The sequence below is a fragment of the Micromonospora desertarenae genome, assembly GCF_056150265.1.
The window spans coordinates 1-57,671 of record NZ_JAXCFQ010000009.1; the positions used below are offsets into that span (position 1 = coordinate 1).

Genomic DNA, 57,671 nt, shown 5'->3' on the forward strand with positions numbered 1-57,671 from the left:
GGAAACGCCCGGTCACATTCCGAACCCGGAAGCTAAGCCCTCCAGCGCCGATGGTACTGCACTCGCGAGGGTGTGGGAGAGTAGGACACCGCCGGACAATCTTCCAGTCGAGGGCCGCCCCATCCGGGTCGGCCCTCGACTGCGTAGCGCCATAGGTGGCGCAATCAGGAAGGATGTACCTGTGAGTTCAGGACCGCAGGGCGGAGACCGTCCGCGCCGCTACGACGACCGCCCGGGTGGGCGTGACAGCCGTGCCCGTGACGACCGGGGCGGCCAGCGCGGCGGCGACCGCCGCGAGGGCGGCTTCCGCGGCGGGCCGCGCGATGGCGATTTCCGGCCGGGCGGCTACCGGCGGGACGCCGGCGACCGCGAGGGCGGCTTCCGCGGCGGCGACCGCCGTGAGGGTGGTTTCCGCGGTGGTGACCGTGAGGGCTTCCGCGGCGGCGACCGCCGTGAGGGCGGCTTCCGCGGTGGGGACCGCCGTGAGGGTGGTTTCCGTGGTGGTGACCGCGAGGGCGGCTTCCGGGGTGGCGACCGCCGTGAGGGCGGCGCCCCGCGTGAGGGCTTCCGTGGCGGTGACCGCCGTGAGGGTGGTTTCCGTGGTGGTGACCGCGAGGGCGGCTTCCGGGGTGGCGACCGCCGTGAGGGCGGCGCCCCGCGTGAGGGCTTCCGCGGTGGCGACCGCCGTGAGGGTGGCTTCCGTGGTGCTGACCGCGAGGGCGGCTTCCGGGGTGGCGACCGCCGTGAGGGCGGCGCCCCGCGTGAGGGCTTCCGCGGTGGCCACCGCCGTGAGGGTGGCTTCCGTGGCGGTGACCGCGAGGGCTTCCGCGGCGGTGACCGTCGCGAGGGCGGCTTCCGTGGCGGTGACCGCGAGGGCGGCTTCCGGGGTGGCGACCGCCGTGAGGGCGGCGCCCCGCGTGAGGGCTTCCGCGGCGGCGACCGCCGCGAGGGCGGCTTCCGTGGCGGTGACCGCGAGGGCTTCCGCGGCGGCGACCGCCGTGACGGCGGCTTCCGCGGTGGGGACCGTCGCGAGGGTGGTTTCCGTGGCGGTGACCACGAGGGCGGCTTCCGGGGTGGCGACCGCCGTGAGGGCGGCGCCCCGCGTGAGGGGTTCCGGGGCGGCGACCGTGACTCCCGTGGTGGCGAGCGCCGCGAGGGCGGCTTCCGTGGCGGCGAGCGCCGTGACGGCGGCTTCCGTGGCGGCGACCGAGAGGGCTTCCGCGGCGGCGAGCGCCGTGAGGGCGGCGCCCAACGCGAGGGCTTCCGCGGTGGCGACCGCCGGGAAGGCGGCTTCCGCGGCGGTGACCGGGAGGGCTTCCGGGGCGGCGAGCGCCGTGAGGGCGGCTTCCGTGGTGGCGACCGCCGGGAAGGCGGGTTCCGCGGGGACCGCGACGGCGGGTACCGGGGCGGGGATCGCCGCGACGAGCGGCGGGAGCGTCCCGAGGCCGGTGCGGCCGAGCGCGGGCCCGCGCTGCCGGACGAGATCGTCGCGACCGACCTCGACAAGGACGTCCGCGCCGAGCTGCTCTCGCTGGCGAAGCCGGTCGCGGAGACGGTCGCCCGGCACCTGGTCGCCACCGGTCAGCTGATCGACGAGGACCCGGCCGAGGCGCTGGCGCACGCGCTGGCCGCCCGGCGGCTCGCGTCCCGCATCGCGGCCGTCCGCGAGGCGGTGGGCCTGGCCGCGTACCACGCGGGCGAGTGGCAGACCGCGATCGCCGAGCTGCGCACGTACCACCGGATGACCGGGCTGCAGAGCCACCTGGCGGTGCTCGCGGACTGCGAGCGGGCCCTGGGCCGGCCGGAGCGGGCGATCGACCTGTTCCGTGGCGCGGACCGCGACAAGCTGGACCAGGCCACCGCCATCGAGCTGCTGATCGTGGCCGCCGGCGCGCGGGGTGACCTGGGTCAGAAGGACGCCGCGGTGGCGATGCTCCAGGTCCGCGAGCTGACCAGCGAGGCGACCGAGCCGTGGGCGGCCCGGCTGCGGTACGCGTACGCGGACGCCCTGCTGGCGGTCGGGCGGCGCGAGGAGGCCCGCGAGTGGTTCTCCCGGGCCGCCGAGGTGGACACCGATGGCGAGACCGACGCCGCGGAGCGGCTGCTCGAACTCGACGGCGTGCTGATCGAGGGCGACGACGAGGACGAGGCGTCGGCGGAGGAGATCGCCGCCGGCCCGGGTGCCCCCGGCGCCGTGCCGGCCATGCCGGACGCGGACCTCACCGGCGACGCCGGCGACCTCGCCGGCACCGGACCGCGCGACACGGCGGCCGACTCCGACCAGGGCGACACCGCCGACCAGGCCGACTCCGACGAGCGCGACCAGGCCGGCCTCAACGAGGGCGACACTGCCGACCAGGCCGACTCCGACGAGCGCGACGCGGTCGGCGACGGGTCGGACGTCGACGCCGCCGAGTGGCGCGACGAGCCGCAGGCGGCGGAGGTGCCGACGGACGACCTGGCCGAGGACGAGCTGACCGAGGCCGAGGCGCAGTCGGTGGCCAGCGCCGGCGACGCGCCGGCCGGGGTCCCGGCCGCGACGTTCCGGGCCGCCGGCGAGGAGCCGGGCCCGGCGACGGGCGTGTCGACCGGCGGCGACCGGGCGACCGGCGCCGACGCGGCGGGCGACGCGGAGTCGGACCGGCGGTGATCGACGGGGAGCGGTTGGTCGACGGGTACGCCCTCGTCGTCTTCGACCTGGACGGGGTGATCTACCTGATCGACCGGCCGATCCCCGGCGCGGTCGAGGCGGTCACCCGGCTGCACGGCGAGGGGCGGCTGGTGGCGTACGCCACCAACAACGCCTCGCGCCGCTCCAGCGAGGTGGCCGACCTGCTCACCGGCATGGGCGTGCCGGCCCGCGCCGACGAGGTGCTGACCTCCGCGGCGGCCGCCGCCGAACTGCTGCGCGACCGGTTCCCGGCCGGCAGCGCGGTGCTGGTGGTCGGCGCGGAGGCGCTGCGCGCCGAACTGCGCGCGGCCGGACTGACCCCGGTCGCCACGGCCGAGGAGGACCCGGTCGCGGTCGTGCAGGGGTACGGCCCGCAGGTCGGCTGGGCGGACCTGGCCGAGGCGGCGGTGGCCGTCCGGGGCGGGGCCACCTGGATCGCCACCAACACCGACCGGACCCTGCCCAGCGGCCGGGGCCCGTTGCCGGGCAACGGGTCGCTGGTGGCCGCGCTGCGGACCGCGCTCGAGCGGGACCCGGACGTGGTGGTCGGCAAGCCGGAACCGGCGCTGTTCGCCACCGCCGCGCGCCGCGCCGGCCGGGGCCGGACGCTGGTGGTGGGCGACCGGCTGGACACCGACATCGAGGGCGCCCGGCGGGCCGGCCTGGACAGCCTGCTGGTGCTGACCGGGGTCAGCGGCGCGGCCGAGCTGCTCGCCGCCCCGGTGCGGCGCCGGCCCACGTACGTCTCGATGGACCTGACGGGGCTCTTCGACCCGGCGGCCGTGGTCCGGGTGCCGGGCCCGGCGGACGCCACGGGTTGGTCGGTGGCGGCCCGCGACGGCGGGCTGGACCTGGCCGGGTCGGGTCGCCCGCTGGACGCGCTGGCCGCGCTCTGCGGCGCCGCCTGGTCGGCCACCGGGCCGGTGGCGGTGCGCGCCGGGTCGCCGGAGGCGGCCGCGGCCCTGACCGCGCTCGGCCTGCCCGGCTGAGCGCGGCCCGGCCGAGCCGGAGCCGCCGGGCCGACGCCGGCGCTCAGAGGAGCTTGCGCAGCTTCATCAGGTCGAACGGGCTCGCCTTGATCGACACCCGGCGGGACGCCACCGCACGGGTCACGTCCAGCTCGCCGCGGACCAGGGCGACCAGGTCGTCGCTGCTGGTGCTCAGGGCGATCTTGGCCTTCGGGTCGTCGCCGTCGGTCATCTCGACCAGCCGGCCGTCGGCGATCCGCCCGTGGAAGGCCGTGTCCAGGTCGGTGATCCGGCAGGCCAGCGTGCGGTCCAGGTCGACCCGTTCCCGCACCGTCTCCGCGTTGCGGTCCAGCCGGTCGGCCAGGTCCTGCAACGCCTGTCGGCACTCGTCCACGCTGGCCACATCGCCCCCTCACCGCTCGCCACGCCGTCCCCGGCACCGTACCGCACGAGGTGCTCCGCCGGGCCCGGTAGCGTGACACCTGCACACCTCCACCCCGCGGAAGGACTCAGGCATGCAGGACGCGTGGCGCGCCTACCTCGAGCTGGCCATGGGCCTGACGGAGGCCCCCCGGAAGAAGGCCCAGGACGCCGTCCGCCGGCTCGTCGGCTCCGGCGGGGCGACCGCCGCCCAACTCCAGGGCCTCGCCGAGGAACTCCTCTCCACCGGCGCCGCCAACCGGGAGGCGCTGACCAAGCTGGTCCGGTTCGAGGTCGACCGCGCCCTCGGCGCGGTGGGCCTGGCCACCGCCGACGAGGTCGCCGAGCTGACCCGGCGGGTGCACGAGCTGGAGCGCCAGCTGCGCGAGGCCAAGGGCGGCCCGTCCGGCCCGGTCCCGGGCCCCGCGCCCGCGGGCGCGCCGGCCGAGGCGGCGCCGGGTGCCGAGGCTGCGGGCGCGGCGGAACCAGCCGCCCCGACCACGGCCGCCCCGACCAAGGCCGTCGCGAAGAAGGCGGTGGCCAAGAAGGCCGTGGCCAAGAAGGCGGTCGCGAAGAAGGCAGTGGTAAAGAAGCCGCCGGCCACCATCACCCCGGCCCAGGACGAGGCCGGCCGGGCCGAGCCGGCCCGGCCGGTGAAGAAGGCGCCGCCGCGCAAGCAACAGCCGGGCGGTGTCGAGTGAGGCCCGCGCCGACCCGTCGAGGCCCGCGGTGACCGGCCCGGCGCGCCCCGGGCCGCCGCCGGGCCCCCGACCCGGACCACCGCCGGGCGCGCCGCGCCCGGCGGTGATCGACGACACCGGCGAGGCCCGCCACCCCGCCGTCGACGCCGCCGTCCAAGCGATGGCCAACGCGGCGGGCCTGCCCCCGGCGGACCAGATCGCGCAGTACGAGGCGGCCTACGAGACGCTGCGGGAGACCCTCGCCACCATCGACCAGGCCTGAGGAGACCGGAGAACCACCCATGGCACGTCGTAACCGGCTGGACGCCGAACTCGTCCGCCGTGGTCTGGCCCGCTCCCGGGAGCAGGCCGCCGCGCTGGTGGAGGCCGGCCGGGTGCAGCTGCGCGGGGTGCCGGCCCGCAAGGCCGCCGCGATGGTCGACCCGGCCGACCCGTTGCTGGTCACCGGCGCGGACCCCAGCTCGGAGTACGTCTCCCGGGGCGGCCACAAGCTGGCCGGCGCGCTGGCCGCGTTCGGCCCCGGACTGCGGGTGGCCGGCCGGCGCTGCCTGGACGCCGGCGCCTCCACCGGCGGCTTCACCGACGTGCTGCTGCGCGCCGGCGCGGCCGAGGTGGTCGCCGTCGACGTCGGGTACGGCCAGCTCGCCTGGCCGCTGCGCAACGACGCCCGGGTGCACGTCTTCGAGCGCACCAACGTGCGTACGCTCACCCCGGAGGCCATCGGCGGGCCGGTCGAGCTGACCGTGGCCGACCTGTCGTTCATCTCGCTGCGCCTGGTGCTGCCGGCGCTGGCCGGCTGCACCGGCGCCGACGGCGACCTGGCGCTGATGGTCAAGCCGCAGTTCGAGGTGGGCAAGGAGCGGGTCGGCGCGGGCGGGGTGGTCCGCGACCCGGCGCTGCGGGCCGAGGCGGTGCTGGACGTGGCGGCCGCCGCCGCGCAGCTCGGTCTGGGCCTCGCCGACGTGGCCGCCAGCCCGCTGCCCGGGCCGAGCGGCAACGTCGAGTTCTTCGTATGGTTACGCCGGGACGCACCGCCGGCCGACCCGGAGCGGGTGCGGGCCGTGGTGGCGGCCGGGCCGAGCGGCCCGGCGGCGTCCGGCGACGTGCCGGACGCGGCGACGGAGGAGGTGGCCGGGTGAGCGCGGTCGCGAGCGGCGGGGACGCGCGGGGCGGATCCGCGCCCGGGTCGGAACGGACGGCCCGGTGAGCCGGACCGCCCTGCTGGTGACGCACACCGGCCGCCGGCGCAGCACCGAGCATGCCCGGGCGGTGGCGGCCGACCTGATCGCGGCCGGCTTCGAGGTGCGGGTGGTTGCCGAGGAGGCCGACGACCTCGACCTGCCCGGTGTGATCCCGGTGACCGGCCCGAAGGCGGCCGAGGGTGCCGAGATCGTCTTCGCCCTCGGCGGGGACGGCACCTTCCTGCGCGCCGCCGAACTGGCCCGGCCGGCGAAGGTGCCGCTGCTCGGCATCAACCTCGGCAAGGTCGGCTTCCTCGCCGAGGCCGAGATCGACGACCTGGACAGCGCGGTCCGCGACGTGGTCGGCCGCAACTACACGGTGGACGAACGGCTGACCCTCGACGTCACCGCCGAGTTCGACGGCGGCCCGACGATCGAGTCCTGGGCGCTCAACGAGATCAGCGTCGAGAAGGGCGAGCGGGCGCAGATGCTCGAACTCCTCGTCGACGTGGACGGCCGGCCGCTGTCCCGTTACGGCTGCGACGGGGTGGTCTGCGCGACCCCCACCGGCTCCACCGCGTACGCGTTCTCCGGCGGCGGGCCGGTGGTCTGGCCCGAGGTGGAGGCGTTGCTGCTGGTGCCGATCAGCGCGCACGCGCTGTTCAGCCGCCCGCTGGTCACCGCGCCCACCTCCACCTTCGCGATCACCGTCGACCCGTTCACCACCCTGGCGGTGCTCAGCTGCGACGGGCGGCGCGTCTACGACCTGCCGCCCGGGGCCCGGGTGACGGTGCGGCGCGGGGCGCTGCCGGTGCGCATCGTCCGGCTGCGGGCGCGCCCCTTCACCGACCGGCTGGTGGCCAAGTTCGGGCTGCCCGTGCACGGCTGGCGCGGCTCCCGCCGCTGACCCCCGGCCGTCCGGCCCCCGGCAGCCCGGCTCGACCGGCGCCGGCCTGCCGACAGTGCCCTCGACCGGCGGCGCCGGCCGTCGGAAACGGCCCGACTCGCGTCGGCCCACCGGTGAACGCCGGGCCGACGCCCGGCCTCGCGCGCGTGTCCACCTGGCGACATGTCGCCGGTGCGGCAACCGCGGCTAGTGACCACACGATGATCTCCGTCGCAGACTCCGATCGGTCGGTTTCCCACCGGTGCCGGCCCTGGAGTAGAGGAGCTCACCCATGCACTGGCCCCCACGCTGGCTCGCCGCCGGCGCGGTCGGCGCGCTGGTGGTCGGACTCGCCGCCCCGGCGTCCGCCGCCCCGCCCGCCCGACCCACCGGTCCGACCGCGGGCACACCCGCCCCGGGCGGCGCCGCGCCCGTCCGGATCACCCTGATCACCGGTGACCAGGTCGAGCTGAGCTCGGCCGCACCGGGTCGGGTCGCCGCCACCGTCCGCCCCGGCCCCGGCCGCGAGCGGGTCACCTTCCAGACCATCGAGGTCGATGGCGGGGTGCGGGTCGTCCCCAGCGACGTCGTGCCGTACCTCTCCGCCGGGGTGCTCGACCCCGACCTCTTCGACGTGCAGGAACTGGCGGCCGACGGGTACGGCGACGCCGACCAGGGCGCGCTGCCGCTGATCGTCCGCTACCAGGAGCCCGCCGCCGGCCGGGTCCGCCCGCTGGCCGGGGCCACCGCCGCCCGGCCGCTGGAGAGCATCAACGGCGCGTCCCTGCGGGTCGGCAAGGACGACCTGGGCGGCCTGTGGACCTCGCTGCGGACCGCGCCGGCCGGTCGTACCGCCGCCGCCGGCCCGGCCCGGCTCGGCGCCGGCATCGCCCAGGTCTGGCTGGACGGGCGGGTCCGCCCGGCGCTGGAGCACAGCGTGCCGCAGATCGGCGCGCCGGCGGCCTGGGCGGCCGGCCGGGACGGCGCCGGGGTGCGGGTCGCGGTGCTGGACACCGGCGCCGACGCCGACCACCCCGACCTGGCCGGCCGGATCGCCGGCAGCCAGGACTTCTCCGGCAGCGGAAGCGCCCGCGACGGGCACGGCCACGGCACCCACGTGGCGGCCACCATCGCCGGCAGCGGCGCGGCCTCCGACGGGCTGCGCAAGGGCGTGGCGCCCGGCGCGAAGCTGCTCGTCGGCAAGGTGCTCGACGACGGCGGCAGCGGCTACGAGTCGGCGATCATCGCGGGCATGGAGTGGGCCGTCCACTCCGGCGCCAAGGTGGTCAACATGAGCCTCGGCGGCGGCCCCACCGACGGCACCGACCCGATGAGCCAGGCGCTCAACGACCTGACCGCGCAGACCGGCGCGCTCTTCGTGGTCGCCGCCGGCAACGAGGGCGCGGCCCGCACCGTCGGCACCCCGGGCGCGGCGAGCGCGGCGCTCACCGTCGGCGCGGTGGACCGTGCCGACCAGCTGGCCGACTTCTCCAGCCGTGGTCCCCGGCTCGGCGACAGCGGCCTGAAGCCGGAGATCACCGCGCCGGGCGTCGGCATCGTCGCCGCCCGGGCCGCGGGCACCGGCATGGGCACCCCGGTCGGGGAGGCGTACACGGGCGCGTCCGGCACCTCGATGGCCACCCCGCACGTGGCCGGCGCGGCCGCCATCCTCGCCCAGGAACACCCGGACTGGACCGCCGCACAGCTCAAGGACGCGCTGGTCAGCACGGCGAAGGGCAACCCCGAGCTGACCGTCTTCGAGCAGGGCGGCGGCCGGGTCGACGTGCCCCGGGCGCTGGGCCAGCGGGTGTACGGCTCGGCGACGGCCGACTTCGGCCGGCTGACCGGCGACGCGGCCGCCGAGCGGACCGTCACGTACACCAACGGCACCGCGGCGGCGCAGACCCTGCGGCTCGCCCTGGAGCTGCGCAACCTGGACAGCGGCGCGGCCGAGGCCGACGGCGTGTCCGTCGGCGCCAGCGAGGTGACCGTGCCGGCCGGCGGCAGCGTCGCCGTGCCGCTGAAGGCCGACCCGGCCAGGCTGGACCGCGGCCCGCACGGCGGCTGGCTGGTGGCGACCGGCGCGGGCGGCGTCTCGGTACGGACCGCCGTCGGGCTCACCCTCAGCGGCCCGCAGCACACCGTCACCCTGCGCGCGCTGGGCATCACCGGACAGCCCGGCCCGGCGCCGGTCATCACCCTCTTCGGTGAGCACCCCGAGTCGGACCGGCTCCTCTACACCTTCGGCGGCGACGTGCAGGTGCAGGTCGAGGAGGGGCCGTACCTGCTCCAGGCGCTGATCGAGCACGGCGCGCCGCTGGACGAGCAGATCACCCTGGTCACCGACCCGGAGCTGATGGTCGACCGGGACCTCACCGTGCTGCTCGACCCGCGCAAGGGCACCCCGGTGCGGATCGAGACGCCGAAGCCGGCGGAGCAGCGCGCGGCGATCAGCTTCTACGAGCACCGCGTCTTCGGCAACGGCCGGCAGGTCGACCACGGGGTGATGACGTTCAGCACCGTCCAGCAGGTCAACGTGACCCCGACCCGCCCGGTCAGCCGGGGCGAGTTCGAGTTCTCCTCCCGCTGGCAGCTGGTCAAGCCGATGGTGGACGCCACGGTCAGCAAGGTGGCCGGCCCGCTGGACATCAACCTGCTGCACCAGTCCCCGGCCCCCACCGGGCGGCGGAAGCTGCCGCTGGTCTGGGCCGGCACCGGCACCCCCGCCGAGCTGGCCCGGGCCCGGGGCGCCGCGGCGCTGCTGAGCACCGACCCGGAGCGCTCGGAGGAGGAGCAGGTCGCCGCGGCCGCCGCGGCCGGCGTGGCGGTGGTGCTCATCGTCCGCCCGGCGGACTGGAGCGCGTGGACGGTCTGGAACCCGGTCGGCGAGCGGCTGCCCGTCCCGGCCATGGTGGTCGCGTACGACGACGGCCAGCCGATGATCGCGGCGGCCCGCACCGGGCGCGCGACGCTGGACCTGACGCTGACCGTGGACAGCCCCTACCTGTACGACGTGTTCCAGGTGTCGAAGGGCCGGGTGCCCGAGCGGATCGTGCACAAGGTGACCGCGGCGAACACCGCCGAGGTGACCACGCGCTACGGCGACACCGGCGGGCTGGACTGGACCAAGGAGCAGCGGTTCGGTTGGCGTCCCTGGCAGGAGTACTCCTGGAACGACGACCAGCGGACGGCGCGCAGCGGCAGCACCCGGCAGGAGTGGGTCAGCGCCGGGGACTCGTGGTGGCAGCACCGGGTGATGCACCGGCTCACCTGGTCGAGCTGGGGGCGGCTGCTCGGCGGGCTGACCCAGCAGCCCCGCCGGTACGCCGGCACCGACCGGGACACCGAGACCTGGTACGGCCCGGTGGTCCGGCCGGCCGTGCCGGCCGCCGCCGGCGCCCCGGTGCCGCGGCGCACCGGGGACACCCTGGACCTGCGGGTCGCCGAGTTCGTCGACGCCGGCGGGCACTACGGCGTCGCCGGCGCCAGCGAGGAGCAGGACGTGGTCGAGGCCCGGCTCAGCCGGGACGGGCAGCAGATCGCCGACTTCGGCGGGGGCTGGGCGCCGGTGGCGACCACGCCGCAGGCCGCCCGCTACCGGCTGGACCTGGCCACCCGCCGCTCGTCGGAGGAGTGGCGCTGGGCCACCCGGACCGAGACGAGCTGGCAGTTCGGCTCGGCCCGGCCGACCGGTGACGCCGCGCAGCCGTTGCCGCTGCTCCAGGTGGACTACCAGGTGCCGGCCGACCTGCGCGGCGAGGTGTCCGGCCGGCACGGCCACCGGCTCGGCCTGGCGCTGCGCCAGCCGGCCGGCGTACCGGCCCCGAAGGGCACCAGCCTGCGGGTGGAGGTGTCGTTCGACGCCGGCGCGACCTGGCGGTCGGTGCCGGTGCTCGGCTCCGGCACCCGCTACACCGCGCTGGTGCCGGCCGGCACGGGAGCGGTGTCGCTGCGGGTGCACGCCGCCGACCGCGCCGGCAACGTCGTCGACCAGACCGTGATCGACGCGTACGGGCTGCGCTGAGCCGGCGTCCGCGCGGGTCGACCCCCCTCACCCGCGCGGACGCCCCGCCGGCCCGTCCGACCGCCCGGCAGGGCCTGGTCGGTCACCGGGCCGCGGCCAGTCGCCGCCGCCGGCCCCGCCTTCGGGTGGCGGGGCCGGCGGCGGCTCGGCCGGCGGCCGGGCCGGCGGTCAGAGCCAGCCGCGCCGGGCGGCCTGGTAGGCCAGCCCGGGGCGGGTGTCCACCCCGGCGGCCGTCATCAGGTCGGCCAGCCGGCGCTGCACGGTACGCCGGCTCACCCCGAGCTGGGAGGCGATGGACTTGTCCGGCACCCCGGCCACGAAGAGCGAGAGCAGCCGCACCTCGTCGGCGTCCGGCTGGTACCCGTCGGCGTCGCCACCGGCCGGCGCGGTGGCCGAGCGCAGCGGGATCGCCACCCGCCAGTGGCTCTCGAAGAGGGCGATCAGCGCGTCGAGCAGCTGGCTGCTGCCGATCACCGCGGCGGTCGGCTCGCCGCTGTCCCGGTCGGGCACCAGCGGGCAGATCGCCGTCCGGGCGTCCACGATGGCCAGCCGGACCGGCAGCCGGTCCAGCACCCGGGCCTGCTCGCCGGCGCGGACGCCCCGCTCCACGTCGGCCAGCGCACCTGGTTCGAGGAGCATCTCCCGCTCGTAGATGGCCCGGTAGCGCACCCCGCGGGCCAGCGCGTCGAACTCCTCGACGTTCTCCTCGCCGGGCATCGCCAGCGGGTTGGCCCGGCAGAACCACAGCACCTCGTCGCGCGCCGAGTTCTGCAGGTCGCGCAGCCGCTCCCGGAGCACCCCGGCGCCGGTGATGACCTCGACCAGGTGGTCGGCGTCGTGCCGGCGCAGGCCGGCGCGGTACTCCTCGGTCAGCCGGGTGACCGCCGCGCGGGCCGCCTCCAGCGCCTCCTGGCGGCGCAGCAGCGCCTCGCCGAGCGCGACGTCGGGCGCCAACGGCCGCACCGGCCCGTCCGGGTCGGGTCCGGTCGGCAGCACCAGCCCCCGGTCGCGCAGGGCGGCGAGCTGGGCGACGACCTCGGCGCGCGGGCGGCGCAGCCGCCGGGCCAGCTCGTCGACCCGGGCCACGGTGAGCTGGACGAGGCAGCGGTACAGCTCCTCCTCGTCCGCGGTCAGGCCGATCACGTCCAACACGGGGCTGAACTGTACGACGCCCCGACCGCCCCCGGCGTCGCCGGCTGGTCAACTGTCGGGGGCCGCGTCTACTGTCGGGTGCTGTGCTGGAAGAGCTGCGCATCACCGGACTGGGCGTCATCGAGGACACCACGCTGCCGTTGACCGGCGGGATGAACGTCATCACCGGCGAGACCGGTGCGGGCAAGACCATGGTGGTGACCGGCCTCGGCCTGCTCTTCGGCGGCCGGGCCGACGCCGGGCGGGTGCGGGCCGAGCCGGGCCGCGCCGTGGTGGAGGGGCGGCTGCGGCTGGCCGGCCGGGTGGCCGAGACGGTGCACGCCCGGATCACCGACGCGGGCGGCGAGCCGGACGAGGACGGCTCGGTGCTGCTCAGCCGCACGGTCACCGTCGAGGGCCGGTCCCGGGCGCACCTGGGCGGCCGCAGCATGCCGGTGTCCATGCTCGGCGAGGTGGGCGAGCAGGTGGTGGCCGTGCACGGCCAGTCCGACCAGCTGCGGCTGCTGCGCCCGGCCGAGCAGCGGGCCGCGCTCGACCGGTTCGCCGGCCCGGAGCACGAGAAGCTGCTCGACGCGCTGCGCGAGGCCTACACCGGCTGGCGGCGGGTGGTCGACGACCTGGCCGACCGGCGGCGCAACGCCCGCGAGCGCAACCAGGAGGCCGACCTGCTGCGGCTGGGCCTGGACGAGATCACCCGGGTCGACCCGCAACCCGGCGAGGACGACGAGCTGAAGGCGGAGGCGCAGCGGCTGGAGCACGCCGAGGGGCTGCGCACCGCGGCCGGGCTGGCCCAGCAGTGCGTGGCCGGCGGGGTGGAGGCGGCCGACGACACGCCCGACGCCACCACCCTGCTCGGCACCGCGCGGCGCACCCTGGAGGCGCAGGCCGGCACCGACCCGGCGCTGGGCGAGCTGGCGGCGCGGCTGGAGGAGGCGGCCACCCTGGTCGCCGACGTCTCCGCCGAGCTCTCCGCCTACCTGGCCACGCTCGACGCCGACCCGGCCCGGTTGCAGACCGTCTACGAGCGCCGGGCCGCGCTGCGCGCGCTGACCCGCAAGTACGCCGACGACGTCGACGGGGTGATCGCCTGGGCGGAGCGGGCCCGGACCCGGCTGTCCGACCTGGACACCTCCGACGAGCTCCTCGACGAGCTGGACCGGGAGGCCCAGCGGCTGGCCGGCGAGGTGGCCGACCTGGCCGGCCGGGTGTCGACGTCGCGCCGCGAGGCGGCCGCCCGGTTCGCCGAGCAGGTCACCGTCGAGCTGGCCGGGCTGGCCATGCCGCACGCCCGGATCGAGGTGGCGGTGTTGCCCCGCCCGGCCGGCCGGGCCGAGCCGACGCTGCCGGTCAACGGGGTCGAGGTCGGTGTCGGCCCGGACGGCGGCGACGAGGTCGAGTTGCGCCTGCTGGCCCACCCGGGCGCGCCGGCGCTGCCGCTGCAACGGGGCGCCTCCGGCGGTGAGCTGTCCCGGGTGATGCTCGCCATCGAGGTGGTCTTCGCCGGCTCCGGCGGCCCGCCCACGCTGGTCTTCGACGAGGTCGACGCCGGGGTCGGCGGGCAGGCCGCGGTGGAGATCGGCCGCCGGCTGGCCCGGCTGGCCCGCAGCCACCAGGTGCTGGTGGTCACCCACCTGCCGCAGGTGGCCGCGTTCGCCGACCGGCACCTGGTGGTGGCCAAGGACACCGGGGGCGCGGTCACCACCAGCGGGGTACGCGTGGTGGAGGACACCGAGCGCGCCCGCGAGCTGGCCCGGATGCTCGCCGGTTTGCCGGACTCGGATCTGGGTATCGCCCACGCCGAGGAGTTGCTGGCGGTGGCGGCCCGGGAAAGGCGGCCGTGACCCCGCCGATTGTGACCACAGGCACACCGGGCCGCGCCCCGGTGTGCTTCCCTGGGTAGGCGGCCCTGCTCAGGCATGTCGCGACAGCAAACCCTGCCTCACATGCCAGGATGGTCACGATGCGTCTACCCACGTTGCGCCGGACCCGGAACCCGGAACCCGGCCGGATCGTCGGCACCGCCCGCCTCGACCGCCGGACCAAGCGGCTGGTCGGGCGGCTGCGTCCCGGCGACATCGCGGTCATCGACCACGTCGACCTGGACCGGGTCGCCGCCGACTCGCTGGTCGCCGTCGGCGTCGCCGCGGTGCTCAACGCCAAGCCGTCGGTCTCCGGCCGCTACCCGAACCTCGGCCCGGAGGTGCTGATCGGCGCGGGCATCCCGCTCCTGGACGACCTGGGTGAGAGCATCTTCGAGCAGATCCGCGAGGGCGACGTCGTGCGGATCGAGGGCAACACCGTGTTCGTCGGCGACGAGCCGGTGGCGCACGGCAGCCTCCAGGACGCCGAGACGGTGGCCAAGGCGATGGCCGACGCCCGGGAGGGGCTCTCGGTGCAGTTGGAGGCGTTCGCCGCCAACACCATGGACTACCTCAAGCAGGAGCGCGACCTGCTCCTCGACGGCGTCGGCGTACCGGAGATCCAGACCCAGATCCAGGGCCGGCACTGCCTGATCGTGGTCCGCGGCTACGACTACAAGGCCGACCTGGACGTGCTGCGCCCCTACATCCGGGAGTTCAAGCCGGTGCTGATCGGCGTGGACGGCGGCGCGGACGCCCTCGTCGAGGCCGGCTACACCCCCGACATGATCATCGGCGACATGGACTCGGTCACCGACGACGTGCTGCGCTGCGGCGCCGAGGTGATCGTGCACGCCTACCCCGACGGCCGGGCGCCCGGGCTGGCCCGGGTCACCGGGCTGGGCGTCCCGGCGGTGACCTTCCCGGCCGCGGCGACCAGCGAGGACCTCGCCATGCTGCTGGCCGACGAGAAGGGCGCCTCGCTGCTGGTCGCGGTCGGCACCCACGCCACCCTGGTGGAGTTCCTCGACAAGGGGCGCGGCGGGATGGCCTCGACCTTCCTCACCCGGCTCAAGGTCGGCGGCAAGCTGGTCGACGCCAAGGGCGTGAGCCGGCTCTACCGGCAGAGCATCTCCGGCTCCTCGCTGCTGCTGCTGGTCCTCTCGGCGGTCGCCGCGATGGCCTCCGCCGTGGCGGTCTCCACCGTCGGCAAGGCGTATTTGGGCGTGGTCTCCGAGTGGTGGGACAATTTCGTGTTCCAGCTCGGCCAGCTCTTCTAGCTCCCCGACGATCAAGAGGCTGCAAGCGTGATCAATTTCCGCTACCACGTGGTGTCCCTGACCGCGGTGTTCCTGGCGTTGGCGATCGGCCTGGTGGTCGGCACGGCGGCCCTCAACGGCCCGGTGGCCGACTCGCTCAAGGAGAACGTCAACGCGCTGCGCAAGGACAACCAGCAGATGCGCCAGACGGTCAACAACCTGGAGCGGGAGCTGGAGATGGAGGAGGACTTCGCGGCCGAGATGGCCCAGGTCGTCCTGCCCGGCCGGCTCACCGGCAAGCGCGTGCTGGTGCTCAGCCTGCCCACCGGGCGCGACCACACCGAGGGTGTGCTGAAGATGCTCCAGCTCGCCGGCGCCGACGTCACCGGCCGGGTCGACCTGCAGGACAAGTTCATCAACCCGGACAACAACAACAACCTGCTGGAGCTGGCGGTGACCGCGGCCCGCCCCACCAGCGCGCCGACCTCCGGCCTGCCCGGCAACGGGCACGGCGTGGAGACCTCCAGCGCCCTGCTGGCCAGCGTGCTGCTCGACCGGTCGCCGGGGGCCGCCCCGGTCAGCGAGGCCGACCGGCGGGCGGTGCTGGCCGCGTACAGCAACGCCGGCTACCTCACCACCGAGGACCGGGTGACCGGGTCGGCGGAGGCCGTGGTGGTGGTCAGCGGGCAGCCGTACGTCGACAAGGACTCGGCCAAGAAGGACGAGTCGGTGGTCAAGGTCGCCGAGCAGTTCGACCGCACCGGCGCGATCGTGGTCGGCGGCACCGGCTCGGCCGGCGGCAACCTGGTGGCCATCGTGCGTGGCGACCCGGTGCTGACCCAGACCATCTCCACCGTCGACAACGCCAACACCATCCAGGGCCAGCTGGTCACCACCCTGGCGCTGGTGCAGCAGTTGACCGAGAAGAAGGCCGGACAGTACGGCGTCGGCGACAACGCCGCCTCGCTGCTGCCTAGACTGCCCCAGTGAGCGAAGGACGTACCCGGGTGTCCGGCCTGCCGGCCGGCAACCGGGCGGGCAGGGGCGGCGCGACGGCCGCCGCCGAGTGGGGGAGCGGGGGAGCGGCGTGGGCGTGCTGGGTCGACTGCTGATCGCCGGGGCCGGGGCGGCCGCCGCCCGGTACGCGCTGCGCGAGGTGCGTACCGCCCCGGTCGGGCCGGCGCTGGACCGGACGAACTTCCGCGGCCGCACGGTCAGCCTGGCCGCCGGGCCGGCCCTGGCGCTGGGCGCGGCGGGGGCGGGCGCGTTCGGCGCCACCAGCGCCTCCTCGGGCGCCGCCGCGCTGGTCGCCGGGGTCGGGGCGGGCGCGGTCGGGCTCTACGACGACGTGGTCGGGGGGCGGCCGGAGCAGAAGACCGCCAAGGGTTTCGCCGGGCACCTCGCCGCCCTGCGCGAGGGGCGGGTCACCGCCGGCCTGGTCAAGATCGTCGGGGTGGGCGCGGCCGGGCTCGGCGCCGCCGCCCTGCTCGCCACCGACCCCCGGGTCGCCGCGCACCCGCGCCGGCAGCGCCACCGCGCGCTCGGTCGCGGCCTGGACGTGCTGCTCGGCGCGGGGGTGGTGGCCGGCACCGCCAACCTGGTCAACCTGCTCGACCTGCGCCCCGGTCGGGCGCTGAAGTCCGGCCTGCTGCTCGGCGCGCCGCTGGCCGGCGGCCCGCACGGCGGGATCGCCGCGGGCGCGGTGGGCGCCGCCGCCGGAATGCTCCCCGACGACCTCGGCGAGCGGGTGATGCTCGGCGACAGCGGCGCGAACGCCCTCGGCGCGCTGCTCGGCGTGGCGCTGGCCGCCCGCACCGGCCCGGTCGGCCGGGCCGGTGTGCTCGCCGTGCTCGCCGGCCTCACCGCGGCCAGCGAGAAGGTGAGCTTCACCCAGGTCATCCAGCGCACCCCGGGGCTGCGCGAACTCGACGCGCTGGGCCGTCGCGCCGACTGACGTGACCAGACCGGCACCCCTCGCCGGCGCTGGCCGGGTCGCTGGAGCGGCCGCGCTCATCGCCGTCCTCACCGTGCTCAGCCGGCTCGCCGGCTTCGGCCGGACCGCCGTCTTCACCTGGACGCTGGCCCCCACCGACCTCGGCGGCACGTACGTCGTCGCCAACCAGGTGCCGAACGTCATCTTCGAGATCGTCGCCGGCGGGGCGCTGGCCAGTCTGGTCGTGCCGCTGCTGGCCGGGCCGGTCGCGGCGGGAGACCGGGCGACCGTGGCCCGGACCACCGGCGCCCTGCTCAGCTGGACGCTGGCCCTGCTGGTGCCGCTGGCGCTGCTGGTGGTGCTCTTCGCCGGGCCGCTGGTCGGGGCGCTCGGCGAGGGCCTGACCGCGGCCCAGCAGCACAGCGGCGAGCGGATGCTGCGGGTCTTCGCGCCGCAACTGCCGCTCTACGGGGTGGGCATCGTGCTCACCGGCGTACTCCAGGCGCACCGCCGGTTCGCCTGGCCGGTGATCGCGCCGCTGCTGTCCAGCCTCACCGTGGTCGTGGTCTACCTCGGGTTCACCGCGGCCGAGGGGCGGCTGGCCACGGTCGCCGACGTGAGCCGGGGCGCCGAGCTGTTCCTGGCGGCCGGCACCACGGCCGGCGTGGTGGTGCTCTCGCTGTCCCTGCTGATCCCGGTCCGCCGGCTGCGGCTCGCGCCGCGGTTCGGGTTCGGCTTCCCCGCCGAGGCCCGCGCCCGGGTGGGCGGGCTGGCGGTGGCCGGGGCGGTGACCGTCACCGCCCAGCAGATCGCGCTGATCGTCAGCCTCAACCAGGTCACCTACGGCGCCGCCGCCAACCCCGGGGTCTACAACCTGGCGCAGGCCGTCTACCTGCTGCCCTGGGCGGTGCTGGCGGTGCCGCTGGCGGTCGCCGCCTACCCGACCCTGGTGGCGGCCCGGGCGGCCGGCGACGAGGACGGCTACCGCGCCACGCTCGCCCCGGCGGTGCGCGGGGTGCTGCTGTTCAGCTTCCTCGGCGCCGCGGCGCTGGTCGGCACGGCCGTCCCGGTCGGCCACTTCTTCTTCGACCCCCCGACGGCGTCCACTGCCGCCGGCGCGGTCGCCGGCTTCGCTCCCGGCCTGCTCGGCTACGGGCTGTTCGCCCTGCTGAGCCGCGCCCTGTACGCCCGGGGCGAGACCCGGGCGGCGACCAGCGCGATCGCCGCCGGTTTCCTGGTGGTGCCGGCGGCGGCGCTGGCCCTCGGCGCAGCGCTGCCGCTGCGCGACCGGGTGCCGGCCGTCGCGCTGGCGAACTCGGTCGGGATGCTGGTCCTCGGCGGGCTGCTGCTGGTCGCGGTGCGCCGCTCGGCCGGGGCCGCGGCGCTCGCCGGGGCGGCCCGGGCCGGTGGCGCCGGGCTGCTCGCCGGCGTGCTGGCCACGGCGGCCGGTGCGGCGGCGGCACACTGGCTGGCGGCGGCCGGGGACGGGACCCCGACGACACTCGCGGCACTCGTGCAGGGCATGCTGTCCGGAGTCCTGGTCGGCGCGGTCTTCCTCGCCGTGGCCCGGCTGGTGGACCGGCGGGACGTGCAGCCGCTGCTCGCGGGGGTGCTGCGCCGGCTCGGCCGGGGGCGGCGGGCCGGCGGGGGGCGGCCCGGCGGGGTGCCCCCGGAGCGGGGAGACGGGAAGGAGACGGTGTCCCGGTGAGCGCGTGGCGGGCGCCCGCGGGCCGGACGGCCGGCGACGGGAGTCGTGCCCGGTGAATCCGGTACGGCACGGGACGGGCGACCGGCGGCTGGCGGTCGCCGAGCGGAGGGGGTCGTGGTGACGCAACCGGCACCGGTTCCCGGCTGGCGCGGGACGGTCGGCCTGCTGCTCGCCTCCAGCACCGGCGGGGTCGGGCAGCACGTGCGCTCGCTGGCCGCCGGGCTGACCGCCGCCGGCGTCCGGGTGCTGGTCTGTGGCCCGGCCGCGACCCAGGAACAGTTCGACTTCACCGCCGCCGGGGTCCGCTTCCAGCCGGTGGAGATCCCGGCCAGCCCCACCCCGGCCGACGCGCGGGCGGTGGCCGCGCTGCGCCGGGCGCTCGGCACCGAGCCGGTCGACGTGCTGCACGCCCACGGCCTGCGGGCCGGCCTGGTCGCGGTGCTCGCCCGGCCGGCCGTCCCGCTGGTGGTCACCTGGCACAACGCGGTGCTCGCCGGCGGCCTGCGCGGCAGCCTGTCCCGGCTGGTCGAGCGGATCGTCGCCCGGGGCGCCCGGGTCACCCTCGGCGCCTCCGCCGACCTGGTGGCGCGGGCCGCCGCGCTGGGCGCCGCGGACGCCCGGCTCGCCCCGGTCGCCGCGCCGGCCCTGCCCGCGCCGCGCCGCCGCCGGGCCGCCGTGCGGGCCGAGTTCGGCGTCGCCGCCGACCAGCCACTGGTCGTCTCCGTCGGCCGGCTGCACCCGCAGAAGCGGTACGACGTGCTGGTCGACGCGGCCGCCCGGTGGCGCACCCGGACCCCGCCGCCGGTCGTGGTGATCGCCGGCAGCGGCCCGGCGTACCTGCCGCTGGCCGCCCGGATCTCCGCCGCCCGCGCCCCGGTCACCCTGCTGGGCCACCGCACCGACGTGGCCGACCTGCTGGCCGGCGCCGACCTGGCCGTGGTGACCAGCGACTGGGAGGCCCGCCAGCTCTTCGCGCAGGAGGCGCTGTGGGCCGGCGTACCGCTGGTGGCCACCGCCGTGGGTGGCCTGCCCGAGCTGGTCGGCGACGCCGCGGTGCTGGTGCCGCCGGGCGACGTGGACGCGGTCGACGCGGCCGTGCGCGACCTGCTCGACGACCCGGCGCGCCGGGCCGACCTGGCCCGGCGGGGCGCCGACCGGGCCGCCGGCTGGCCCACCGAGGCGGACACCCTGGCCCAGCTCGCCGGCCTCTACGCCGAGCTGGCCCCGGACGCGGCCGGCCCGGCCACTCCCGGCGCCGACGCCCCCTCGACGGGACGCCGGTGATGCTGCGCAGACTCGCCCCCGCGCTGCTCACCCTGGTCGTGGTGGCGCTCGGCGTCACCGCGCTGGCGGCCCGCCCGAAGACGGAGGCCCCGGAGCGCACCGCCGACTACGTGGTGCTGGTCGGCGTGGCCGGGTTGCGCTGGGAGGACGTCGACCCGCGGACCACCCCGACGCTGTGGCGGATGGCCCAACGCGGCTCGATCGGCTCGCTGTCGGTGCGCTCCGCGCACCGTCCGACCTGCCCGGTCGACGGCTGGCTGACCCTCGGCGCCGGCAGCTACGCCGCCTGGAACGGCAGCCGGCAGGCCGGCGCCTGCCCGCCGGCGGCGGTCACCGTCGAGCAGCCGGACGGCATCGGCGCGAACCTGCCCGACCAGGAGAGCGTCGTGCTGCACAACCAGGAGCGGCTGCCGTGGGGCACGGTCCCGGGCTCGCTGTCGGAGTCGGTGCGCTGCTCGGTGGCGGTCGGGCCGGGCGCGGCGGTGGCGGCCGCCCGGCCGTTCGGTCGGGTCGACCGGTACGCCGCGGCGCTGCCACGGGACCCGGCCGTCCTGCTCGGCTCCTGCGTGCTGAGCATCGTCGACCTGGGCACCGTGGCCGGCGAGGACCCGGCGGCCCGGCAGGCGGCGGCGCGAGCGGCCGACGCCCAGCTGGCCCGGGTGCTCGCCGCCCGCCCGCCGCGCTCGCTGGTGCTCGTCGCCGGGGTCTCCGACACCGACCTGCCGTCCCGGCTGCACGTGGCGGTCGCCGACGGGCCGGGCTGGGAGGGCGGCTGGCTCACCTCGGCGAGCACCGGTCGGGAGGGCTACCTGCAACTGGTCGACCTGGCGCCGACCGCGCTCGCGGCGCTGGGCCGGCCGATGCCCGAGCGGCCCTTCCTGGGCCGGCCCGCCGAGTCGGTGGGCGACCGGCCGGCCGACCTGGCGACCGCCATCGCCCAGCCGGCCGACGCCGACCGGGAGGCCGCCGCCCAGCGGCGGGTCGCCGGCTGGTACTTCACCCTGCTCGCCGCCGCCCAGGTGCTGCTCGGCCTGGCGGTGCTGCCGATGCTGCGCCGGGCCCGCCGGCACGCCGGCCCGTACGGCCCCGAGCCGGTGTCGCGGCGGGTCGTGGCGGTGGTCGAGGTGCTGCTGATCGCCGTCGCGCTGGCCGTGCCGGCGGCCCTGCTCGCCGACGTGGTGCCCTGGTGGCGGGGCGAGCACGCGGGCGCCTGGTTCGCCGGGGTGACCGTGCTGCTGGTGGTCGGGGCGACCGCCGCCGTCCGGCTCACCCCCGGCTACCCGGGGACCCTCGGCCCGCTCGGCGCGGTGGCCGGGCTGACCACGCTGACCGTCGGGCTGGACGTGGTCACCGGCGCCCGGTTGCAGCTCAACGGGGTGGTCGGCTACTCGGCCCTGGAGGGCGGCCGGTACGCCGGCCTGGGCACCGTCGGGCTCGGGGCGTTCCTGGCCGGCGCGCTGCTCAGCGCGGGCTGGCTCGCCCAGCGGGTCCGCCGCTCCTGGCGGCCGGCCGTGGTGGCCAGCGTCGGCGGCGCCGCGGTGGTGGTCGTCGGCAGCCCCTACCTCGGCGCCGACCCGATCGGCGCCATCGCGCTGACCGCCGGGGTGAGCGTCGCCGCGGTGATCAGTGCCGGCGGCTGGCTGACGCTGAGCCGGCTGGCCTGGGCGGCGATGGCCGGGCTGGCGGTGACTGTCGGCCTGGCGCTGCTCGACCTGCGCCGACCCGCCCCGGAGCGGGGCAGCCTGGGCCGGTTCCTGGCCGCGCTCGGCGACGGCACCGGCGGGCTGACCGTGCACCGGTCCAGCACCGCCAACGTGGAGACCCTGGTCAACAGCCCGCTGACCGTGCTGGCGCTGGCCGGCGCGCTGCTGGTGTGGTTCGCCCTGCTCCAGCCGTGGGGTGGGTTGATGCGGCTGTTCGGCATCTACCCGGCGGTCCGGGCGGCGATGGCGGGCACCGCCGTCGCCGCGGTGATCGGCGGGGTGCTGGGCGGCTCCGCGCTGGACGTGGCCGGGGCGGCCGGGGCGCTGGTGGTGCCGATGGCGGCGCTGTCCGCGCTGCGGGTGCTCGACCACTCCACCGACCGGACTCGGCCGGAGGCCGGCGGGCCGCGCGACGAGGCAGCGGCGGGCGCCGCACCGGACCCGGGCCCGCCGTCGCCCGACGCCACCCCGGACCCGTCCGGTTCCCCGGCCACGCCAGACCCGGCCGAACCGTCCGCCGACGCCACCCCGGACCCGTCCGCGCCGGCTCCGGACGCCACGGAACAGTCGTCCGGGGCGGCGGCCGGCGAGCCGCGGGCGGGGGAGCGGGGCCGCGCCGCCCGCTCGTCCACCGAGGTCGCGACCTCCTGACCGGGGGCCCCGGCCCGACGCCGAACCGCGCCTACCTCGGGTGCGGCACCGGCACACCGCCGGTGAGGTGTTACCGTGGAATCCCGTGGATCGCGTGATCACTTGGCTGATCGGCACGGCGGTCTGCACGACCGCGACGGACGACACGGGAGCAGGCCTTGGCCCCTTCAGCACGGACGACCAGGCACATTTTCGTCACCGGGGGCGTCGCCTCCTCGCTGGGTAAGGGCCTCACCGCCTCCAGCCTCGGCAACCTGCTCACCGCGCGCGGGCTGCGCGTGGTGATGCAGAAGCTCGACCCCTACCTCAACGTCGACCCGGGCACCATGAACCCGTTCCAGCACGGCGAGGTCTTCGTCACCGAGGACGGCGCCGAGACCGACCTCGACGTCGGCCACTACGAGCGGTTCCTGGACCGGGCGCTGTCCGGCAAGGCGAACGTCACCACCGGCCAGATCTACTCGGCGGTGATCGCCAAGGAGCGGCGCGGCGAGTACCTGGGCGACACCGTCCAGGTCATCCCGCACATCACCAACGAGATCAAGGCGCGGATCACGGCCATGGCCGACCCGGACGACGACGGCCAGGTGCCGGACGTCGTGATCACCGAGGTCGGCGGCACGGTCGGCGACATCGAGTCGCTGCCGTTCCTGGAGGCGATCCGGCAGGTCCGCCACGACCTGGGCCGGGACAACTGCTTCTACCTGCACGTCTCGCTGGTGCCCTACCTGGCGCCCTCCGGCGAGCTGAAGACCAAGCCGACCCAGCACTCGGTGGCCCAGCTGCGCAGCATCGGCATCCAGCCGGACGCGCTGGTGCTGCGCTGCGACCGGGACATCCCGGACAAGGTCAAGCAGAAGCTGTCGCTCTACTGCGACGTCGACCGGGAGGCGGTCACCGCCGCCCCGGACGCGCCGAGCATCTACGACATCCCGAAGGTGCTGCACCGCGAGGGGCTGGACGCGTACGTGGTGCGCCGGCTCGGCCTCTCCTTCCGGGACGTGGACTGGAGCAGCTGGGACGACCTGCTGGACCGGGTGCACCAGCCCCGGCACACGGTCACCGTCGCGCTGGTCGGCAAGTACGTCGACCTGCCCGACGCGTACCTGTCGGTGAGCGAGGCGGTCCGGGCGGCCGGCTTCGGCCACCGGGCCCGGGTGCAGCTGCGCTGGGTGCCCAGCGACGAGTGCGTCACCCCGTCCGGCGCGGCGGCCGCCCTGGCCGGCGTCGACGGCATCGTCATCCCCGGCGGGTTCGGCGTGCGCGGCATCGAGGGCAAGATCGGCGCGGCCCGCTACGCCCGGGAGAACGGTGTCCCGCTGCTCGGGCTCTGCCTCGGCCTGCAGTGCATGACCATCGAGGTGGCCCGGCACCTGGCCGGACTGGACGGCGCCAACTCGCTGGAGTTCGACGAGGAGGCCAAGCACCCGGTCATCGCCACCATGGCCGACCAGGAGGACATCGTCGCCGGCAAGGGCGACCTGGGCGGCACCATGCGGCTCGGGGCGTACCCGGCGAAGCTCGCCGAGGGGTCGCTGGTCGCCGAGGCGTACGGCAGCACCGAGGTCAGCGAGCGGCACCGGCACCGCTACGAGGTGAACAACGCCTACCGGGACGCGCTGACCAAGGCCGGGCTGCACATCTCGGGTACCTCCCCGGACGGGCGGCTGGTCGAGTTCGTCGAGCTGGACCGGGGCCTGCACCCGTTCTTCGTGGCCACCCAGGCGCACCCGGAGCTGAAGAGCCGGCCCACCCGGCCGCACCCGCTCTTCGCCGCGTTCGTGAAGGCGGCGGTGACCTACTCCGAGGCCGACCAGCTCCCGGTCGACCTGGAGGCCGCGGCGAGCGCGGCGGCCCAGAACGGCGGTTCGGCCGCCGCCCGGGCGGCGGCCGCCTCATGAGCGCGGTCGAGCACCGCTACCAGGTGCGCTCCCGGGAGGAGCGCTACCGGGGGCGGATCTTCGACGTGGTCAGCGAGGAGGTGACCATGCCGGGCGGCGGCACCGCGGTGCGCGACTACGTCCGGCACGTCGGGGCGGTGGCCGTGGTGGCGCTCGACGCCGCCGGCCAGGTGGTGCTGATCCGGCAGTACCGGCACCCGGTCGGGCGGCACCTGTGGGAGTTGCCGGCCGGGTTGACCGACGTGACCGGCGAGGACCTGGCCGCCGCGGCGGCCCGGGAGCTGGCCGAGGAGGTCGACCTCGTCGCCGGGCGGCTCGACGTGCTGGTCGACCTGCACAGCTCGCCCGGCTTCACCAACGAGCTGGTCCGGGTCTTCCTGGCCCGGGAGCTGACCGAGGTGCCGGCGGAGTCCCGGCACGAGCGCCGCGACGAGGAGGCCGACCTGCAGGTGGTCCGGCTCGGCCTGGACGAGGCGGTCGGCATGGTCCTGGCCGGCGAGATCACCAACGCGTCCTGCGTCGCCGGGCTGCTCGCCGCGGCCCGGGCCCGGGACGCCGGCTGGTCGGTGCTGCGCCGGGCGGACGCGCCGGTGCCGGGCTGAGCCCGGACCTCGGGCCGGTGCGCCGGCGGGGTACGTGAAAGGGGCCGTGCGGTACGCCGCACGGCCCCTTTGTCGTCGTCCCCGGGTCGGGTCAGTCGCGCAGCGGGCGACCCTGCCCGTCGACACCACCGTTGACCAGGATCAGGATGCCGTCGATGAGGCCCCAGATGCTGCCGAGACCGCAGGTCACGATGCTCACCACGAGCTGGATGACGCCGGTCTTGGTGTCGCCCATGTAGAACCGGCCGGCACCGAAGAAGCCCAGCAGGATCTGCAGGACGCCCGCGATCACCTTGCTCTTGTCGGAAACGCCCTGGGGATACCCGGGCTGGTAAGGAGGAGTGGTCATGAGGCGACACCTTAGTGATCGACTCTCGTCCTGTCCGCAGCGGTATCCAGCGAGTGGGACGATAATGGACGAACACTGTCCTGACGGATGAGGCGGCGTACCCCCGCCGGCCGAGGCGACGCCTGACACTTCGTCAGCGTCGGCGGTCACCGGATGTCACTGTGCTGGCCCCCGGCGGGTGCCGACGCGCCTAGACTGCCGCCGGCGGGACCGGTGGACCGCGGTGGCAAAGGGGCCGCCGTGGCGCCGAGCAGTCGGGGGAGAGCGGCCCCGAAGGAAGGTGTCTGCATCGTGAAGGTCGGAATCCCCCGCGAGGTCAAGAACCACGAGTACCGGGTGGCGATCACGCCCGCGGGCGTCAACGAGTTCACCCGCCACGGCCACGAGGTCTTCGTCGAGTCCGGGGCGGGCGTCGGCTCCAGCATCACCGACGACGAGTTCGCCGCCGCCGGCGCCAAGATCCTGGCCAGCGCCGACGAGGTCTGGGACGCCGCCGAGCTGGTGCTCAAGGTCAAGGAGCCGATCGCCGAGGAGTACCATCGGATGCGCGAGGGGCAGGTGCTCTTCACCTACCTGCACCTGGCCGCGTCCAAGGAGTGCACCGACGCGCTGCTGGACCGCAAGGTCACCGGCATCGCGTACGAGACGGTCGAGCTGCCGGACCGGTCGCTGCCGCTGCTCGCCCCGATGTCGGAGGTGGCCGGCCGGCTCGCCCCGCAGGTGGGCGCCTTCTACATGATGCGCACCGGGGGTGGCCGGGGCGTGCTCCCCGGCGGCGTCTCCGGCGTGTACGCGGCCAAGACCGTGGTCATCGGCGCCGGCGTCTCCGGCATGAACGCCGCCGCGATCGCCCTCGGCCTGCAGTCCGAGGTGCTGCTGCTGGACAAGAACGTCGCCCGGCTGCGCCAGGCCGACGCGATCTACCGGGGCCACCTGCAGACGGTCGCCTCCAACGCGTACGAGATCGAGCGGGCCGTGCTGGACGCGGACCTGGTCATCGGCGCGGTGCTGGTGCCCGGCGCGAAGGCGCCCAAGCTCATCTCCAACGAGCTGGTCTCCCGGATGAAGCCGGGCAGCGTGCTCGTCGACATCGCCATCGACCAGGGCGGCTGCTTCGAGGACTCGCGCCCCACCACGCACGCCGACCCGGTCTACAAGGTGCACGAGTCGATCTTCTACTGCGTGGCGAACATGCCCGGCGCGGTGCCGAACACCAGCACCCACGCGCTGACCAACGTCACCCTCCCGTACGCCCTGGAGCTGGCCAACCACGGCTGGCGCGAGGCGCTGCGCCGCGACCCGGCGCTGGCGCTCGGCCTGAACACCCACGCCGGCCAGGTCACCTACGGCCCGGTCGCCGAGGCGCACGGCATGGGCGTCCTCCCGCTGGCCGACGTGCTGGGCTGAGAGGCGGCGGGCTGACCGGAGCACCGGACGGGGCCGGCGCGGGCGGTGAGCCCGCGCCGGCCCTGTGCCGCGCCGTGCGCGGCTACCTCGACCACCTCACGGTCGAGCGTGGACTCTCCGCGAACACCCTGGCGTCGTACCGCCGGGACCTGGACCGCTACCTCGCCACGCTGGCCGCGGCGGGCGTCGCCGACCTCGCCGCCGTCGGCCCGGCCATGGTGGAGACGCACCTGGCCCGGCTGCGCGCCGGCGAGGACGGGCACCCGCCGCTGGCGGCGTCCTCCGCGGCCCGGGCCGCCAGCGCGGTGCGCGGCCTGCACCGGTTCGCCGTGCGCGAGGGGCTGGCCGGGGCCGACCCGAGCCGCGACGTGCGCCCGCCCACCCCGCCGCGCCGGCTGCCCCGGGCGCTGCCGGTCGACGACGTGGTGCGGCTGCTGGAGACCGCCGGCCCGGTGGCCGCCACCGGCGACGGCGCGCCGCTCGCGCTGCGCGACCGGGCGCTGCTGGAGTTCCTGTACGGCACCGGGGCGCGGATCTCGGAGGCGGTCGGCGCCGCGGTGGACGACCTCGACCCGGCCGAGGGGACCGCGCTGCTGCGCGGCAAGGGCGGGCGCAGCCGGCTGGTCCCGATCGGCGGGTACGCGGTCGAGGCGCTGCGCGCCTACCTGGTGCGCGCCCGGCCGGCGCTGGCCGCCGCCGGCCGGGGCACCCCGGCGGTCTTCCTCAACGCGCGCGGCGGCGCGCTGTCCCGGCAGGGCGCGTGGACCATCCTGCGCCGCGCGGCGCAGCGGGCCGGTCTGCCGGTCGACGGGCCGCAGGCGGTCTCCCCGCACACCCTGCGCCACTCGTACGCCACCCACCTGCTCGACGGCGGCGCGGACGTGCGGGTGGTGCAGGAACTGCTCGGCCACGCCTCGGTCACCACCACCCAGGTCTACACGCTGGTCACCGTGGAGCGGCTGCGCGAGGTGTACGCCACCGCCCACCCCCGTGCCCGCGGCTGACCGGGCTCGTCGCCATGACCCGCGCGGGTGGCCCCGCCCGGAGACCCGCGCCCGTGCTCCGGAAGAGTGGCCGGGCCGACGGCGGGAGCACTCTTCCGGTGAACGTGCGGGCGTCGGGGCGCCGGGGGCCGGCAAGCGCGCCGGCCGACACGCCGAGCGGGTGCCGAACGCCCTGCTGGCCGGTGGCGTACAGTCGGCATCGGCGCGGACCTGGCGGGGCGATGCGACCGGGGTGCGCAGCGGCGCCGCGAAGGACGTCGGTCGGCTCCGACGCCGGGTGGTCGTCGGGAGGGGGCAACGAGGACATGGCTGGCAACGGTGACCGTGCCGAGACGTGGACGTCGGAGCTCCGCGAGCAGCAGGCCGCGCTCGGCAACGACCTGGGGCCGGCGGATCCGGCGGCCTACACGATGCGCAAGCCGATCCCCGAGCCGATGCCGACCGACCGGCACGGGCCGGCCCGGATCATCGCGATGGCCAACCAGAAGGGCGGGGTCGGCAAGACCACCACGACCATCAACCTGGGCGCGGCGCTGGCCGAGTACGGCCGCAAGGTGCTGCTGGTCGACTTCGACCCGCAGGGCGCGCTCTCGGTCGGGCTGGGGGTCAACCCGCACAACCTCGACCTGTCCGTCTACAACCTGCTCATGCAGGACGACGTCACGGCCGACGACGTCCTGATCAAGACGGACGTGGCCGGGCTGCACCTGCTGCCGGCCAACATCGACCTCTCCGCCGCCGAGATCCAGCTGGTCAACGAGGTCGCCCGGGAGATGGCCCTGGCCCGGGTGCTCAAGTCGATCCGCAAGGAGTACGACTTCATCCTGATCGACTGCCAGCCCTCGCTGGGCCTGCTGGCGATCAACGCGTTGACCGTCGCGCACGGCGTGCTCATCCCGCTGGAGTGCGAGTTCTTCAGCCTGCGCGGTGTCGCGCTGCTGCTGGACACCATCGACAAGGTCCGCGAGCGGCTCAACTTCGACCTGGAGCTCGAGGGCATCCTGGCCACCATGTACGACAGCCGCACCACCCACTGCCGGCAGGTGCTCCAGCGGGTGGTGGAGGCGTTCGGCGACAAGGTCTACCAGACGGTCATCACCAAAACCGTCAAGTTCCCCGAGTCGACCGTCGCCGGTGCCCCGATCACCACGCTCGACCCGGCCTCGTCCGGCGCCCGCAACTACCGGCAGCTGGCCCGTGAGGTGATCGCCGCCCAGGCGGAGCGGTAGCCGGAGTGCACCACCAGAGCGCCGGGCCGTGCCGGCCGTGGACTACGGTCGTCCGGTGACCGCGCCGCCCCTCGACCCGCCCGCCGCGCCGGAGCAGCCGCCAGCCGCGGCCCCGCCCGGCCCGGACGGCGCCGTGGCCGAGGACCCCACCGGCCCGGTCGACGCCACGGGAGACACCCCGGCGGTGGGGGACGCGGCCGGGGGTGGCGGGTTCACCGTCCGGCTGGCCAACTTCACCGGCCCGTTCGACCTGCTGCTGCAACTGATCGGCAAGCACAAGCTCGACGTCACCGAGGTGGCGCTGCACCGGGTCACCGACGAGTTCATCGCGTACATCCGGGCCATGGGCGACCGGTGGGACCTGGACGAGGCCAGCGAGTTCCTGCTCGTCGCCGCGACCCTGCTCGACCTGAAGGCGGCCCGGCTGCTGCCCGCCGCTGAGGTGGAGGACGAGGAGGACCTGGCCCTGCTGGAGGCCCGGGATCTGCTCTTCGCCCGGCTGTTGCAGTACAAGGCGTTCAAGGAGGCGGCGGCGCACATCGCCGCGCTGGAGGAGGTCGGCGGCCGCCGCTACCCGCGGGCGGTCACCCTGGAGCCCCGCTACGCCGAGGCGCTGCCCGAGCTGGTGCTCGGTATCGGCCCGCAGCGGCTGCTCAAGCTGGCGATCAGGGCGATGACCCCGAAGCCGGTGCCGGAGGTCTCGATCGCCCACGTGCACATGGTCCGGGTCAGCGTCCGGGAGCACGCGGCGATCATCACCGAGCGGCTGCGCCGGGCCGGCACCGCCAGCTTCTCCCTGCTCTGCGCCGACTGCGACGCCACCCTGGAGGTGGTGGCCCGGTTCCTGGCGCTGCTGGAGCTCTACCGGGAGGGCCTGGTCGCGTTCGTCCAGGAACAGGCCCTGGAGGAGCTGACCGTACGCTGGACGGGTCCCGCCGAGGGCGGCCCGGACCTGCACATCGACGAGTACGCCGGCACCCCGGCCGAGGACACCGGCGCCGGTGCCGACGCGGGCGCCGCCGCTGGTGGGGACACGCGCGCCGCCGCTGGGGACGCGCCGGCACGGACCGAGGAGGGACCGCGATGAGCAACGAGGAGCGCCGCGACTCCCTGGCCGACCAGGCCGCCGCCTGGGTGCCGCCCTGGCAGCGCCCCAGCCCGCCGGCCGCCCAGCCGGCCGCCCCGCCCACCGAGGCCGCCACCCCACCCGCCGCCGAGCCGCCCTCGCCCGCCGCCGAGCAGCCGCCCGTGCCCGCCGACGACCCGACGCCGCCGCCGTCCGCGCCCGCCGCGGATCTTGGAAACGAAGCGCCCCCGGAGGGGCCGAATTCGTCCAAGATCTCCGCGGGGGCGGAGGCGGGGGTGGAGGTGTCGCCTGCCGAGGCGGAACCGGTCGCGGGGGAGGGCGGCGCTGGCGGCGTACCGGAGAAGCGGGGGCGGCGGCGGACGGCGCCGGAGCCGGCGCCCGAGCTGGACGACGCGGAGCTGCGCGGGGCGCTGGAGGCGATCCTGCTGGTGGTCGACGAGCCGGTCAGCGAGCTGACCCTGGCCGACGTGTTGGAGCAGCCGGTCGAGCGGATCGGCCCGATGCTGGACGACATCGCCGCCGGCTACACCGCGGCCGGGCACGGCTTCGAGCTGCGCCGGGCCGCCGGCGGCTGGCGGCTGTACACCCGCCCGGAATACGCCGGGTACGTCGAGCGGTTCGTGCTGGACGGGCAGTCGGTCCGGCTGACCCAGGCCGCGCTGGAGACCCTGGCCGTGGTCGCCTACAAGCAGCCGGTCACCCGCTCGCGGATCTCCGCGATCCGCGGAGTCAACTGCGACGGGGTGATCCGTACCCTGGTCTCCCGCGGGCTGGTCGAGGAGTGTGGCACCGAACCGGACAGCGGGGCGTTCCTGTACCGGACGACCACGATGTTCCTGGAGAAGCTCGGGCTGAACAGCCTCGACGACCTGCCGCCGCTCGCCCCGTTCCTGCCCGACGACGTAGAAGAGCTTGCCGATGCCACGCGATGACCGTGCCCCCCGACCCGACGCGCCGGTGTACACCGGCGCCGAGCGCCTCCAGAAGGTGCTCGCCGCCGCCGGCGTCGGGTCCCGCCGCGCCTGCGAGGACCTGATCTTCCGGCGCCGGGTGACGGTGAACGGCAGGGTCGCGCAGTTGGGCGACAAGGTCGACCCGACGACAGCGGTGATCGAGGTGGACGGGGAGCGGGTGGTCGCCGACACCCGCCTGGTCTACCTGGCGATGAACAAGCCGCGCGGGGTGGTCTCCACGATGGCCGACGAGAAGGGCCGCACCGCGCTGGCCGACTTCCTCGGCAACCGGGTGGAGCAGCGGGTCTACCACGTCGGGCGGCTGGACGCGGACAGCGAGGGGCTGCTGCTGCTCACCAACGACGGCACGCTCGCGCACCGGCTGATGCACCCCTCCTACGGGGTGCCGAAGACCTACCTGTGCGAGGTGGCCGGGCCGATCCCGCGCAACCTGGGCAAGCGGCTGATGACCGGGGTGGAGCTGGAGGACGGCCCGGCCCGGGTCGACGCGTTCCGGGTGGTGGACACCCTGGGACGGACCGCCCAGGTGGAGCTGACCCTGCACGAAGGGCGTAAGCACATCGTCCGGCGGCTGCTGGCCGAGGTCGGCCACCCGGTGTCCCGGCTGGTGCGTACCTCGATCGGGCCGATCCGGCTGGGTGACCTGCGAGCCGGGCGGACCCGCCGGCTCACCAACGCCGAGGTGGCGGCGTTGTTCAAGGCGGTGGGTGACTGACCCCGCCGTTCGGGGTACGGCAGCCGGTAGGCTCCGTGACGGCCGCCGGCGCGCCCGGTGCGCGGGCGCGGGTGGCGCTCCGGCGGCGGCGCGCGCGGCCCGGTGCCGGGCCGCGGGCATCATTGACGATGGAACGACCGCTCACGGCGCCACGACCGGCGACCCGTGGGGTACGGGCTGAGGAGGACGACGGTGGAGGAAAACGTACGGACCGGGCGCTGCGTGGTCGCTGTGGACGGGCCGTCCGGTTCGGGTAAGTCCACCGTCTCGCGGCGGCTCGCCGCCGGCCTCGGTGCCCGCTATCTGGACACCGGGGCGATGTACCGGGCGATCACCTGGGCGGTGCTGCGCTCCGGGGTCGACCTGGCCGACGCCGAGTCGGTGGCCAAGGTCGCCGGCGAGGTGGACCTGCGCATCGGCACCGACCCCCAGGGCTACGGCGTGACCGCCGACGGGGTCAACGTGGACGTCGAGATCCGTGGCCCCGAGGTGACCGCGGCGGTCTCCGCCGTCGCCGCCGTGCCGGCGGTGCGGGCGCTGCTCGTCGCCCGGCAGCGGGAGATGATCGCCAACCACGGCCGGATCGTGGTCGAGGGCCGCGACATCGGCTCGGTGGTGGCGCCGGAGGCCGACCTGAAGGTCTACCTGACCGCCTCCGAGGCGGCCCGGGCGGCCCGGCGCAGCGCCGAGGACGCCGCCGACGTGGCGGCCACCGCCGCCGACCTGGCCCGCCGGGACCGGCTCGACTCCACCCGGAAGGTGAACCCGTTGCAGCAGGCCCCGGACGCGGTCGTGCTGGACACCACCGAGCTGGGCATCGACGAGGTCGTGGCGCGGCTGCGCGAGCTGCTCACCGAGCGGGGAGTGGCGTGACCGAGAGCGACGGTTGGGTAGAGCTGCGGGAACCGGACCTCGACGCCGAGGAGCAGCCCGGTCCGCAGCCGGTGGTGGCCGTGGTCGGCCGTCCCAACGTGGGCAAGTCGACCCTGGTGAACCGGATCATCGGCCGCCGGCAGGCGGTCGTCGAGGACGTGCCCGGGGTGACCCGTGACCGGGTCCCGTACGACGCGCAGTGGGCCGGCCGGCAGTTCACCGTGGTGGACACCGGCGGTTGGGAGCCGGACGCCCGGGACCGGGCGGCCGCGATCGCGGCGCAGGCCGAGGCGGCGGTGGCCACCGCGGACGTGGTGCTCTTCGTGGTCGACGCGGTGGTGGGCTCCACCGACGTGGACGAGGCGGCGGTGCGGATGCTGCGGCGCAGCGCCAAGCCGGTGATCCTGGTGGCGAACAAGGCGGACAACACCGCCATCGAGATGGAGGCCACCTCGCTCTGGTCGCTCGGCCTGGGTGAGCCGCACGCGGTGTCGGCGCTGCACGGCCGCGGCTCCGGCGAACTGCTGGACGCGATCATGGACGCGCTGCCGGAGGCCCCGAAGATCGTGGAGCACCTGCCCCGCGGCCCGCGCCGGGTGGCGCTGGTCGGCCGGCCGAACGTGGGCAAGTCCAGCCTGCTCAACCGCTTCTCGGGCGAGGAGCGGGCGGTGGTCGACGCGGTCGCCGGGACCACCGTGGACCCGGTGGACAGCCTGGTCGAGATCGGCGGGGAGACCTGGCAGCTGGTGGACACCGCCGGGCTGCGCAAGCGGGTCGGCAAGGCCAGCGGCACCGAGTACTACGCCAGCCTGCGCACCGCCTCGGCGATCGAGGCGGCCGAGGTGGCGGTGGTGCTGCTCGACGCCAGCGAGGTGATCAGCGAGCAGGACCAGCGGATCCTGTCCATGGTCACCGACGCCGGCCGGGCGCTGGTGATCGCCTTCAACAAGTGGGACATGGTCGACGCCGACCGCCGGTACTACCTGGACAAGGAGATCGAGCGCGAACTGCGCCGCATCCCGTGGGCGGTCCGGCTCAACCTGTCGGCCAAGACCGGCCGGGCGGTCGACAAGCTCGCCCCCGCGCTGCGCAAGGCGCTGGCCAGCTGGGAGACCCGGATCCCGACCGCGCAGCTCAACGCGTGGCTGACCGCTCTGGTCCAGGCCACCCCGCACCCGGTGCGCGGCGGGCGGGCGCCGAAGATCCTCTTCGCCACCCAGGCGGGTGTGGCCCCGCCGCGGTTCGTGCTCTTCACCACTGGTCCCCTGGACGCCGGCTACCAGCGCTTCGTCGAGCGCAAGCTCCGCGAGGAGTTCGGCTTCGAGGGCAGCCCGATCGAGATTTCCGTACGCCCGCGCAAGAAGCTCGGCCCCGGCGGCCGCGGCAAGGCGCACGGCTGACGTTAGCGTTCCCGGGTCCGTGACGGCCGGAGCCTCCGGCGGCCCCTGACATCTCCCGGCCGCGGCGGCTTCGGGTCGTGCCGCTGCCGGCCGCCGGTCTGTCCCGCGAGGGCGATACCGCAGAGTCATCACGATGACTCTGCGGTATTGCCGCTCCCGGGCGAACCCCGCGCGGCTCCGTAGGCACCGCACGCGTCGCGCCCGAACGGCAGCTACCGACCCTCCCTATCCTCCTAGGAAGCTCTAGCGGTGGTGCGGCGCACGACGCCTCCGTGAGCCGGGAGGGGCGTGTGCGGGAGGCGGGAAGATCTGCGCTAAGCTGTACCGGCTGTCGCGGGGGGAACCGCGCGGGAGCATCGGGACGTGGCGCAGCTTGGTAGCGCACTTGACTGGGGGTCAAGGGGTCGTCGGTTCGAATCCGGCCGTCCCGACAAGAGGAAAGCCCTGACCAGCGGAAACGCGGTCAGGGCTTCGACTTTCTTCTATGAGGGTTTTGAACCGCCCCCCCGAACCCCCCCGTTTACCGGATACGGCCAACACGTTTGTCATCGCTGTGCATCGTTGTGTGCTGGGGATGTGGGTGCTCCATCCGGCACAAGATGGCGCACCACACGTTGACGGCAGTGGCGATGAGTGGCCGCTGGATGAGGTGAACCGACCACGCGGGCACGAGGACGCCTGGCTGCGGATCCCGCCGGCGGAGGTGGAGGCCGGGCAGTTGTCCGCGGGTTGGACGGGTGAGCTGGCGCCCTGGCGAAAGCTTGGGCCGGCGCCGCGAAACTACGCCGCGGCCTGTCCTGCCGATCGTGGAAGGGGGCGGAGCCGACGCCGTCCTCGCCTGCGTCCCTTGGCTCTAGCCGTTGGCGCGATCGGAGAGGCGGTGCAGGGCCGTTGCCGTGGTGGGGAAGGCGAGTCGCAGGGTTTGTGCGGTGAGTCGGATGCCCCACCAGGTGAGTGCGATGAGGTAGCCGATGGTCAGGGCGGTGGTGGTGTCGTGGGTGAAGACGAGTGCGTAGCCGATGGCCAGGCCGGGTGCGGTGATGGTGCGGATGGTGCGGCTTCGGCTGGCGGTCAGGGCGGTGGCCACGCCGACGAGTGCTGCTCCGGCGCTGCCGGCGAGGCCGGGCATGCCGGTCAGGTCGACGGGGGTGGTGAGGGTCAGTGCTGCCCGCATGAGGAAGATTCCGGCGGTGGCGATGGCCACGTGGGTGATGGCTGGGCGGGTCAGCGCCAGCCAGGCCGGCAGGGCGTCGGTGGGGATCCGGGGCGCGATGGTGGCGATGACAGCGGCGCAGGCGGCCAGTGGTAGGGCGCCGCCGAGGGTCCACTTCAGGTACGGGGTGTAGTCGTAATGGACCGCGGTGCCGGTGGCGAGGCCGTAAAGGGCTGCGGCGACGGCGCCGCCGACGGCGGCGGTGAAGTATCCGCGGCGGATGAGGCTGCCTGTTGCCGGTTCGGGCGTTGATGGCGTGGGGGGTCCAGCGAGCCAGGTGGTGGGGGCGAGATGCGCGACGGCGAATGCGGTCAGCATCGCGAGCGCGCCGGCGGTGCCCAGTTGCGGTAATGAGGTGCGCACACCGACGACTCGGAGCTGGACGGTGGTGATGTACGCGGTGAGAACCGCCTGAAGCAGGAGCGTGAGAGAGCAGGCTCCGATGATGAGGGCGCTGGTGAGGTCGCTGATGCGGAGCCGGACGCGGGGTAGCCGTGCGGACGCGGCACGGGGCGTCGGCCGGTGGGTGGCGGTGAGGTGCAGGGCCCCGTCGGCGAGGGCATGGGACTGGTCGATGAGAGTCGGCACGGTGCCGGTAGCTGCGGCGAGGTGGTCCGCCAGCGCCGGCAGACCGTGAGCTGGCCTCAACACGACGCCGGCGAGGTGCTGCTTGTCGACATCGGCCGCCTCCAGGAGCTCGCCGACTGCGTCGGGTACCTGATCGAGGAGGGGCTGCGCGGCGATCGAGACGTCGTCGCGGGTGATGACCGCGGGCTGGCGGGGCGCGGGCAGCAGGACCGGTGCCCGATCCTGTGTGGCAAGCAGATGCCGTGCGGTGCGGACGGCCTCCAAGAGGGCGACACGTCCGTCTGCTGCGGCGTCGCCGGGCTGGCTGATCGCCGCTCGCAGCGGGTCGTTGTCAGCGGTTGCCGTCTGAACGACGCGGCGGGTGATGAGGTCGTCGAGGTCGTGGGCAAGCTCGATCTGCTGCGTCGCCAGTTCGCGGTAGCCGTCGGCGACCGTCTGGAGGATGGTGAGGGCCGGGGGATGGCGGTCGGCCTGGCAGACGAGAAGGCACGAGGCTTCGGGCGCGGTGAGACCGAGCGTCTGGGCGTAGGCGGCCAGGGCGGCGGGCGCGGTGACCAGGGCGGGAGACGGTAGCCCGGATCGTGTGGCCGCTTCGGCTAGCTGTCCCCGACGGCGTGGCCCCCAGCTCGCTGGAATGGTTACGGTGAGCTCGGTGATTGGCTCGCTGACGTGGTGGGCAGCGTGGTGGGCGATGTGCTGCAGCATGGTGGCGAGCAGACCCACGGTGTCGAGGGGATCGGCTGTATCGGCGGGCTGCGTGGGCTTGCCGAGGAGGTCGGTCGGGTTGTCGACGAGACGGTGGTCCGCCGGCAGGGACCTCACGGCCGCCGTGTCGAGGCCGACGTAGACCTGACCTGTAGGACCTATGACGACGCCGGGTGGCATGACGAGTCGACCGTCGATGAGAACGGGAACCCGTACGCTCTGCCAACTGACCGTCGCGGCGATGGCCGACGAACTGAGATCCACGGACAACCTGACGCCCCCGCTTGGCATGAGGCGCAGTCTCGCCCGCCGGGGCGAGCAGCTTCAATTCCGTCCCCCTTCGAGTGATCGTTTGTGTGCGGATGGTGAGAATCCTTCTCGCCGGGATAGCTGGACATACCGAAGATCGTGTATGCGGGACGAGGACCCAATCGTGGAGGAGGGACAGGTGCCGCATACGCCCCCGGACAGAGGCGACAGACTCGCCGAGTACGGCGCGCGAGCCACCATCCACCCTCCGCACGACCCGCACCGGCGCGCTGTGCCGCTGTCGCGTTCCCTGGCCAGCGCCATGCGGACTGTCCTCAGTACCGGCATCTTCCTGGCCGCGGTACCGGCACTGCTGTGGATGGCCGGCGGGAACCCCCTGCGGCGGCTGCCACCCTGGCCGGAGATCCCTGACTGGTTCGCGCGCTCCAGCGGCCGATTCACCCCAGCTGTCCTCACCGGCGTCGCATTGTGGGCCCTGTGGCTGCTGTGGGGCGTGTTCGCGCTGCTCCTGCTCGCCGATATCCTCGCTGCGGTGACCCGGTGGCGCATCCCCGCGCTCAGGCTCCCGGCCCCGCTTCACCGGCTCGTCTTCGGCTTAGCCGGTACCGCCGCGATCGCTGTCACCTCCGCCGGCTCCCTCGACCACACGGCGAACCGCGATCAGCCGACCACGCCCATCGCCGCCACCGACCACGCCGACATTCCCCGGCAAGCCACCGCCCGCGGGCCCGCCATCATCCAGGTGGCCAACGAGCGCTACCTCTACACCGTTGAGCGACACGACACCCTGTCCAAAATCGCCAGCGAATGGCTTGGCGACGCGAACCGATGGCCGGAGATCTGCCGCCTGAACAAGCACCGCCACTTCCCCGGCATCGGCGGCACCCTGCGCGACTGCGATCTCATCTATCCCGGCTGGGAACTTCGCCTACCCCCCGACGCTCACCCTCCGACGGCCGCCGAACCCCCGCGACCACCCAAGCCGCCGGCCGACCGGCCGATCACACCGCCCTCATCGCCGAGCGTCGCCCCGGAGCCGACCGATCCCGCGGTGCCGCCACCGACGGCCACGCAGCCTTCGGCAGCCCCGAGCAGCGCCTCGGCAGTGTCACCGGCCTCCTCGCCGACGACCACCAGCCCCATCCCACTGCCAGCCTCACCGACCGCCACCGACACACCCCATCTGATGCCGAGGACGGATGGACACGGTCTCCAGCTGTCACCCTCCACCTGGCTGCCGTGGTCACTCGCTGCCGCGATCAGCGCCGCCGCGGCAATGGTCTGGCTCCAACGCCGCCGTCGCTACACCGGCGACCCCGACGAGGACCCGCCAACCGAGCTACCCACACCGGTGGTCCAGATCCGCCGCGCCCTGGCCGCCCAACAACCCACCGAACCGAACCACGGCAACGACGGCAGCGAGCCACCCGCCCATGTACCCGAACTCGCGTCGTTGCCGCCCGGCGCAACCGGCATCATCGGCCACGGCAGCCACGCCGCCGCCCGCGCCGCCCTCGTCACAGTCCTGGCCACCGGCGGCCCGCACCACCCCGACACCCGCGGGGAAGTCGTGATCGACGCCACCACCCTCATCGCACTCCTTGGCCCCGACGCGACAGCCCTCCAACCATGGCCGCGGCTACATGTCGCCCACGGGGTCGATGACGCGCTCACGGCGATCGAGGCCCGGCTACTGCACCGCAGCCGCATCCTCGACGAGCACACCCTGACAGACCTGGACGACCTGCGCCGGCAAGCCCCCGACGAGGAAGCGCTGCCACCGATCATGCTCATCACCCAGACACCGCCCCCCGGTGCGCAGATGCGCGCGAAGACCGCCCTTACCCTCGGCACCGACCTCGGCGTGTCCGCCCTCCTGCTCGGTGAGTGGAACCATGGCGTCACCGTCAACGTCACCCCGCACGGCCACACCACACTCGCATCCGGGCCGGCGACGGAGCCCATCCCACCACGCCTGCCCGTGCTCGACGCCACCACCGCGATCCAGATCCTCAACACCCTGCGGGAGGCGCAGACCGGCGAACGAAGCGCTCTCGCGTCATCCCAGGAATCCCACGCGGCCGTGCCACTACAGCGAAGCCGGAACGGCACCGACCCGTCCGGACAGCACACACCGCCCGCCTCACCTGCCCAGACCACCGCCCACGGCAAGGCACGACTGCGGGTGCTCGGGCCTCCGCGGATCGAAGACATCAGTCAGCCCGGCCGGCCACTGCGCGCCAAAGCCCTCGAACTCGCCGTGTTCCTCGCCTGCCACCCCCACGGAGTCACCACCCGCGAGATCGGTGAATACCTCGAACCCGACGCCCGCATCAGCCAAGCCGACCAACGCGTGCACACCAACGCGAGCAACCTACGACACGTACTCGGCCGAGCCAGCACCCCCGCCGCGAAAAACGCCTACGTCGTTAAGAGCGCCGGACGCTACCGCCTCGACCCAACCACCGTTGACGTCGACGTCTGGACCCTCCGCGACTTGCTGCGCACGGCCACCATCGCCGCCGGCCCTCGCCGCCGCGAACTGCTCACCGCTGCATGCGAGCTCTACACAGCGCCACTGGCAGACGGCCAAGACTACGAATGGCTCCAGCCGCACCGGGAAACCGTGCGCCGGTGGGGCATCGAAGCCCACCTGCTGCTGGCAGACGACCTCGTCGACACTGACCCACAGGGCGCATCCGACTTACTCGACAAGGCCATCGGGCTGGACCGCTACAACGAAGCCCTCTACACACGCGCCATGCACGTCCGCCACGCCCTCGGCGACGCCGACGGCATCCGCACCCTCCTGCGTGCCCTGACCAAAGCCTTGGCCGACCTCGACGCCGAACCCCAGGAAGCAACCATCACACTCGCCAGCCGGCTTCGGAGCAACCCTGCCAGGAAGTGAGCACCACTGCCTCCGGCGCGGAGCCAGTCACAGGCTGACACGATTTCGGAGGGACGGGCAGAGACCAACAGCGGCGGACTGCCATGACCGCGGTGGGCGGCCCGCGGGGCCGCCACTCGCTAGGGCGGGCGGGCGGCGCACCGACGGCCTGCCACAGCTCGGTATCCGGATCTGCCGAGGACCGCGCGTCGTAGTTACGGCGAATCGAGGCCAGCGAAGATGTCCTCGCCGGGCCGCCAAACCCCGATCAGCGGGCATATAGGGTCATACACCTGCAACTGTGCGATCTCCGGTCCATCTAGGTCCGATGGCTTGGGATTGGTGACAATTTCACCCGAGGCGAAGCGGATCACCAGACCACACTCTGGCGACTCCGATACGGCGGTGACTTCCTGCGAGATGAACGCACAGAGCGCATCCCGATAGCCTGGCTCACCGAACTCGAGGGCGGTGTTGCCGATGGTCACAGCTGGCCAGACGTAGGCGGTAAATCGTGCGTTGCCAAAGTCGAGCTGCAGGTAGTCCCTGACGAAGACGACCGATTCAAGCTGCTCCTCGACCAGCACGTCGAGCCGGAACTTTGTCACGCCTAGATCGTCTCACGGCGCCCACGCCACCATCCGCACATGCCGCGATCCGCTCGCCGCGATTCTGGCATTGCGACTGAGCGCCGAGCGAAATCGGGGCCGCGAACGTACGCCGGTTACTGGGCAACGATGCGGCGAATTGCTGCGATCTGGGTGATCCAACGGCTCAGCCGAGTGATCTTGACGACGTCGCCGGTCTTCGGGGCTTGGATGATGAGCCCTTCGCCGAGGTACATGCCGATGTGGCGCGGGTTGGTCATGGTGCCTTCGCTGCCGGGGATGAGGATGAGGTCGCCGGGCAGCACGAGCGCTGGTTCGGCCACCGGTTTCCCGGCGTTGGTCTGGTCGGTGGTGACGCGGGGGATGGAGATGCCGGCTGCCCGGTACGCCGACTGCATGAGGGAGGAGCAGTCGCACTGTTTGTCGGGGTCGCCGGAGTGGGGGTCGGTGCATGATCCGCCGAAGTGATACGGGGTGCCGAGTTGGTTGACAGCCCAGAAAATGGCGGTTGCCACGGCTGGCGGGGTGTTGGCGGGTAACGCATACCCGTCCGGGAGGGCGGCGATCGCATCGGTGGTGCAGTCCGGGGAAGTGCTGGTTAGCTGGTCCACCAGGTGCAGGGCGTCGTCAGTCCACTTCGCGTACGCGTCGGGGAAGGCCGAGACCTGGACCGCTTGGGCAGCCTGGGCGAGCGGCATCGACTCCCAGCCGGGAACGGTGAGGAGCTTGTCGAAGAACGTGCCCGCCTGGTAGGCGGGCTCGGACAGTTGCGTAACGGTTCCCCAGCCCTGGCTCGGGCGCTGCTGGAACACGCCGATGGAGTCGTGGTCGTTGCGGTCGCCGAGGTGTGGCAGGTTCCGCAGGCCGGATTCCTGCATGGCGGTGGCAACGGCGACGACCCAGCCCCAGCGGGGTACACCTTTAGTGACCCCGACGTCGATGATGGTGGCGGCGATTTCCAGCTGTTCGGTGTCCCAGGTTCTGGCGCCAGGTGGCTGTTCGGAGGGGCGTATGGCGGGCGGGGCGGGGATTCCGCACCCGCTGGAGCCGCCGCCCATGACGGCCGACAGCAGGAGCATGGGCAGTCCGAAGCAGGCGACGATGACGACGGTGACGACGCCGATGATGACTTTGGTCATGTGGTGGTTACCTTCCGTTGATAACAGAAAAGGCCGGATGTCCGTGCGGTGCGGCCGGCAGGGGTACAGCGGTGCTGCGGGTTACCGGCGGTGGATGAGCGGCAGCAGCCTCGCGGGGTGTCGGGGAGGAAGCCGGCGATTGGTCGGCGGCTCGAACAGCGGGTGGCCGGCGTCGACCGGGTGGCGTAGCGCCAGTCCGGTTGGTTGGTCTTCAGGCCGGGCACGTGCCAGGGCGTCCCGTAGTCGTCGAGGACCAGGGTGCCGTTGATTCTGTGGGGCGAGCAGAGTTATGGGCTGGCGGGCGTAGGTGGCCAGGCAGTGACAGCCCGGGTCGTTGTGGACCGAGCGCGGCTGGCCACGGTGGGTTGGGCAGCGGCAGTCGCGGTCGCGCTCGACGGCGCTGCCGTAGTGCGACATCGCTGTCTCCTCGGGTGAAGGCACAAGGGCCGTGGGCCGCCCGTGTGGGCGGCCCACCGTGGATGGGTCGGGTCACGTGATGGGTGTGTGGAGTACGTGGGCGGCTTGGCGTAGCAGGTGCTCGATAACGCGGCTGGCGTTGTAGAAGTCGTGGCGGCTGTCGATTTCTGCGGCGCTTGCCCAGTCCCAGGTGCCGTTGGCCATGGCGGGGACGTGCCAGAGGTCGCCGCCGTGGTCGAGGAAGAGTGCGCAGCCCCACGGGTCGGCCAGCAGGGTGAGGGGCTGGGTGGCGCAGGTGATGGTGCAGGCGCAGTCGGGCTCGGTGTAGATGGCGCGCGGCAGGTGGTGGTGGACGAGGCAGCGGCAGTCACAGACCCTCTGCCACGGTTGCGTGTAGGCCATGGGGTTCTCCCGAAAGTGGATGCGCCTACGCCTCGGCCGCCGTGCGCGGTGGCCGGCGGCCGAGGCGTACGCGGTAAGAGGTGGTGTCAAGGCCGCCGTTCAGGCCGGCGGCGCGATGGAGGTCCGGCCGGGTCCGAGGAGCCTGTTGTCCTGGATCTGGCGGGTTTCTTCGACGGTGAGCAGGTAGGCGGGTAACCTCGGCACGTGCTCGCGCCAGGCGCGGTAGAGCCGGTGTGTGCCGTCGATGAGCAGCGGGCTGGGTGGGTGCCCGGTGACGTCGAGGTGGGCGACGACCAGGGGCTTGGCCAAGTCGGTGGTCATCGCGTAGGCGCGGTTGAGGCCGGTGCTGGTCGGGCCGATGAGGCTGACAGTTCGCGGGTCGTCGAGATGGGTCAGGCCGTAGGCGGTAGCCCAGGTCATGACGTCGAGGGACCGGGTGTCGCGGGGCGTGGTGGCGATCAGCGCTTCGGCGGCGTCGATGGAGAACACCCACGGGCCGAAGTGGAACCACTGGGGTTGTCGAAGGCCGGTCACTGGCGACCCCCGTCCCTGGTAAGGCGGGTGTAGATCGCGACGCAGCGGAGGATCAGCTCGTGTGACGGTAGGGCCAGCAGCCGCTGTCGCTGGTTGTCGGCGAGCCGGTCCCAGATCAGGACCGTGACGGCGGCCGACCACACGTCCACGAGAGCCCCGTCGATCTTGGCGTACTGAGGGTCGGCGACGATGCGCCGCAGCGTGGCGATGAGCGTGGCGTCTCCTGGCGGGTGGTTGGCGTCGTCGGGGCGTTGAGCTTCCGGGAGCAGGCTGTAGCAGTCCTCGCAGGTGTAGGTGCTGCGCGGCGGTTCCTCGGTCTCCCACCGCCGAACGTCGGCGGCGCGCACCCCGCACACCGCCTGCTGCAGGTTCCGGGGGTGACGGATGTGGGCGCTCATCGGCTGTCCGTCTGGTCTGATCCCCACAAAGCTGTGCTGTGCCATGGGGCGTGTCCCTTCCCTTTGCGGGCCGGGGCGGCGGCACGGTGACCGCCGCCCCGGGGGCGTGAACGAGGGGTGGTCAGACCTTGAGCAGGTCGAAGGCGGCGAGCTTCAGGTCGCCGACATTGCCGGTGAGCACCCGGGTGGCGCGGGCGGTGGCGTCCTTCGCGGGCTGGTAGTGGTCGAGGTATTCGGTGATGGCCTGGTATCCGGCCCACCGGCTGCCGGTGATGGGTTTGAGGGTGTCGGCCTCGCGGATCAGGTACTTGAGGGTGCCAAGCCGCTGTTTGGCGTTGTTCTTGGTCTGCTCGGAGGCGTTGTCCTTGACCGGCCACACCTGCGCCACCACGTTCTCGAACTCGCGCATCGTCAGCTCGGTCTGCAGCATCCGCTCGGCGGCCTTCTCGAAGGTCTCCATGTACCGCCACATCAGGCCCAGGGCTTCACGGGCCTGGCTGATCTGGGAGTTGACATTGGAGGTGTGCCGGAAGGTGTAGTGCCCGATCGCATGCCGGAACGCGGCGCGTTGAGTGTTGGCACACACGACCCGGATCGGGCTGGCGTCCACCCGCAGGGCGGCGGTGCCGTCGTGCGAGGTGGTGCCGATCAGGTAGAGGTCCATGCGGTCCACCCCGGCGATCTCCATCGCGTCCGGGAGCTTCATGGTCACGAACACGCTCTTGCCGCGGCGCAGGCTGCCCGCGGTTTCGAAGTGGGCGCCGCCCACCTGATCGACGAGGCGATCCAGCAGTTCGGCGCACTGCTCGTTCTGGACCACGGTGTAGTCGGTGCCGACGATGCCCAGATACTCGGTGTGGCCGGTGACCGGGTTGCGGCGCACGGTCATCCGCTTGTCATCGGCCGGGATCTGCACCTCGACCCCGTCGACGACGTCGATGCCGACAGTGCGGATGGTGCGCACGCCCCAGTCGCCGAGGCGGGCGGTGGCCATGATCTCCTCGGCCTTCATCGTGTCCTGGGTGACGGTGCCCAGCTGGTGCCAGGCCGACAGGCGGGCGCTGGCGAAGGCGGTCGTTCCGTCCGCGAACGTCTCGAGTTCGTGCGGCACGGTTGTCTCCTCTCTCGATGTGCCGCGGGGGCCGAGCGCACGGCTCGGCCCCCGCGATGGGCTGGGGATCGTGAGGGTCAGCTGGGCGCATCGGCCTGGGCGGCGTTGCCGCTCTCGGCCTGTGCCGGGTAGGTGAAGGTCAGCGGCGAGTCGGAAACCAGGAGGATGCGGCCGGCGGCGGCGGCCTTGGTGCAGTTGTTGCGCACGGCCCCGCTGCTGACGGTGCGCCCGAGCTGCCCGCCGAGCACGGTGGCGATGTCCTGCGGGGTCATCGCCCGGCCTGGGTTGGCGGCCAGCACGTCGAGGGTGAGCTTCTCCAACTCGCCCCGGCCGAACGGCTGGCTGCCGTCGGCGTTGACGGTCCCGTCGCTGCGCCGGCCCACGCTCCTGGCGACGCCCGCTGCGCGGGTGGGCGTGCGGGTGGGCAGGGTGACGACGTGGGTCTCGCCCTCCGGGCCGACGACATGCAGCGTGCCGTCCGGACGGATCAGCGGCAGCACGGTCGCCGCGGCGCTCGGCGTGGTCGCCAGCCCCCGGATCACCTGGTAGCACAGCGGGCAGCGGGGCGGCTCCGGGTTCGGGTCGACCTCGCTGGCCTTGGTCGGACCCGGGATCCACCGCTCCGGCAGGCCGGGCAGGCGACGCGCCGCGTCGGCCTGCTCCATCGCGGTCAGCAGCCGGGTGGCAGTCGGGTGACCGATGCCGCTCTCGGCCACGATCACGTCGAGCGTCGCGCCGTCGTCGCCGTAGTCGGCCAGGACGCCCTTGATGGCCATGACCTTGCGGTCACCCGGGCGCGTCGGTTGCACCACGGTGACCGTCCGACCCTCGTCGTGCGAGCCCTCATCGCCGGCGTCCTGGAGGGCGTCGTCCTCCGCGTCGTCTCGGTCGGTCTCGGTCTCGCCATCGCCGTCACCATCGGTTCCGGGCTGGTCGGCCTGCACGGTGCCGACGGCGGCCGCCTCGTCGGCCGCGTTGTCGAGGTCCGGGTCAGTGAGGTCGGTTTCGTCCGCGCGTGCCGTGTGCTCGTCGCCGGTGTCGTTCGCGGCGTCGGTGGGCTCTGCCGGGGTCGCCAGGGTCCATCGGGTGGGGGTGCCGTCGGCCGGGTCGGCCCCGGTGTCCACTGCGACGATCACACCGGCGTCGGCCAGGGTCTTGATCGCCTTGTCGGTGGTTGACCGGGCCTTGCCGGAGCGGTCTGCCAGCTCGTGGAGATTGCCCTGACCGAGTTCGGTTAGGGCATCGAGGACAGCCTGCGTGACAGGCGTCAGGGACAGGTTTTCCATGAGGTTCCCCTCCTTAGGAACGTGGGGTTGGGGATGCCCGGCACGGTGTGGTGCCGGGCGGTCGTGTGCCGGGTCGCGGGCAGCGGTCAGCGCGGCAGGCGCGTGAAGCGGTGCGCTGCCGTGCTGGGTGCTGCGGGTTGCGGCCCGGTGGCCTCGGCGGTGTGTGATGAAGCCGAGGGGTCAGTGGCGGGAGCGGTGGGCCCGTCGGCTGCGGACTGCAGGATGAGATGTAGAGCCTGCCCGCGGCGCGACTGCGGTAGGTCCGGCGTCAGTGTGGGACGGGCGTGGCTGTCCGGGGCCGACCGTCAGATCCAGGTCGGCGTCGGACGCACCGACGTGTACGCGGCTGGTCCGGCCGGTGACCTGTTGCTTGCGGCAGGAGTCGGTGTGGGGCAGGGACGCTGTCTGCGGGGGTTGACGTAGCGCCGCCGCAGCATGGGGTCTGCTTCTAGCTGGCGAGGTGCGCGAGTTCGGCCGGGGTGAGCTGGGCGGGGGTGCGGCTGCGCCACGCGTCGGAGTGGCGCAGGTGCCACCAGCGCAGCAGTGACCGGCAGGCCGAGGCGAGGTCGTCACACACGGGCAGCGGGTACGCCATGACGGAGGTGGTCTGGCGATGCTGCGGGTCGATGTACGCAGTCGGCGTCCACCCCTGGTCGGTTTCGGTGATCTCGCCGACCACCCGGTCGGGGTAGGGGATGTCGAAGGCGGTGGCGGCCTCGGCGTCGGGCACCACGTGCCAGGTGCTCGTGTGTTTGCGCCGCAGCGTCGCCACGCCCTGCGACGGGTCGCAGTGTCGCAGGAGCAGGTGCCGCTCATCGCCGTCGCCGATCGTCTGGTGGTTGCGCCAGGCGCGGTAGGTGGTGATGAGCGTGGCCCCGAGGACGGTGTGCCGCTCGCGGGCGGTGAGCGCGTCGGTGAGGGCCTGGTGGTAGCCGGCCGCGTGCAGGTCGGCGCGGACGGCCAGCCCGTGGCGGGCCTTCTCGGCGAGCACACTCACCCGGGCGAGGGCCTGGTCGAGGCTGGTGGTGCTGTCGGTGAAGGCGCGGGCGGTCGTGTGGAGGAGGCGAGCGAGGTCACCGATCGGGTCGAGGGCGGCGGTGTCGTGGCGCCACAGGTGCTCGGGCAGGACGTCGTTGGTGTCGGCGGCGATGCGCCGCAGAGCGGGGTCGGTCAGAAACACCAGGATCTCCTTTTGCAGATGGGCGGGTTGTGGGCATGCCGAAGGCCGGTCGCAGCGGGCTGCGACCGGCCTTCGGGTGAGTCTCGGGCGACGGGTTTAGGAGATGGCGATGGCGCACAGCCGGGCGTCGGAGCCCAGGCTGCGTAGGTAGGCGCATGCCGCGTTGAGGAAGCGGAACCGGTCAGCGACGGAGTCACTGGCGGGAAGGAGCAGTTGGCCGTCGGTGGTGATCAGCGCGTCGCCGATGAGCGCCTTGCGCCAGTAGAGCGCGGCGTAGGTGGTTTCGCCGGCCTGGTAGACCGACAGTTCGTAGGGGTCGAGGGTGTGGGCGAGCATTGCCAGGACGTGGGGCTGTTGCTCGAAGCGCCGGCGGGCCTCGGCGAGGCTGACCTTGGTCGGGTCGGCGTGGTGCTGGGCGAGATAGTGCTCCCAGGGGCGGGCGGGTTTGGTGATGGCGGCGACGTGGGTGTTCCAGGAACGCCACCGCTGGGTGGCGTCCTGGGCAGCCTTGGCGGCGGTGCTGGTCAGGTCGAGGCGGCTCTTGCGGCCGCCGGCGGCGTGAGTGACCGCGCCGAAGCGGCGGGCGGCGTCAAGCAGGAAGTATGCGAACCAGCGGGTGAGCCAGCCGAGCAGGGGGCGGTGGCGGACGTGGTAGCGGCGAGTGGGGGTGCCGTTGGCGTGCAGGAGATCGTTGACCTTTTCCGAGGCGGCGAACCAGTCGGCGTGTTCGCCGGGGGCGAAACAGACGGTGACCACCAGGATGGTGAGCGGCCTGGGATCGGGCATGGTGGGGGGTGCTCCCTTCACGAGGAGGTCGGGCGTGGATGTGCGCGGTGTGTCAGCGGTCGCGACGTCTGTGCCGGGAAACTGCCGTTGAGGGCGCGGGCGTGGATCACGGGCCGACCGCGAGGGGTGGGCTGTCGGTGATCCCGCTGGGCGGGCAGATCCGGGAGGACCAGACGGCGGTGGGGGCGAGCAAGAGGGAAGAAGCTGCACCGTAGCGTCGTCACCTGACAGCACCCGCCGTGTCAGGAATCGGGTTCAAGGCTGTGACCTGCGCCGATGGGATGGCTCGGGTGGCTGTCAGGGTGTGTCAGATGACGAAGATGCCGTCGTCGTCGTAGTTCGGGTTGTCCGCCACGGGTTGGCCGTGGTCGCTGGGCAGCTCGGCGAGCCGGACTCGGCCGGTGGCGCCGACCGGAAGCCAGACTGCCTCGGCGGGGTCGGTGGGATGGGTGGCGGTTGCGACGGGAACCGCGCCGTGCTGGCTGCGCAGGAGCTGGTGCAGGTGTGCCTCGCGGTGTTCGCTGCCGAGCCAGAACAGCACCGGGTAGCGGGGTCCGCCGCGGCGGATCAGCTGCGCGTACCGGTCGAGCTTGGCCACCACCCGGCCGAGGGGTTCGCTGCCGGTGTCGGCTTCCAGGAAGAAGCCCACGGTGGTGTCGGCGACGCTCCAGAGGCCGTGTCCGTCGGCGGTGATGGTTCGGTACTGCTTGGTGGTGATCGTCTCGGACCACCATCGGTCCAGGCGCGCCTCAGGGTGCTGGCGGGCGTGTGCGGTGAGGCGGACGAAGAACTCGTTGGCGGTGAGCAGGTGGGTCAGGTGCGGGTTGGCTGACAGCCGGTGCACGGTTTGGCGGCTTGTCCGCAGGGTGGGCTCCGGACGGTGGTGGGCGGCGGCCTGGAACCGGTGTCCCTGGTGGCCGAGGGTCCAGTGCCACGGGTGGCTGCCGCCTCCGGCGCGGGCGAACCGGAACCGGTCCAGCAGTCCCAGGGTGGACAGCTCGCCGAGCCGGAGCTGGCAGGTGCGGCGGGCGTGGAACAGCATGCGGTGGATTTGGTCGGTGGTGAGGACCCGATGGTCGTCGAGGAGTTGGAGTAGCAGGCGGTCCCGACTGGTGATGTGGGGATAGATGCTCAGCAGGTCCGCAGAGCGCGATGGTGGCATAGGTGGTCACCCCGTGGAGAGAGAGTCCCGTAGGGAGTCTGGATGAGTTGGTTTCGACCTCGGCCGTGTGGCCGGGCGGGTTTGGGCAGGTCAGGCTCTGACAGGGCGGGACGGTGGCCTCGTGTGGGGGCTCGTTTCGTGGACACCCCCAAACGAGCCCCCGGTGCCGCACCCCGCCGAGCCCTCGAACGAGCCGCCCCATCAGCGATCGCGGGCGTTCATGCGCCGCTTCATCGCCGTGCGAGCGATCTGCTGCATCGGTGGCTCACCAGTGCTGCGGCTGTGGGCGGCGGCGCAGGCCTGCCGGATCGCGGTCGCCTCACCCACGACCGGAGCGGGCGGGGTGGTGGTGAAGGTGAACGCGGGCAGTTCCCGGTTGCCGACGAGCAGGCGGGCGGCGGCGGTGTAGACGTCGAGGTGGGCGAGGTCGTGCTCGTCCAGTTCGGGTCGGGTGTGCCGGGACAGCTCGCGCGCGTCGGCCGGGTCAACGGTGAAGAACAGCTTCGACCGGGCGTTGGCCGACACCGCCGCCGCGACGTCCTTGGGTAGTTGCGCCAGGTCCTGGTGCGCCAAGACGAGGCCGAGGTGGAAGCCGCGCGCCTCGGCCAGCATGTCGCCGACGCTGCCCGGCAGCGTGAGGAAGTTCTGGCACTCATCGATGTAGAGGCAGGCATCTTTTCGCTGGTCTTCGGCGATGGTGGCGCGGGCGATGGCCGCCTGCCACACCCGGGCGACGATCAGCGAGCCGAGGATGCGGCTGGTCTCCTCGCCCAGGATGCCCTTGGGCAGCCGACACAGCAGGACCCCGCCGTCGAGCACCGCGCCCATGTCGAATGACGAGTGAGCGTTGCCGATCACGCTTTTGACGAAGTCCCGTAGCAGAAAGGCCCGTAGCCGGGCGAGGACGGGAGCAATCACCTGGCCTCGGAATTGATCGTTGATGCCGTCGTACCAGAGCCAGAACCCTCCGAGGCCGTCCGGGTCGTCCAGGCCGTGGGTGAACCGGCCCCGGAACTCCCGGTCCTGCAACAGCGACGGCACCAGACTCAGGGTCGGTTTCGCGTGCCGCATCAACGTCAAGCAGGCCACGCGCATGGTGTCGTCCATCCGTGGCCCCCACTGGCCGGCGAAGATCTTCGCGAAGATCCCCACCAGGTTGTCCACGGCCAGGTGGGGATCGCCATGGTCGTCGAGAGGGTTGAAGCAGCCCGGGTTCTCCTGGTCCGGGTCGATGATCGTGATTTTCGTCGCGTACGAGGCGGGCAGGCGGTCGAGGATGTCGGTGATCAGGTCGCCGCGTGGGTCGATGACCACCGTGCCGCGTCCGGCTTTGATGTCGCCGAGGATCATGTTCAGCAGCAGGGTGGACTTGCCGACGCCGGTCTTGCCGACCACGTGCACGTGCTGTCGAGCGTCGGTCACCGTGAGGCCGATGCTGTGGTGGCCGAGCTGCGAGCGGCCGAGCACCTTCACGCCCCGTCCGCCGGAGGGCACCTGCACCGGCGCCGGCACGGCCTTGGCCCGCGCCCGGTCCAGGCCCGGCACCGCGAGGTCCTGCGGTAGCGCCGCGAGGGCGGCGAGTTCCGCCACGGTGGCCAGGAAGCCGCGCCGCAACCTGCGACCGGCGATCGTCGCGACCGGCTGAGGCATCGTCATCAGCCGTAGCCGGTTCGGGCCGGTGTACGTGGCGGCCGCCGAGGCGATGCTGTGCCGGAGCGCGGCGAGACGCGAACGGACCTGCGCGGCCCGTAGCGGGTCCGGTGTTCTCTCTTCGTCGGCGGCCACGGCGAACCGGACCGCGATCTGGAAGTGCGGCACCCGCACTGCCTTGTCCACCATCGTGCGCGCGTCGGCGCCGGCTACCGGGTCCCGCTCGATCACCCGCTCTGCTGCGGCCCTGTTGCGGGGCTGGGACGGGCCGGGAGCGAACACGCCGAGGAACCACACCACGGGCTCGATGGCCAGCCGCGCCGCGGCCGACACGGCGCGGGTCGCCACATCGGGCCGCCCATGCGGATGGTGCCCCGTGGCCGCCGCCCGCCTCGCTGCTCGGACGCGGCGGGCGGGTGCTGGGCGGGCGAGGATCTGCACGCACGCGTGTTCCCGCTGGCGGACCTCGGCCCCGGCGGCGAGCAGCGCCCGCAGCGGGTCGCTGTCGTGCTCGCTGCGCAGCGGCAGCACGTCGGTGTGCTGCGGCCAGTGCGCTCCACCCATCTGCTCACCCACCGTGGGCGGGATCGGCGCGGCGGCGTCGGTGGCCGTCATCGTCGCGGCGGGCCAGGCCGCCCGGATGGCGGCCTCGACCGCGCCAGGCGGCACCGTCCCGGGCACCCACACCCGGATGGTTAGTGCGCGGCCCGTCCACGTGTACTCCCACCCGACGTGCGGGTAACCGAACACCCTGCGCCGCCACAGAGATGGCGTCAGCACACCCATGACGGTGGTCCAAAATGCGGCGGCGGCCCCGGCGGTGACCTCCGGCGGGGCGGCGATGGTCAGCCACCGCGCGCCGGCGGCGAACCGCCGATGCCGCCAGGCGAGCACCTGGTCGCGGGCGACCACCACGCCGACGATCGCGGTGGCGGCGACGACGGCCAGCCACGGCCGCGCGATGATCCACTGCCCGACCTCGGCTGGCCAGGTCGTCGGGGTGGCTGTCATTCGGCCTCCCCGATACCCGTCACGGCGATCCGATGCTCGGCGGCCGACCCGACGCTGCGGAAGGGGATTCGCGATCGACCGGCGACGAGTAGGCCCTCGCCCCGGGGCGCCGACAGCAGCAGCCTCGACTCCCCGGCGGTCAGGCTGAACGCCTCGCTCACCGCGTCAATCGACTGCGTGGACTGGCGCATAAGCACCTGTGTTGCGGCGTTGGACACCACGGCGAGGCCGAGGTCGGTCGAGAGCACGTCGGCGGCGTCCTGGGTGATGACGCACAGCCCGGCGGACCGCTTGCGGGCGGCCTTGGCCATCCGAAACAGGAACCGGCTGCCCTCGCCGTCGCGCATCAGCAGCCAGGCTTCGTCGACCACGACGAGCTGCCGCCGCCGGTGGGCGCCCCCGGTGGGAGCGTCGATGCCCGACCAGATCGAGTCCAACGCCAGCAGCGTGCCGACGGTGCGCAGCTCGTCGGGGAGGTGCCGCAGCGACCAGACCATCAGGTGACCGCGCGGGGTGGTGGTGGTCGGGCCGTCGAACAGGCTGGCGAAGTTCCCGACCGTCCAGGGGGCGAGCCGGGCGGCGAGCTGCCTGGCGGCCGGGTCGCCGTCAGCGGCGAGCACCTCGGCCAGGTCCCGCAGCAACGGCGCGGGTTTGGTCCAGGTGGCGGGGTCGCCGTTGATCCCTGCCTGGGCGTAGGTGGCGGTGATGGCCCGATCCAGCGCCGCCCGCTCGGTCGGCGGTGGTGGTGCGCCGAGCATGACCGAAATCAGGGTGTGCAGGTACAGGCCGCGGCGGGTCAGCGTGTCAGGCCGGTTGTCCGCGGGCAGATCGAGCGGGTTGATCCGGACGTCTGGCTGGCCGAGTTGCACGACGCTGCCGCCGACGTGCTCGGCCAGGGCGGTGTACTCGTCCTCCGGGTCGATCACGCTGACGGTCGTGCCCTGGTACAGGTTGCGCAGCACCTCCAGTTTGACGAAGTACGACTTCCCGGCGCCGCTGCGCGCCAAGACCACGCTGTTGTGGTTGTCCTGCGCCCACCGGTTCCACAGCAGCACGCCGTTGCTGGTGGTGTTGAGCCCGTAGAGCACCCCATCGGGTGGGCAGACGGTGCCGGGAGCGGGGGCGGCGAGGTCGGCCGAGGCGAGGGGGAACGCTGCCGCGAGGGCGGTGGTGTCGAGGATGCGGCGCATCCCCAGCGGGTCCACGCCGACCGGCAGGGTGCAGATCCAGCCCTGCTGGTGGCGGAACGTCGCGGGCTGCAGGTCCAGCAGCACGCTGGCGGCGGCGGAGCGCACGCCCGCGGTGACGGTGGCGAGTTCGTCGAGGGTCCGGGCGTGGATGGTGACGTAGATGCCGACCTCGAACAGTTTCGCCGCGCCGCGGGCGACGCGTTCGGCGAGGTTCGCGGCGTCGGCTGCTGCCGCCTCGACCATCGGGTCACCCAGGCGGCCCTGGTCGGCGTCCAACCGGCGGGAGGATTCCAGGCGGGAGCGTTGGCGCTTGAGCATCGGCGCGGCCACCTGCGGTGCGACGGGGTTCAGGTGGACCGCGACGTCGACCCGTGCGGGGTAGGACAGCAGCGGGCTGAGCCACGCGGGGCCGACCTCGGCCGGGTATCCGCACACGGCGTAGGTGGCGGCATAGCCGTTGCCAACCTGCACGTGCCAGGGGGTGACCGACAGGGCGGCGGGGGGGGGCATGCCCTCCCCCGCCGCGACCCTCTTCTTCTTCGGCGTCAACAGGTTCACGATGTGCTCCGCAAAGTGATCGGGGCGCCGGGCACCGCTCGGGGGCCGGGCACCGGTGGGGAGAAGGGGTCCACCGCCATCGCCAGGGCGGCGGCGACGGCCGGTCCGTCCAGCGCGGTGGCTTCGACACCGAGGCCGGACAAGGCCCGTACGGCGGTGTCGCCGGCGTGCTCGCCGGTGACGACCGCGAGGACCTGCCGGCGCAGCGGATCGCGCTGACTGTCCAGGTCGAGCAGAAACTCGGCGTAGTCGCCGGCGGCGGCCTGCAACGCCGGGTGCGGCAGGCGTGGTGCGTGGTCGGCGGTCGCGTGCGCGTACGCGGTCAGGTCGTGCCGCTGGGTGGCGACGACGATCTGCGCCGGGCCGGTCAGGCTGTTGAGGAACCGGCCGAACCCGTCCAGCAGCGCGTCCTGCTCGCTGCCGGTGCGCAGGTGGATGTTCGTGGTGCCGCAGGCGATCAGGACGCGGTTCGTGCCCTCGCAGGTGAGGACGCCGGTCGGGCTGACCGCCGTGACCGGGGAGCGCAGCGGCGCCGGGACGCTCGGCGTGCCGGCCACCGCCGCGACCGTGCTCGCTCGGGGCGTGCCCGGCGCGAGCTGGCGAGGGCTGCGGGACAGGGCGAATCCGTGCCGCAACCACACATCCAGCGGCAGGCCGTCACGGCGGCCGAGCGCCACCACGATCGCGACGGCGAACACGATAACCCCGGCGACGATCCACGCGATCGGTGGGAGCAGGTGCCCGACAGTGCGGTAGATGCCGGTGCCGACCAGGCCGACACCGCCGATGATGCCGAGCTGCCGGAACGTCAACCCGAACGCGATGCGGTCCGGCTCGTTGACGTCAGCCGGTACCACGGCGCGCGGGGTGGTGTCGTCGTGGGTCATCGCCCACCTCGCATCGCGCTACGGGCGAATCGGCCAAGCGGCAGGCGGCGGGTGACGCCCTGGATGACCACCGTGCGCAGCAGAAGCCCGCCGGTGTTCGGCGACCCCTTGCCGGTCGCGTAGCGGCGCATCATCGCGGGGATCTTGACCGTGACCCAGAGGACAACGATCACCAGCAGCAGGTTGAGGGTGTCCGAGCCGGGCAGGCCGAGCAGGATCGGCAGGTTCGACTCCGGATCGATCACCAGGCTGATGCCCGCCGAGAAGGTGACCGCCTGCAGCGTGGGCGTGGCCAGACAGCCCAGCAGGGTGCGCCACCACACCTCCGCGGCACCCTGCGTCCACGGGGTCGCATAGCACGCCAGCGCCACCGGCGCGATCCCGGCCAGGACGACCAGCACCCCGATCCGCACGAGCCAGCTGCCGACGAGCATGAACATCAACACGACGATGAGCAGCCCGATGACCACCGTCAGCAGGGCGGCGCTCTCGTCGGCCATCGCCGATCGGATGCGCACCCGCGCGAAGGTGACGGCCTCGGTGGTCGGCGCGGATTCGCCGGCGAGCGCCACGGTCAGCGCGTTGGCGATGTCGATGACGGCGGCCGTCAGCGGCACCGCGAACGCCGACAGGACGAACCCGACGACAAGCCGGGGGATGAGGTGTTTGACGGTGTAGCGGGTCTCCACCGAGTCGCCGACCATCGTGGCGATGCCTGCGGTGATGATCGCGAGGATGAAGCAGGCGTTGACGACCAGCGCGCTCTTGCTGGCGATCGCCTGGACCTGCGGCAGGACCGTGACGTCCGGTGACAGAAAGATGGAGGACGTCAGGAAGGCCAGCAGCCCGCCGAGAAGGTCGACGACCCTCTCGGCGAGCCAGCTGACCAGGCCGTTCATCAGCCAGATAACCATGACCGGCCGCCTCAGCCGCCGAGGATGCCCTGCAACACCTGCAGGATGACCGGGGACAGCACCGCGAGGGCATAGCCGATCAGCGCGGACTTCAAGTTGCCCTTCGCCTGCTCCACCTGGGCCGGGTCACCCCCGGCTGCCATGTAGCGCAGGCCGCCGATGACCAGGAACATCGTCGCGACCAACGCGATGATGCCCATGATCCAGCCGGTGATGTTGGCGATGACCTGGTTGATGCTGTTGACCGCCATCGGCTGCGGCGCGGCGGCGAGGTCGGACAGCACGGAAAGAGTCGTCTGCATGGCGGCGCTCCACAAGGATCTGGGGCCGCCGCGGTGGGGACCAGGGCGAAGGGACCGGTGTGGTCCGGTCGGGGGCGCTCCTCCCTTGCGTGGGGCGAAGGGATCGCGGTGTCAGGACGCCGCGCCAGCCATGCCGGACCAATGGGTCGCGCCGGGTGGTCCCCACCGGGCGGGCATGCCGTGGATGACATGCACCGCTCAGATCTCGCCTGTCAGGCCGATCGAACCCTCCATCTACCTGTCACGTCCTGACGAGACCGGTCGGCGCCTGGCATTGCCGCCGGCGAAGGCACGGAGTGGACCGCGAGGAGGCCGTCTGGGCGTTCGTCCGAGACGGCGCCAAGCCGGGGGCCGAATGCCAGGCGCCCCGAAAACTGGCGTGTAGACACGGCGTGCTCGTTGCGGATGGCCATTGTGGCCAGTCGGATGGTGGCGCGACGACGCCCGCCGACGGTAGGCATGGAACGTGAAGCGTGATCAAGCTGACGGCGACACGGCGCGGGGTGCGTGCAGGCAGCCCGCCGCCGCGCGGTGCTCGGCGCTCCAGTCGAGGTGGCCGCGATGACGGGATACGGGCGCGACGACGACGAGTGGGACCAGCTGATCGAAGCCGGCCTGGCATTTCTCATCGAGCGGGCACGACTGAAGAAGACGACGACGTACACCGAGCTCAATGCCACGCTCTGCCGCCGGACCGGCTTGCGCGGATTCGACTTCGAGCAGGACAGCGAGCGTGCCGCCATGGGGCACCTCCTGGGGTTGATCGTGGATCGTAACCGTCCGACAACCCAGCTCATGATCTCCGCGTTAGTGCAGTACCTGAACGCCAATGACGCCGGTCCGGGGTTCTATGCGTTGGCGGTCGAGCTCGGCATGCTGCCGCCTCGCCCATCAGCCTCCGCGAAGCAGGAATTCTGGATCCGGCAACTCAACGCCCTATACGCCTTCTATGCGCCTGACCGCCGCAGCGCCTGACCTGTGAAACCCGATGCCCGTCGGGGAAGCCCGGCACGACCCGGCGGGCCCGGCCACTGTAGTCCGCCGTCAGCCTGCGCGGATGGCGGAGAGCTCCTGAGGTTGGCAGACGCCGTCGCCGCCGTCACAGCCATGGGCTACCAGCATTGATCTGCCGCGACCCGCGTGCTGCCATGGGTATGCCGACAGACTGTCAGGCCGCGGTGGCGGTCGCGCGGTGACCGGGGATCGGGCCGGACAGGTCGCCGCGCACCACGGCGGCAGCCACGACACGCTCGGCGCGGCGGCGACGCATCCGTAGGGCCGATGCGGTGACGCCCTGCTCGGCGGCCAGGTGTTCGATCAGCGCGTCGCCGAAGCGGGTCGCGCTGATCAGCTCGGCGGCGTCGGCGGTGATCAGGCCGGCGGCGGCTGCCCGGCCGAGCAGCAGGTCCGGGTGTCCGTAGGGCATCCGCGGCGACCGTGACCCGCTGGGCAGGTCCAGGGGGAGTTCCTCGCCGTCGTCGGCCTTGACGACCGCCATGCCTGAACGCCAGGCGGCCCAACACAGCCGCAGCCACAGCCGGGGCGGAGCCAGGTCCGCGGTGCGCAGCGCGTGGAGGAACCCGGCGAGGACTTCGGAGTCGACGTCGTCGGCGTGCCTGGCCCGCCCGCGGGTGATCTTCGCCGCGAGGTGGGTCAGCGCGGGCAGCGCGACGCCGATCGCGCCGACGACCCAGGCCGGTCCCCACTCGCGGGCGTGGTGGGCCAGTTGCCGCCACAGCTCGTCGGTGGTGTCGCTGTCGTATCGCTGCAACAGAAGCAGCGTGCGCAGCTCGTCCAGCGGCATCGTCGCATCCGGCAGGCCCGGTATCGGGCGGGCGTCGAACACCAGCGGCGCGGGTTCGCAGGTCAGCAACATGAACGCCGTCTCGGCGGTGGTCAGCGCCGTCTCGGCCGTCCTGACATGGGTTGTCGTTGCCATGGTGTCCCCTCGGCGTGGGGCGCGTCGCTTGATGCGACGGCCTCGAGGCCCTCGATTGGGACAGCCCAACCTGACACCGGAGGCCGTTGCCAGACGAGGACAGGCCGTGTCCGACTCTGTCGGGTTCACCGCCGTCAGGGCGGCCCACGCGCCCGCTGGTCGGGCTGTTGGGCGGTCAGGGTGACGGGTTCTGTCAGGTCGGGGCGGGTTCGATCGGCCTGTCAGCGGCGCACTAGGGATCGTCAGTACGCCCTGCCGGTCCGGGGGCCACCGTGCCCATGACCGATAGACATCCACGCCGCGCGCCGATCCCCGTGGGAGACCTGGTGCCCGGCGACCCGCCCGTGCCGATCACCGTCTGGCCGGTCCCCGCCCCGCAGCAGGGCGAGACCATGTCCAACGCGATGGGCGTGCGGCTGGTCCACAACCTCACCCACCCGTCCGATCTGATCATCGACCTGGCCGTGGGGCCGCAACTGGCCCGCGCGGTCATCGCCGCGCACCGCCGCACCCACCTGCACGCGCCCCGGCAGGTCGGCTGGGGCCGGGAGGCAGCCGCGCTGATCGTCACCGGATGGCCGGTCGACGAC

General features: G+C 73.7%; 47 protein-coding genes, 1 tRNA gene, 1 rRNA gene and 1 pseudogene (1 of these 50 running past the window's edge). 30 read left to right on the top strand and 20 right to left on the bottom strand.

Annotated features, from left to right (window positions below):
- The 3 genes and pseudogenes from rrf to SM577_RS19220 all read left to right on the top strand — a co-directional run.
- Positions 1-97, top strand: a 5S ribosomal RNA gene (gene rrf, locus SM577_RS19210); the annotation flags it as partial.
- Positions 98-1,522: 1,425 nt separating this feature from the next.
- A pseudogene (locus tag SM577_RS19215) lies at positions 1,523-2,374 on the top strand (hypothetical protein); the annotation flags it as partial.
- Positions 2,375-2,646: 272 nt separating this feature from the next.
- Positions 2,647-3,660 carry an HAD-IIA family hydrolase gene (locus tag SM577_RS19220; RefSeq protein WP_302921247.1) on the top strand — a complete coding sequence of 338 codons (1,014 nt, stop codon included), beginning with the start codon at positions 2,647-2,649 and terminating at the stop codon, positions 3,658-3,660.
- 43 nt (positions 3,661-3,703) lie between these two features.
- Here the strand turns inward: SM577_RS19220 and SM577_RS19225 are convergent, their stop codons facing one another.
- Positions 3,704-4,042 (bottom strand): SCP2 sterol-binding domain-containing protein, encoded by a 339-nt coding sequence (locus SM577_RS19225; RefSeq protein WP_088994709.1) that lies wholly within the window; start codon positions 4,040-4,042, stop codon positions 3,704-3,706.
- A gap of 112 nt (positions 4,043-4,154) precedes the next feature.
- Between SM577_RS19225 and SM577_RS19230 the strand changes: the two genes are divergently transcribed.
- The 5 genes from SM577_RS19230 to SM577_RS19250 all read left to right on the top strand — a co-directional run bounded on the left by SM577_RS19230 (position 4,155) and on the right by SM577_RS19250 (position 10,851).
- Positions 4,155-4,760, top strand: coding sequence for a phasin family protein (locus SM577_RS19230; RefSeq protein ID WP_474587576.1), 606 nt, complete (start codon positions 4,155-4,157; stop codon positions 4,758-4,760).
- A 28-nt stretch (positions 4,761-4,788) separates the two neighbouring features.
- On the top strand, positions 4,789-5,022 hold the full coding sequence (locus SM577_RS19235; RefSeq protein WP_474587734.1) for a hypothetical protein: 234 nt from the start codon (positions 4,789-4,791) through the stop codon (positions 5,020-5,022).
- 19 nt (positions 5,023-5,041) lie between these two features.
- Positions 5,042-5,899, top strand: a complete 858-nt coding sequence (locus SM577_RS19240; protein ID WP_474587577.1) for a TlyA family RNA methyltransferase — start codon at positions 5,042-5,044, stop codon at positions 5,897-5,899.
- A gap of 64 nt (positions 5,900-5,963) precedes the next feature.
- Positions 5,964-6,848, top strand: coding sequence for an NAD kinase (locus tag SM577_RS19245; protein ID WP_088994705.1), 885 nt, complete (start codon positions 5,964-5,966; stop codon positions 6,846-6,848).
- Positions 6,849-7,119: 271 nt separating this feature from the next.
- Complete coding sequence (locus tag SM577_RS19250) at positions 7,120-10,851, top strand: S8 family serine peptidase (RefSeq protein WP_474587578.1); 3,732 nt, start codon at positions 7,120-7,122, stop codon at positions 10,849-10,851.
- Positions 10,852-11,019: 168 nt separating this feature from the next.
- Here SM577_RS19250 and SM577_RS19255 read toward each other — a convergent pair whose 3' ends face one another.
- Positions 11,020-12,003 carry a helix-turn-helix domain-containing protein gene (locus SM577_RS19255; RefSeq protein WP_302921253.1) on the bottom strand — a complete coding sequence of 328 codons (984 nt, stop codon included), beginning with the start codon at positions 12,001-12,003 and terminating at the stop codon, positions 11,020-11,022.
- 83 nt (positions 12,004-12,086) lie between these two features.
- On the opposite strand from SM577_RS19255, the gene recN reads away from it, so the two are divergent.
- The 10 genes from recN to SM577_RS19305 all read left to right on the top strand — a co-directional run bounded on the left by recN (position 12,087) and on the right by SM577_RS19305 (position 24,903).
- Complete coding sequence (gene recN, locus SM577_RS19260) at positions 12,087-13,844, top strand: DNA repair protein RecN (RefSeq protein WP_302921254.1); 1,758 nt, start codon at positions 12,087-12,089, stop codon at positions 13,842-13,844.
- Between the two features lie 119 nt (positions 13,845-13,963).
- On the top strand, positions 13,964-15,142 hold the full coding sequence (gene steA / locus SM577_RS19265) for a putative cytokinetic ring protein SteA (RefSeq protein ID WP_302921255.1): 1,179 nt from the start codon (positions 13,964-13,966) through the stop codon (positions 15,140-15,142).
- Between the two features lie 27 nt (positions 15,143-15,169).
- Positions 15,170-16,111 (top strand): copper transporter, encoded by a 942-nt coding sequence (locus tag SM577_RS19270; RefSeq protein ID WP_302921256.1) that lies wholly within the window; start codon positions 15,170-15,172, stop codon positions 16,109-16,111.
- Positions 16,108-16,233: a hypothetical protein gene (locus SM577_RS19275; RefSeq protein WP_302921258.1), complete on the top strand. Its 126-nt coding sequence runs from the start codon at positions 16,108-16,110 to the stop codon at positions 16,231-16,233. The genes SM577_RS19270 and SM577_RS19275 overlap by 4 nt, the downstream gene beginning before the upstream one ends.
- Positions 16,209-17,075: a hypothetical protein gene (locus tag SM577_RS19280; protein WP_474587579.1), complete on the top strand. Its 867-nt coding sequence runs from the start codon at positions 16,209-16,211 to the stop codon at positions 17,073-17,075. Before SM577_RS19275 ends, SM577_RS19280 begins: the two co-directional genes overlap by 25 nt.
- A gap of 1 nt (position 17,076) precedes the next feature.
- Positions 17,077-18,762, top strand: a complete 1,686-nt coding sequence (gene murJ / locus SM577_RS19285; protein ID WP_302921261.1) for a murein biosynthesis integral membrane protein MurJ — start codon at positions 17,077-17,079, stop codon at positions 18,760-18,762.
- Positions 18,763-18,879: 117 nt separating this feature from the next.
- Positions 18,880-20,046, top strand: a complete 1,167-nt coding sequence (locus SM577_RS19290; protein ID WP_474587580.1) for a glycosyltransferase family 4 protein — start codon at positions 18,880-18,882, stop codon at positions 20,044-20,046.
- Positions 20,046-22,400, top strand: a complete 2,355-nt coding sequence (locus SM577_RS19295; protein WP_474587581.1) for a hypothetical protein — start codon at positions 20,046-20,048, stop codon at positions 22,398-22,400. The genes SM577_RS19290 and SM577_RS19295 overlap by 1 nt, the downstream gene beginning before the upstream one ends.
- Before the next feature lie 158 nt (positions 22,401-22,558).
- Positions 22,559-24,301 (top strand): CTP synthase, encoded by a 1,743-nt coding sequence (locus tag SM577_RS19300; protein ID WP_302921264.1) that lies wholly within the window; start codon positions 22,559-22,561, stop codon positions 24,299-24,301.
- A complete protein-coding gene (locus SM577_RS19305; RefSeq protein ID WP_474587582.1) occupies positions 24,298-24,903 on the top strand; it encodes an NUDIX domain-containing protein in 606 nt (201 codons plus the stop codon). Before SM577_RS19300 ends, SM577_RS19305 begins: the two co-directional genes overlap by 4 nt.
- 91 nt (positions 24,904-24,994) lie before the next feature.
- On the opposite strand, the gene SM577_RS19310 is transcribed toward SM577_RS19305, so the two are convergent.
- The gene (locus SM577_RS19310) at positions 24,995-25,318 is read right to left on the bottom strand and encodes a TM2 domain-containing protein (RefSeq protein WP_368051032.1); all 324 of its coding nucleotides are present in this window, start codon (positions 25,316-25,318) and stop codon (positions 24,995-24,997) included.
- A 225-nt stretch (positions 25,319-25,543) separates the two neighbouring features.
- On the opposite strand from SM577_RS19310, the gene ald reads away from it, so the two are divergent.
- The 9 genes from ald (at position 25,544) to SM577_RS19355 (ending at position 34,372) form a co-directional block, all read left to right on the top strand.
- Positions 25,544-26,659: an alanine dehydrogenase gene (ald, locus tag SM577_RS19315; protein ID WP_302921267.1), complete on the top strand. Its 1,116-nt coding sequence runs from the start codon at positions 25,544-25,546 to the stop codon at positions 26,657-26,659.
- A gap of 11 nt (positions 26,660-26,670) precedes the next feature.
- The gene (locus tag SM577_RS19320; RefSeq protein WP_474587735.1) at positions 26,671-27,663 is read left to right on the top strand and encodes a site-specific tyrosine recombinase XerD; all 993 of its coding nucleotides are present in this window, start codon (positions 26,671-26,673) and stop codon (positions 27,661-27,663) included.
- A gap of 305 nt (positions 27,664-27,968) precedes the next feature.
- Positions 27,969-28,892, top strand: coding sequence for a ParA family protein (locus SM577_RS19325; RefSeq protein ID WP_109906553.1), 924 nt, complete (start codon positions 27,969-27,971; stop codon positions 28,890-28,892).
- A 133-nt stretch (positions 28,893-29,025) separates the two neighbouring features.
- Positions 29,026-29,979, top strand: coding sequence for a segregation and condensation protein A (locus tag SM577_RS19330; protein WP_474587736.1), 954 nt, complete (start codon positions 29,026-29,028; stop codon positions 29,977-29,979).
- Positions 29,976-30,911 carry an SMC-Scp complex subunit ScpB gene (gene scpB, locus SM577_RS19335; RefSeq protein WP_474587583.1) on the top strand — a complete coding sequence of 312 codons (936 nt, stop codon included), beginning with the start codon at positions 29,976-29,978 and terminating at the stop codon, positions 30,909-30,911. The genes SM577_RS19330 and scpB overlap by 4 nt, the downstream gene beginning before the upstream one ends.
- Positions 30,898-31,668, top strand: coding sequence for a pseudouridine synthase (locus SM577_RS19340; RefSeq protein WP_474587584.1), 771 nt, complete (start codon positions 30,898-30,900; stop codon positions 31,666-31,668). Before scpB ends, SM577_RS19340 begins: the two co-directional genes overlap by 14 nt.
- Positions 31,669-31,860: 192 nt before the next feature.
- Positions 31,861-32,541 carry a (d)CMP kinase gene (gene cmk / locus SM577_RS19345; protein WP_474587585.1) on the top strand — a complete coding sequence of 227 codons (681 nt, stop codon included), beginning with the start codon at positions 31,861-31,863 and terminating at the stop codon, positions 32,539-32,541.
- Positions 32,538-33,941: a ribosome biogenesis GTPase Der gene (gene der / locus SM577_RS19350; protein WP_474587586.1), complete on the top strand. Its 1,404-nt coding sequence runs from the start codon at positions 32,538-32,540 to the stop codon at positions 33,939-33,941. The genes cmk and der overlap by 4 nt, the downstream gene beginning before the upstream one ends.
- A gap of 357 nt (positions 33,942-34,298) precedes the next feature.
- Positions 34,299-34,372: transfer RNA gene (locus tag SM577_RS19355), tRNA-Pro, on the top strand.
- 422 nt (positions 34,373-34,794) lie between these two features.
- On the opposite strand, the gene SM577_RS19360 is transcribed toward SM577_RS19355, so the two are convergent.
- Positions 34,795-36,711 carry an Hsp70 family protein gene (locus tag SM577_RS19360; protein WP_474587587.1) on the bottom strand — a complete coding sequence of 639 codons (1,917 nt, stop codon included), beginning with the start codon at positions 36,709-36,711 and terminating at the stop codon, positions 34,795-34,797.
- 169 nt (positions 36,712-36,880) lie between these two features.
- On the opposite strand from SM577_RS19360, the gene SM577_RS19365 reads away from it, so the two are divergent.
- Positions 36,881-39,628, top strand: a complete 2,748-nt coding sequence (locus SM577_RS19365) for a transcriptional regulator (protein WP_474587588.1) — start codon at positions 36,881-36,883, stop codon at positions 39,626-39,628.
- A 194-nt stretch (positions 39,629-39,822) separates the two neighbouring features.
- Here the strand turns inward: SM577_RS19365 and SM577_RS19370 are convergent, their stop codons facing one another.
- From SM577_RS19370 to SM577_RS19440, 15 genes are all read right to left on the bottom strand, one after another.
- Complete coding sequence (locus SM577_RS19370; protein WP_474587589.1) at positions 39,823-40,215, bottom strand: hypothetical protein; 393 nt, start codon at positions 40,213-40,215, stop codon at positions 39,823-39,825.
- A gap of 116 nt (positions 40,216-40,331) precedes the next feature.
- On the bottom strand, positions 40,332-41,354 hold the full coding sequence (locus SM577_RS19375) for a C40 family peptidase (protein ID WP_474587590.1): 1,023 nt from the start codon (positions 41,352-41,354) through the stop codon (positions 40,332-40,334).
- Between the two features lie 489 nt (positions 41,355-41,843).
- Positions 41,844-42,173: a hypothetical protein gene (locus tag SM577_RS19380; protein WP_474587591.1), complete on the bottom strand. Its 330-nt coding sequence runs from the start codon at positions 42,171-42,173 to the stop codon at positions 41,844-41,846.
- 99 nt (positions 42,174-42,272) lie between these two features.
- A complete protein-coding gene (locus SM577_RS19385; RefSeq protein WP_474587592.1) occupies positions 42,273-42,707 on the bottom strand; it encodes a hypothetical protein in 435 nt (144 codons plus the stop codon).
- Positions 42,704-43,105 carry a hypothetical protein gene (locus SM577_RS19390; RefSeq protein WP_474587593.1) on the bottom strand — a complete coding sequence of 134 codons (402 nt, stop codon included), beginning with the start codon at positions 43,103-43,105 and terminating at the stop codon, positions 42,704-42,706. The genes SM577_RS19385 and SM577_RS19390 overlap by 4 nt, the downstream gene beginning before the upstream one ends.
- Before the next feature lie 121 nt (positions 43,106-43,226).
- Positions 43,227-44,216 (bottom strand): DUF932 domain-containing protein, encoded by a 990-nt coding sequence (locus tag SM577_RS19395; protein WP_474587594.1) that lies wholly within the window; start codon positions 44,214-44,216, stop codon positions 43,227-43,229.
- A gap of 77 nt (positions 44,217-44,293) precedes the next feature.
- Positions 44,294-45,502, bottom strand: coding sequence for a helix-turn-helix domain-containing protein (locus SM577_RS19400; protein ID WP_474587595.1), 1,209 nt, complete (start codon positions 45,500-45,502; stop codon positions 44,294-44,296).
- Between the two features lie 448 nt (positions 45,503-45,950).
- Complete coding sequence (locus tag SM577_RS19405) at positions 45,951-46,682, bottom strand: hypothetical protein (protein WP_474587596.1); 732 nt, start codon at positions 46,680-46,682, stop codon at positions 45,951-45,953.
- A gap of 96 nt (positions 46,683-46,778) precedes the next feature.
- The gene (locus tag SM577_RS19410; RefSeq protein WP_474587597.1) at positions 46,779-47,468 is read right to left on the bottom strand and encodes a hypothetical protein; all 690 of its coding nucleotides are present in this window, start codon (positions 47,466-47,468) and stop codon (positions 46,779-46,781) included.
- 307 nt (positions 47,469-47,775) lie between these two features.
- Positions 47,776-48,630 (bottom strand): replication-relaxation family protein, encoded by an 855-nt coding sequence (locus SM577_RS19415; protein WP_474587598.1) that lies wholly within the window; start codon positions 48,628-48,630, stop codon positions 47,776-47,778.
- A 201-nt stretch (positions 48,631-48,831) separates the two neighbouring features.
- The gene (locus tag SM577_RS19420) at positions 48,832-51,291 is read right to left on the bottom strand and encodes a type IV secretory system conjugative DNA transfer family protein (protein WP_474587599.1); all 2,460 of its coding nucleotides are present in this window, start codon (positions 51,289-51,291) and stop codon (positions 48,832-48,834) included.
- On the bottom strand, positions 51,288-52,991 hold the full coding sequence (locus SM577_RS19425; RefSeq protein ID WP_474587737.1) for a VirB4 family type IV secretion system protein: 1,704 nt from the start codon (positions 52,989-52,991) through the stop codon (positions 51,288-51,290). Before SM577_RS19425 ends, SM577_RS19420 begins: the two co-directional genes overlap by 4 nt.
- A gap of 44 nt (positions 52,992-53,035) precedes the next feature.
- On the bottom strand, positions 53,036-53,926 hold the full coding sequence (locus SM577_RS19430; RefSeq protein ID WP_474587600.1) for a PrgI family protein: 891 nt from the start codon (positions 53,924-53,926) through the stop codon (positions 53,036-53,038).
- The gene (locus tag SM577_RS19435) at positions 53,923-54,840 is read right to left on the bottom strand and encodes a conjugal transfer protein TrbL family protein (RefSeq protein WP_474587601.1); all 918 of its coding nucleotides are present in this window, start codon (positions 54,838-54,840) and stop codon (positions 53,923-53,925) included. Before SM577_RS19435 ends, SM577_RS19430 begins: the two co-directional genes overlap by 4 nt.
- Before the next feature lie 11 nt (positions 54,841-54,851).
- A complete protein-coding gene (locus SM577_RS19440) occupies positions 54,852-55,142 on the bottom strand; it encodes a pilin (RefSeq protein ID WP_474587602.1) in 291 nt (96 codons plus the stop codon).
- A gap of 507 nt (positions 55,143-55,649) precedes the next feature.
- Here SM577_RS19440 and SM577_RS19445 point away from each other — a divergent pair.
- Entirely contained in the window at positions 55,650-56,117 is a 468-nt protein-coding gene (locus SM577_RS19445) for a hypothetical protein (protein ID WP_474587603.1), read from the top strand.
- A gap of 193 nt (positions 56,118-56,310) precedes the next feature.
- Here the strand turns inward: SM577_RS19445 and SM577_RS19450 are convergent, their stop codons facing one another.
- Positions 56,311-57,081 carry a hypothetical protein gene (locus SM577_RS19450; RefSeq protein ID WP_474587604.1) on the bottom strand — a complete coding sequence of 257 codons (771 nt, stop codon included), beginning with the start codon at positions 57,079-57,081 and terminating at the stop codon, positions 56,311-56,313.
- Between the two features lie 326 nt (positions 57,082-57,407).
- On the opposite strand from SM577_RS19450, the gene SM577_RS19455 reads away from it, so the two are divergent.
- Positions 57,408-57,671 carry the beginning of a hypothetical protein gene (locus tag SM577_RS19455; protein WP_474587605.1) on the top strand. The gene runs 264 nt beyond the window's last position, so 264 of the gene's 528 nt are visible here — the first part of the coding sequence; it begins with the start codon at positions 57,408-57,410; its stop codon lies off the right edge, out of view.

Coding starts and splice junctions, on each gene's coding strand:
- SM577_RS19240 (WP_474587577.1), top strand. CDS start 5,042: ATGGCACGTCGTAACCGGCTGGACGCCGAACTCGTCCGCCGTGGTCTG.
- SM577_RS19420 (WP_474587599.1), bottom strand. CDS start 51,291: ATGACAGCCACCCCGACGACCTGGCCAGCCGAGGTCGGGCAGTGGATC.
- SM577_RS19305 (WP_474587582.1), top strand. CDS start 24,298: ATGAGCGCGGTCGAGCACCGCTACCAGGTGCGCTCCCGGGAGGAGCGC.
- SM577_RS19435 (WP_474587601.1), bottom strand. CDS start 54,840: ATGGTTATCTGGCTGATGAACGGCCTGGTCAGCTGGCTCGCCGAGAGG.
- SM577_RS19295 (WP_474587581.1), top strand. CDS start 20,046: ATGCTGCGCAGACTCGCCCCCGCGCTGCTCACCCTGGTCGTGGTGGCG.
- SM577_RS19375 (WP_474587590.1), bottom strand. CDS start 41,354: ATGACCAAAGTCATCATCGGCGTCGTCACCGTCGTCATCGTCGCCTGC.
- SM577_RS19425 (WP_474587737.1), bottom strand. CDS start 52,991: ATGCCCCCCCCCGCCGCCCTGTCGGTCACCCCCTGGCACGTGCAGGTT.
- SM577_RS19340 (WP_474587584.1), top strand. CDS start 30,898: ATGCCACGCGATGACCGTGCCCCCCGACCCGACGCGCCGGTGTACACC.
- SM577_RS19400 (WP_474587595.1), bottom strand. CDS start 45,502: ATGGAAAACCTGTCCCTGACGCCTGTCACGCAGGCTGTCCTCGATGCC.
- SM577_RS19430 (WP_474587600.1), bottom strand. CDS start 53,926: ATGACCCACGACGACACCACCCCGCGCGCCGTGGTACCGGCTGACGTC.
- SM577_RS19390 (WP_474587593.1), bottom strand. CDS start 43,105: ATGAGCGCCCACATCCGTCACCCCCGGAACCTGCAGCAGGCGGTGTGC.
- SM577_RS19230 (WP_474587576.1), top strand. CDS start 4,155: ATGCAGGACGCGTGGCGCGCCTACCTCGAGCTGGCCATGGGCCTGACG.
- SM577_RS19380 (WP_474587591.1), bottom strand. CDS start 42,173: ATGGCCTACACGCAACCGTGGCAGAGGGTCTGTGACTGCCGCTGCCTC.
- SM577_RS19410 (WP_474587597.1), bottom strand. CDS start 47,468: ATGCCCGATCCCAGGCCGCTCACCATCCTGGTGGTCACCGTCTGTTTC.
- SM577_RS19250 (WP_474587578.1), top strand. CDS start 7,120: ATGCACTGGCCCCCACGCTGGCTCGCCGCCGGCGCGGTCGGCGCGCTG.
- scpB (WP_474587583.1), top strand. CDS start 29,976: ATGAGCAACGAGGAGCGCCGCGACTCCCTGGCCGACCAGGCCGCCGCC.
- SM577_RS19415 (WP_474587598.1), bottom strand. CDS start 48,630: ATGCCACCATCGCGCTCTGCGGACCTGCTGAGCATCTATCCCCACATC.
- SM577_RS19325 (WP_109906553.1), top strand. CDS start 27,969: ATGGCTGGCAACGGTGACCGTGCCGAGACGTGGACGTCGGAGCTCCGC.
- SM577_RS19440 (WP_474587602.1), bottom strand. CDS start 55,142: ATGCAGACGACTCTTTCCGTGCTGTCCGACCTCGCCGCCGCGCCGCAG.
- steA (WP_302921255.1), top strand. CDS start 13,964: ATGCGTCTACCCACGTTGCGCCGGACCCGGAACCCGGAACCCGGCCGG.
- SM577_RS19450 (WP_474587604.1), bottom strand. CDS start 57,081: ATGGCAACGACAACCCATGTCAGGACGGCCGAGACGGCGCTGACCACC.